A 57,039-nucleotide genomic window follows, 5' to 3' on the forward strand; every position below is an offset into this window, starting at 1 on the left:
CTCGCCGAGTCACTGCTCAGAGAATATCTCGCCGCTGGCCCGCGGTGTGTCCCCTTCCTGGAATTACTCGGCCACGTGTATGAAGAGAAGGGCGATCCGATGGCCGCGGTGACTGAGTACGGAAAAGCCATCGAAGTCCTGGTAGAAGATCCGGATTCTGACCGCCCACAGCGGGCCGCGGAACTCTACGCCAAGATCCGTGAGTTGGCCCCTGCCAGCCCGGTCGCCTTCAGGCTGGCTCCTATGTTCGATGCGAGAACAGGCGAACTGGCTGTGATGCCCCCTGTTCGTGCGCCCGGAGAATCGGCAGATGGATCCGAAACACAATCGAATGTTTCCTCGCTGCGCAAGGAAATCAGCCAGAACGATGCCCCTATTCGCCTTCCCTGGGAGACGGCCGAGGACGAAGCGAAGTCGGCATCTCGCGCCGAAGGGGAATTGGACGGTTCGCCTGTCGTCGAAAACAGTCAAGAATCGACCTCCTCACCCGAGTGCGGATCGTCCGAGGGCAAGCCGGACGAAGGCCGGAGCGTTCCCGTCACCTTCGCGTCGCAGGGAGTCGCGGTCCGCGACAGCAAACGGGTTGGTCCCACTCCCTCCACTGAAGACATGGCCTGCCTGCGCGCGCGAGGGGATGAGTCCCTGTTACACGACACGGTCCTCACCACTGACGCCCAGCCGACTGTACCAGCCCGTGAGGAATTGGCAGGGTATGAGCTACCGAGTCCGGTCGGCGAAACCACATCGCCACCTGTTGCGTCCGGACTCTCGACTACGCCGGTCGAGTCTCAGGACGTGGAACATGCGACCATGGCCCAGCCTCCCGGGTCGTCCTTCATCATTGACGAACCTATCAGTATGCCGGTCTTGGAGGCAACGACCCAACCTGCCGCCGGCGCGGACACACTGGCGGCTCCGATGCCGTGGGAACAGGTGGAAGAAACCACTGTCACTATCCTCCAACCGGAGCCTGTAGCTGACGATTCTGCACAGCAGGAAACCGAGGCCGCGCCGCCAATCGATGAAGCCGTACAGATCCCACCGCCGCGCGAATCCGACGCGGGAATGCATGACGAGATACGGAAGCTGCCTCCGCTGGAGTGGAAAACGCCGGCGACAGAGGACAAAGCGGACGCGCCCTCCGGACCCGAGGCGGGAGAACAGGCGTCGCCAGTGCCGATGGTCACGGGGACGAATAGGGATATTTCTTTGGTTGCTCCGATGCCGTGGGAGCAGGTAGAGGAAACGACGGTGTCGATTCCCCGGTCGGAGCCGGAAACGATTGAGACACGCGATGTTGTCTCGATCGTTGACGTCAGCGGGCGGGAATCGACGATCGGCTGGACCGGAGGGGAACGGGCCGACGCCGGGGTTCCAGCGGTTGACGAAACCGACTTGACGGAAGGAACGGCCACGGCGAGTCAGCCCGAAGCGACGAAGTCGGGACCGCCTGCCACCAAGCAAAAGACCGAGCCGGCGCCAATTCCGGAACCGCAGCCCTCTCCCCCGAAGCCGGAGCCGGAGGCCGACTCGTCTTCGTCAGAGCTACTGCGGGTGCTGGAGCCCGTTGTCGAGTCGGTTGCGCACAAGCCCGAAGAGGATCTATCGAGTGAGAAGGCAATACCCAAGATTGCCGCGATCCAGGTTAAGGAGAGTCTCGTCCGGCAAGAGAGTACTGAGGAGAAGGCCGCGGCCGCGCCTGAATTCCGGCTGAAGGAGAAGGCAGACGGAAAGGCAGAGGCGACCGCGGCACACGAACGGCACGACCTCGAATCACAGCGGCATTCTGACGAGAAAAGGCCAGGTGTCGATCGAGAGTTCCTTCCGCCTCTCGAACCCTACGTCGGCGAAGGGTCAGCGTTTGCGCAACAGACGGCTCCACCAAACCAGGACAGTGTTTTTGTCCCTGACGAAGTATCGATCCGCTCTGCTTCCGCTGAACCGGCTGGAACGGCGCCTCGCTCCAGGGATTCGACCGCAGAATGGACGCCGATGACTCCTCCATCGGCTTCCGCCACGGCGCCTCCCGACTGGACCGCGTCCGACACGACTTCAACCCACAGAGGAACGGGCTCCGGCAAGGGCATCGTGTCGGCCGTCGATGTGTTGTTTGGCGGCTCGGAAGGCAGAACCTCGGCGACGCCGTCACCGGTGTTTGCTCCTCGTAAGTCGCGGGGGTGGTTGTCATTGGCTCCGGCGCGTCTCCGCCTGGGCGTCGTCACGTTTGTCCGGAGCAGCCTCGCCACGACGCACTCGCTCGCGATGTCGCTTTTGATGCTCGCAGTGATCGGCGTGGCGGGGCTGGCGGTGGGGGTCGGTTTGGTCGGGCTTGCCTGGATTGTGATGGAAGAGCAGCCCAGCAACGCCTTCCACAATCTCAGCAGCGCTCCCGAACGGACGGTGCTTGATCCCGGGAAGAACGGATACCTCCTGCTCCTGGGATTCGATGCCGACCCATCACGCGATCCCGTGCAGGCCGGCTACGAGAGAAAGTTTACGGCCGCCGACCTCGAACTCTCCAAATCCTGTACGGGGGGCGATCGGGGAACAATGCTCGCGGTTCGAAAAACGGCATCGGCCAGCGCCATTGCGAGTTGGTTCCGGACATCCGACCCCGCCGCGCTTTTCAGGGATCAGGCCGGAGGAATCAGAACCTGGCTTCCGCAATACGAAGCATCGCTCGAACGGTATCGTCGGTGGTTGAAGATGCCGTTCGAGGACTGGGGCTATGGTCAACTCGTGAGCCCGAACTGCTCCGAAATCCTGGCTGCCCATCGGCTCTACGTCGCCGAAGGGTTTTCGGAGACCGCCGAGGCAGGGATCACCCGGTTGGAAGGAGACCTGGCCGCATGGAGGACAGCACTGGCTCAGGCTAAGACTCTGCCTATCAAAATGATGGCGGCCGATGCGATCAATGACGATGTCGCGGTCATATCGGGTCTGTTGACACGACTCGACCTGGAGGAAAAGTTCGTGCCTCGTTTGATGAAGATGGTTCGACCGTTGGATCAAGTCGAGCAATCGCTGCGCTGGCCGATGCAAAGCCAGTTCGTGATCGCTTCAAAGGCCAGCGATCCCGGACTCAAACGGGAAAAGCCGGAGGATCGACCGTTCTACGTGTCGATCGTCGCGGCTATGCCGCTGCCCAAGCAAAAGCGGCTCAATGCGTACGCCGAGTATTACGAGGCGGCGATGAAAAACGGCGAAGGCCCGCGTGCCTTCTCGCCCAAGCTTTACACCTACGTCAGGACTCCACCGCAAAACTGGTTAGATTACCTACTGAATCCCATCGATAACGTGGTGGGCCTGGAACCGCTGCCTCCGTGGGACCTCTTTAGTGGTCGAGTGCTGGAAGCGGACGCGCGCCTCCGGCTGGCCAGCCTCCAGGCCTGGATTAAACAGAGCCCGCAGGGCGCAGATCTCTTGGCGCGTATCGCCAGGGCAGGCCAGAGCTTCTACGATCCGTTCACCGGGTTGCCGATGCTACTCAGTGCCAAGAAAAACTTACTGTACAGCGTCGGCAAAGACGGGAAGGACGACGACGGCGATCCCGGGCTAGACGTTACCGTGCTGATCCCCCATTCTGCTCCTTCCGTCTCCACCGAGACCCGTCGAGCGGCTGCTTCGAAGTCCAAGTAGTTGCCTTCCTCTACGGGGTCGCAGTCACTTTCGTGGCCTCTTTCACCGGCGGTTCGATCTTGATCTCGGGCCCTTGCACCTTCGGCAGGACTCCTGCACCCTCCTTCTTCAGCACCCGCTGATTGTTCGGATCCACGAGGTTCTGCATGACATGGCTGTCATCGAACGACGCGGCTTCAAGCGCTGCCTTTTCGCCGCTCGCATTGGTCTGGCCGGGATCGTTCGCCAAAGGCTGTCCCGTGACCGGACTGACCGCCTTTCCCATCGGGTATCCAGGGTGCTTGGGTAACATCGCAGGATTAGCCAGCACAACGGATGCGCAGAATCCCCCACCGATGACCGCGGATAGAACGAGAAGTGCCGACCTCATGACGGACCTCCTTTTGTGAAAACAAAAATGCCTTCTCGGGGCCGGCCCCAAGAAGGCACACACCGCCTGCACAAATCGAACTCCGAGGTGCCTGACTCCGTTTACCCCGGTTTCATGGCGAGTTTACTCCCCCTGAATCGAGAGTAACGTCATGAACAACATGCTCCTCGAATCCTTGCTCGTCAAGGCGGACCAACTACGTATGGGGCCGGCGTTTCCTCTCGACCGGTTTCCCCCGTCCGGGGTGCCTTGACAGGCCCCGGCGCATTCCACACAATCTAGCTCGCTTCTGACCCATCAAGGAGCATGGCCATGCGACATCGCGGAGGATTTCGGCGCAAGCCCGGCATGAAGCAAGGCGTTATTTCGCTGACGCCCATTCCGACCAGGATCGTCTCCAACGAGGAATTCACCCCGCCGCCTCAGACGCAGGCTCAAGCGAGAGTCGAAGCCCTTATCACTTCGCTCGCGGACGAGGGCTCACACCGATTGGGGGTCACGCGCCGGGACTTTCTCAGAACTTCGAGCGGTATGGCCGCGGCGTTGCTCGCGATGAACGCCGTGTTCGGCAAGTTCTTCGACGTGCTCGACGTTGAGGCGGTCGAGACCGCCGCATTCGCCGAGCGGCGGGGCGATCCGTTCTTTATCTTCGACGTTCAGACGCATTACGTCGGGGCGCACTATGATCCCACGGATGCCGAAACGAAACGCAAGGGGGCGGTGACCAAACAGGCCCTGCTGGGATTGCGCCGCCGTGTGCGCGAAGCGGGGCTGAACCCCAAGTTGGCCGGCGACAAAGGCACGATCGACGATCTCTCGTGGGAGAACTTCATCAAGGAGGTCTTCCTGGACAGCGAGACGTCCGTCGGGTTGATCAGCACGCCGCCGGGACCTTATCCGCAGGAAGCGGTGGTTCCGCCGAAAGAGATGGCCCACATCCGGGACGAGATCAACCGCGTCGCCGGCTCGCAACGGATGTTGGCGCACGGTCTCGTGACCCCACAGCTCGGCCAAGCGGACCTGGACTTCATGGAGATGCAGGCCGGCGCGCTGAAGGTGGACGCATGGAAGTGTTACACCGGTTCGCCGCCGAAGGGTGTCGAGCACGGATGGTGGATGAACGATGAGCGGGTCGCCTACCCGATGCTGGAGAAGGCGAGGAAGCTCGGTGTGCCTCGCGTTTGCGTCCACAAGGGACTCCCGCTTGGACCGGTCGAGGAGTACAATCACCCGCGCGACCTGATCAAGGCGGCCAGGGATTTTCCGGATATCGCCTTTCTCGTGTATCACTCGGGGTTCAAAGGCGCCGCCTCCCTCGCGGAGACTTTCGCGAAGACGGGGGAGATTCCGTGGACGAGCGAATTTTGCCGGATGAAGCAGGCCGAGCCGGGCATCCGCAATATCTACATGGAACTCGGTTCGACGTTCGGCCAGTTGGTCATCACTCATCCGGCCATCTGTGCGCATCTGCTCGGTCAGATCATCGAGGCGTTCGGCGCGGATCATGTCCTCTGGGGCACCGATTCGATCTGGTACGGCACACCGCAGTGGCAGATCGAGGCCTTCCGCCGGTTCCAGATTCCGGATCAGTTGATCGAGAAGCATGGCTACCACACCCTCACGCGCGAGGTGAAAGCGCAGATTTTCGGCTTGAACGCGGCGCGTGTGTTCGGGGTGGACGTCCACGCCAAACGGAACGAAGTCCCGAAGGATTATGTCAGCCGTATCAGGATGGCTTATCTGGAGGAAGGGCCGGAGCCGAGCCATCGGCTGTATGGGTGGATCGCAGGTTAGAGGCGATGGGCGAGAGGCAATAGGTCGGAAGTCAAGATGGCTTACCCATCGCCCCTAGTTCGCACCTCTCGCGGCCTTTAAGGGAGACTCGTAATGAAAAGCGAAATCTTATATCCGGGCGCGTTTCCGATGGTACGGGTGTATCTGGCGGCGGGGGAAAGTGTGAAGGCGGAGTCCGGGGCAATGGTGGCGGCGTCCCCGACGATTGATGTCGAGAGCAAGATGGAAGGCGGGTTTCTCGGCGCACTGTCCCGCAAGCTCCTCACCGGCGAAAAATTCTTCTTTCAGACGCTCCGGGCGACCCGCGGAGCAGGAGAGGTGTTGTTGGCACCTACGGTACCCGGTGACATCGTCGTTCTCGAACTGGATGGAGTGAACGAGTACCTCGTGCAGAAGGACGGGTTTCTGGCCGGGGCCGAGGATGTCAGGATCGAAAGTCAGATGCAGAGTCTCAGCCGGGGCTTGCTCGGGGGCGAAGGGTTCTTCATCCTGAGAATCGGCGGAACCGGGCAATTGATTCTGAACAGCTTCGGCGCCATCCACAAAGTCGAGCTTAAGCCGGACGAAGAATATATCGTGGACAACAGCCATCTCGTGGCGTGGACGGCTACCACGACCTACAGCATTGAAAAGGCGGCGGCGGGCTGGATCGCCAGTTTCACCTCCGGCGAAGGGTTCGTCTGCCGGTTCCGCGGTCCCGGCCTGGTCTACATTCAAAGTCGCAACCCCAGCGGGTTCGGGGCCTGGATCAGGCAGTTCATCCCCGTCTCCGAATAGAGGGGCGAGGGGTAACGGGAGAGAAGGATACCGGGATGGATAGGCAAGCAATCCTTCATGCTGGTATCTGCGCACGCGCTAGACACGCTATCCCTGTGCACCGCTACCCCGCTCTCACATGACTCGCACGCCCAACGCCCTCTGTTTCGGCCATGACCTGCCGGGCGCGGGAGTGCCTTGCCGTGTCACTGTCGGTCCTGATGGACTGTCGATCGAGTTCACCGACCAGGCCAACCGACTCGCGAGGGAGATCGTCCCGTTCTCTGCTCTGTCGATCGGAGCGGGCGGGTTCGATCACGATCACCTCGTCTTGCAATGGACCGCGAACGGGGCAGGCCGAACGGTCTATCTGAAGGATCCAACGGCCATCGTCGCCTTTCGGCAATCCGCTCCGCAGGGGCTGACGGACCATCTGGAGCGGACCGCGGAGCGTGTACGGCGCTCGCGACGGAGCCGGCGCACTGTCATCGCGGTGTCCGCCGCTTCCCTGCTGGGGTTGCTGCTTGCCCTGTGGTTTGGCTTCGACGCCATCGTGTCGATGGCCGTGAGTCGCATTCCTGTAGCATGGGAGGAGAAGATCGGGGAAACGGTGCAGCGCGACTTCCTGGCCGGACAGACGATGCTTCCCGGCGGGCCGGCGGTCGAGGCGGTCCAGGAGATCACCAAACGGCTCACATCTCACCTTCCCGACAATCCCTACACGTTTCACGTCACGGTAGTCCGGAGCGATGTTGTGAACGCCTTCGCCTTGCCGGGCGGGTATGTCGTCGTGTTCACCGGGTTACTCCAGAAGGCGGAGAATCCGGAAGAAGTGGCGGGCGTCCTGAGCCATGAGCTCAATCACGTGCTCCAGCGGCATGGGCTGGAGCGGATCGTCAAAACATTGGGGGTTGTGGCGGTGGTCACCATCCTGGTCGGCGATCAGCAGGGCCTGATCGGGCTGGCCAAGCAATTGGGCGTGGAACTGCTCACGTTGAAGTTCAGCCGCGAGCAAGAGACAGAGGCGGACGTGACGGGGCTGAAGCTGCTCCACCGGGCCAAGATTGCGCCGGATGGCATGATCCGGTTCTTCGAGCGGCTCTCCGAGTCGGAGAGCGGGCGCGTCGAACTGCTCTCGACTCACCCGATGAGCGCCGCGCGGGCGGAGCGACTGAAGGCGGAAGCGGCGTCGCTCCCGCGCCAGGTGCCGGAGCCGTTCGGTTTCGAGTGGAGCAGAGTTCAGGAGTCTCTGGGGCGGGGCCAGAAAGGCTCGCCATGAGTCCGGGGTGGGGGATCCTTCGCGTCGGCGTGATTGCGGACACCCACGGGCTCTTCGATCGGGCCGTCCTGCGGCATTTTCAGGACGTCGATCACATCCTCCACGCGGGGGATATCGGCGGCAAGTCCGTCATCGAACAACTGGAACAACTCGCGCCCGTCACCGCCGTGTCCGGCAATGTGGATGGATATGGGCGCAGCGGATTTCCCCCGGAGACCGTGATCGAGCTGGGCGGCCGACGGATCGCCCTCCGGCATATCCTCTTCGAAGGCGGGAGGTTGACCAAAGAGGGGCGTGCCTTCCTGGAGCGAGTGCGCCCCGACGTTTGCGTGTTCGGCCACACCCATCAACCCACGGCAGAATGGGTCGGCGCGACGCTGCTGTTCAACCCCGGCTCCGCCGGCCCGAAACGCTTCACGCTTCCGCGGGGACTCGGTCTTCTGACGATCGACGACGGCATCACCACGGCTCACCTTGTCTTGCCGGATCGGGCCGAGTAACGTCGGGTCAGCCGCGCGATTCTCTTGATTCGACTCTTCATCGACCCGCATCTTGGATGCCGGCTCTTGACTTTGTGCGTCGACACAATTGTGGTATAACCGCTCTGACACCCGCGGCTGTACGTAATCGCCGCGGACCACAACGACAGGAGGAAAATCATGATAAACAAATTCTTGCTGCTGCTCTTCGCGCTCGCGCTGGTCAGTGTTCAAGCCCTCGACGCTTTCGCGGCCGGGAATCCTGACACCGGTCCTGGTTGCGGGCTGGGAAAACTGGCCTGGCAAGACTACAAGGGGCAGAAGCAGATTGCCCCGCAGGTAATGATGGCCACGACGAACGGTACCTTCGGCAGCCAGACGTTCGGGATCAGTTTCGGGACATCGGGGTGCACGAACGACGGCGTGATCATGAGAACAGAGCGGACCAACGTCTTCGTCTTCGCTATGTTCGACAACCTCTCCCAGGAGCTGGCAAAGGGTCAGGGCGAACACCTCGCGTCGCTTGCCACTTTGATGGGTGTGCCGCCTGAGCATCAAGCCGAGTTTTTCGCTATGACCCAGGAGAAATACAAAGCATTGGTAGAAGCGGGGGAGGCGTCGCCGGTGGCGGTGATTAAGGCCATCGAGGACGCTATGGCCGAGCACCCGGTTTTGGCCAAAGTCGCCGCGCCGCGCTAAGCGAGGTCGTGCGAGATCGTCGCTCGTTGAGCGCGACCGAACCAAGCGAGCGCGCAGACGGTTTTTTCTCACTCCTCGCTCGGTATTGGGCTATAATCGCCTGTGGTGTCGCCACACGGGCGGCAGGATCTCTAACCATAAGGAGGAGGACTTATGTTGAGAAAACTGCTCATGCTGTCGGTCTCGCTGGTCTTTATCGGTGCGCAGGCCAGTCTCTCGCTCGCCGCCCACCCCGACACGGGTCCGGGCTGCGGGCTGGGGAAGCTGGCCTGGTCGGACTATAAGAACCAAAAGAACATCGCTCCGCAGGTTCTGATGGCCACGACCAACGGGACGTTTGGCAGCCAGACGTTCGGCATCAGCACAGGCACTTCCGGATGCACGAACGACGGACAGATCATGAGCGAACATAGGGTGACAATGTTCGCCGCCATCAACTTCGACAATCTCTCGCAGGAGATGGCGCAGGGGCAAGGCGAGCATTTGGCGTCGCTGGCGACGCTGTTGGGCGTGCCGGCGGAGCATCAGGGCGAGTTCTTCGCCCTGACCCAGGAGCGATACACGTCTCTGATGCAGTCCGGCGAGACCTCGCCGGTGGCGCTGGTCAAGGCGTTGAACGATGCTATAGCCGCGCACCCGGTTCTCGCCAAAGCGTCAACCCGCTGATCGGTTCGAGGGGCTCCGGCCGCCAGGCCGGAGCCCCGTTCTTTCCCCTGTCTTCTTGTATTCTGCCGCCGTTGCGTATCTTCTTCATTGCAGGCCTCTTCAGTTCCTACCTCCTCACAACGTTTGCTCTTGCGGGCGCACCGGCGGATAACCCCTATCTCGTCGAGCTGGTCAGTCGAGCGCGGGCCATGAAACTGGCCGACGAACGGGAATGGCATCTCCTCCTACACTATCGGAAGAACCTCTTCGGCGGCTATACCAGCGAACAGGATGATCCGGGCTTTTTCCTGTCGCCGAAGGGAAAGACTGACCCGCAGGCCGAGTTGGAAGCCACGCTGGCCCAATTCTTCTCCGATGAGCTGGTCGGACGCTCCCGTCAGCCGGCGCAGTGTGCCTTTGTCGCGCGCTACCACTGGCTGAAAGAGAAACTGCAGTTTGATGACGCGCGGTTGGCGCCTATCCGATGCGACCGGTTCGAACGATGGTTGGCCGAATTCAACGCGGAATCGATCACGCTCATCTTTCCGTCGGCCTTCATGAACAATCCGGCGTCAATGTTCGGCCATACGCTGCTGCGGATCGATCAACAAGGTCAGACCGAGCAGACGCGCATCCTGGCGTATACCATCAACTACGCGGCGGACGTGCCGCCGGACGCGGGCTTGGCCTATCCAATCCGGGGGATCTTCGGGGGATATCGCGGCTATTTCTCGACTATTCCATACTATCTGAAAGTGCAGGAGTACCGGGATATCGAAAACCGGGATATCTGGGAATACAAGCTCAACTTCAGCCAACCGCAGATCCGCCGGCTGCTCATGCATGCGTGGGAGTTGGGCAACGCCTATTTCGATTACTTCTTCTTCAAGGAGAATTGTTCGTATCACCTGCTCTCCCTCCTGGAATACGCCGATCCGACCCTGCAACTCACCGACCAATTTCTCTTCTGGACGGTGCCGGCCGACACCGTCCGGCTGGTCGCGGCCCAGCCTGGGTTGGTCGGCGGCATCGCCTACCGCCCGTCTCGCAGCACGCTCATCAAACGGAAGCGGGAAACCCTCTCGGAGGCCGAACGCAGACTCGCCAATCGACTCATCGGAGACGTGTCCCTGATTCAATCGGAGACATTCACCCAGCTCCCGCCGAAGCGGCAGGCCTTTCTTCTAGACCTGGCTTCGGATTATCTCCGCTACAAGATCGATGCGGGGGACTCCGACGCCGCGGTCTACAAAGAGCGGAATCGTGCGATCCTCACGGCGAGAAGCGGACTGCGAGTCCAGCCCGACGACCTGAAGATCGCTCCGTTCGCCAAGCAACCGGAACTGGGGCACAAGACCTCCCGGGTGAGCGTCGGCGGAGGGTGGCGGAACAATGACACATTCGAAGAAGTGACGGTCCGGGCGGGCTACCATGATTTGCTCGATCCCGAAGTCGGCTACACACCGGATGCGCAAATCGAGCTCGCGTCGCTCAGCGTGCGCCACTACAATCGGGCCGAGCAGACCAGGCTGGAGCGGGCGACGTTGGCCAACGTGCTCTCCCTCTCGCCGATGGATGCGCTGTTTAAGGCCCCGTCGTGGAAAATCAGCGCCGGCTACCAAACGATCCGGCATCGAGCATGCCGGTTATGCGGGAACGGCAATGTGAACGGCGGGATCGGCGCGGCGGTGGAAACCCAATGGCTCAACCGAGAGGTCTATTTCGCCTTTGCGGAAGCGGACGCCAACTACAGCCACGCCTATGAGGAGCGGCACAGCGTCGGCGGAGGGGGAACAGCGGGCATGCTGGCGGACCTGAGCGATCGTTGGAAACTGATGCTCTCAGCGACCTATCTGCGGTATCCACTCGGCGACAAGTCCGACGATGTCAGGTGGTTCGTCGGCCAACGGTATACGCTCGGACAGAATCTCGCGGTCCGGCTGGAGTACACGCACCGCGATCGGGACAACGACGTGCTGTTCACGGTGCAGGCGTTCTTTTAGGCGAACTTTGTGAGCGATTGGCCGATGGGTTCGCGCGGCGAGCGGTAGAGAAGAAGGTCAGGCCGCATCCGAAGCGGCGACATTATGGCAACATTCGTTCCACTGTGGCGCGCGGGAGTGCAATAGCACCGACGCCGATGATCTCGCCGGTTTCAACGCGAACGACCTTGGCATTGACCTCGACGCCGGGCGGTCCCAGATCGGCGAAGAGCGTGGTTACGACCGCGTCGACACCCAGGAGTCTGCCGATTCGCGTTGCGGAGTCCTCATCGAAGCCGCCTGTGTGGGTTAACGCCAGTTCTTGGGTCACTTTGGACAACTGAGATCGCTCCACCACCGTTGCCGTTCCTTCCTCATGCAATTTGGCGGTCAATTTCTCGGTCACATAATTGCAGAAAGGTTTATTTTCTTTCCCGGTGACATCTTGAGCGGGTAAGACGGCTATGCGAAGGACCCCGTGACCTTTCAGGTTCCCCGAAAGGCGGTGCGCCAACTCTCCAAACTTGGCGTCGACGGCCTTCTGTGTCGCCTCAGGGTTTTGAGGAGACGCCGAGTCGTTCCCAGTCGCTCGAGAAGGAGGCGGGGCTTTGACGAACTTTCTCTGACCTTCCTCGGCGGCTTGCAGCGCCGGTGACGGCGGCGGAGGCTGATAGCCGGAGGTTGCCAGAACCCTGTCGTCCTGGCTATAAACGACTTTCGTCTCTTCATCGTGGCCTTGGAGCAGTTCAATGAGGCTGTAAATCGGTTCTCCAAGAATTCCGATAATCGTCAGATAGGCATATCCATAGACGGCGGCTCGTCCCGGGTTCGAGGTATTGCCCATTTCGTACCGATAGGTGTCTTCGTGCTTCCCGTCGCCGAGATCTTTGGTGGTAACCGGCTTGCCGAACTCCCGCTCCACGTCCTCGCGGGTGGCTCCAACCTGGAGCGTATCGAAGTTCGGTTCCGGGTGTCCATGCAAAGCCATCGCGATCGAACAACCGGACAGCGTAAGCGTCCAGCAAAAACCAATCACAATCGAGAGCAGTTGCCAGCAAGGAGGCCCTTTCATGGTGCGCGGAAGCAAGGAGAGCATGGCTTTCTTCCCAACAGATGAAAATCAGGCAAGCATTTATACGAAATCATGGCTAGGCTAAGCAATCACCTAAAAGAGGGGCCAGGAATCGATGATGGTCGAGCGAAGTCAATGAATCTACGACGGCACGCATGAGCCTCCTTGACCGTCTCTTCGTCTATCACCCCGATCCCTGGCAGGACCGGGACTGGGCCAGGGCCAGCAGGCTCCCGCTGGAGGATGTCTGGTTCCCGGCCGCCGACGGGACCAAGTTATTCGGCTGGTATGTCGAGTCCTCGGAGACACCGGCGGTCTTGCTCTGGTGCCACGGCAACGCGGGCAACATCATCAACCGGCTGGACAATCTGCGGGAGCTCTACCGCCTCGGGCTGTCTGTCTTCCTGTTCGACTATCGGGGGTACGGCCGCAGCGAAGGCCGCCCGTCGGAAGAAGGGCTCTATCAGGACGGATTCGGCGCTTACGAGTATGTGACCCGCGCCCGCCGTGTCAGACCCGAACGTCTGATCCTCTTCGGCCGCTCGCTCGGCGCGGCCGTAGCCGGCGAACTGGCCGCCCGGAAGCCGGCCGCCGGGTTGATCCTGGAATCGTGCTTCCCCTCCGTCGAGGCGCTCGCCAAGTTCCATTACCTCGGCCTGCCTGTTCACTGGCTCATTGGCGCGAAGTTTCGACTCATCGACCGGTTGTCGCACATCTCCCTCCCGCTGCTCGTCGTCCATGGGGATCGCGATGACTTGGTGCCGCTGCAACTTGGCCAACAGGTGTTCGAGGCGGCGAAGGAACCGAAAGCCTTCTATGTCGTCCGAGGCGCCGATCACAACGATGTCCCGTTCGTCGGCGGCCCAGCCTACTTCGCCCGGCTCAAAGCCTTCATTCAAAGTGGCTTGGGGAGGTGAGGTGCGTAGGGCGTGACGGGAACTTCTTGTTTTTCAAAGCCGTCGAAAAGGAGGGCGACCGACCTGAGGCTTCGGACGGCGGCGTGCTATCTTTTGTAGGAGATTCCCGCGACATCTGGCCGTTCACGTCGATCAACAGGGAGGGACGGGGTATGAAACACGTGGTGCTTTCAATCGGGGTCGCCCTCGGATTGGCGGCCGGAATTGCCGCCTGTGACTCGGGTAGTCTTCCCGGAGACCCCAAAAAAGAGACCACGGCCCCGCTCGGGGACGCGGCGCTCCTCGCTGCTTCCTCATCACCGGGGCAGGCCGACAACGACGCCGGCGTCGAGCACTACAAGGAGCGACGCTGGGACCTGGCTGAACAGCAGTTCCGCAAAGCCGTTCAAGCCGACGAGAAGCTGGCCGAGGCGCATTACAACCTCGGGTTGACGCTGGACAAGTTGGGCGATCACGAAGGCGCCGCGGCGGCCTTCAAGAAAGTCACGGAACTCTCACCGAAAAACTCGCCGTTGAGGGAGTCGGTAATCCTCAAAGAGCACGTCGGGCTGTAGCTTTTCCCTCCTTGTCCGGGAGTCGCCCAGTCTCGCAGGCGCCACCCGATGCTGTCTTGGCTTCCCGCCGGCCGGGCGCTACGAGAAACGTACGTAATTATTTGGCGCTTTCGCCGACATTCTGGTACAGTGCGCGGGATTGGTCCTTCGGCAGCTACCGAAGGCATATCAGGGCACCGCCATGGGTCTGACCACTCGTCCTGATGGCGAACGGAAGCAGAAAGGAGGAATTCGTGCGGCGACAGTGCGAAGGACTGCTGCGGATGTGCCTGCCGGTTACCGTGATCGGACTAGGAGGATGCGCCAACTGGTTCGACCACCGGGGCGACTTCCCCTTCGCCGCTCCGTCATCCCCTTCCGGCATCGTGCTGAGCCTGCCATCGTCGCTGGAGCAGACAAACGAGCAACCCGTCGTGTCTGTGGCGATCACCACGGATCAGCCTGGGCCGGTCCTTGCTCAAGCCGCTCCCGAGCCGCAGACGGCCCAGGACGAATTCTATGATCCTTTTGCCAAACCCGGCGAAGCCCTCTCCGAACAGGAAGAGTACGATCCCTGGGAACGGTTCAACAGCGTCATGTTCGAGTTCAATCGCAGAGTCGACCGGTATGTGGTGAAACCGGTTGCGCAGGTCTACAACTTCATTCTGCCTGATCGGGTACAGGTCAGCGTGAGCAACTTCTTTCATAACGTTCGGTTCGTGCCTCGGTTCGTGAACAACCTCTTTCAGGGAAAAGTCAAAGGGGCCGGATTGGAACTGGGACGTTTTGTCGTGAACACAACCTTGGGCGTCGCGGGATTCTTCGACGTCGCGAAGGACGGGTTCAATTGGCAGACGCCCGATGAAGATTCGGGCCAGACGCTCGGTGTGTATGGGGTCGGCCCCGGTCCATATTTGGTGTTGCCCCTGCTTCCGCCGTTGACGGTCCGGGATGCCGTCGGGTATGTGGTCGACCTCGCGCTCGACCCGATCAACTGGCTGGTGTTCCCAATAGTGGAAGCCGAAGGTGTTCCGTCGCTGGTCGCCCACAAGAATCGCACCACGTCAACGTTTGCCCAGCTCGGCACCCGTGCCGGCCAGATTGTCAACGAACGGTCGCTGAACCTGGAAACGTTTGAGGGAGTGGAAGAAGCGACGCTCGATCTCTACACCGCGGTCCGCAACGCTTATCTCCAGAAGCGGGCGAAAGCGATCCGGGAATGACGTGAGGCGTGAAACGTGAGGCGTAAGGCGTGACCTACTGACGGGTATGGGGGCGGCATCAGTCGATCCTGGTTTCTTACGCCTGACGCTTTACGCCTCACGCCTAACGAGTTACGTGATGACGCCCAGTTCGCGTCCGACCGTCGCGAAGGCCTGCACCGCGCGTTCGAGTTGCGCGCGTGTGTGGGCGGCCGAGATCTGCACGCGAATCCGCGCCTGCCCCTTCGGCACCACCGGATAGCTGAATCCCACCACATAGATCCCTTCCCGGAGCAGCCGGTCCGCCATCTGCGTCGCCAGTTTGGCCTCGCCGAGCATAATCGGAATGATCGGATGGTCGCCGGAGATGAGGTTGAAGCCGAGCGCGGTGAGCTGCGACCGGAAGAACGCCGTGTTCTCGCGGAGCGCGGTTCGTAACGCATCCCCTTGCGCCACAAGCTTCAGCGCCTGGAGCGCGGCGGACGTGATCACCGGCGGCAGGGCGTTCGAAAACAGATACGGCCGCGAACGCTGTCGGAGCAACTCGATGATCTCCGCCCGTCCCGAGGTGAAGCCGCCCGCCGCGCCGCCCAGCGCCTTACCCAGCGTGCTGGTGACGAGGTCGATCCGGTCCGCGACCCCGAAGTGGTCAGGGGTCCCGCGTCCGCCCTTGCCGAGCACGCCGGTCGCGTGGCTGTCGTCCACGACGATCGCCGCGTCATAGCGCTCCGCCAGTGCCACGATCTCGTCGAGCTTCGCCGGATCACCGTCCATGGAAAACACGCCGTCGGTGGCGATCAGCCGCAGCCGGCAGGAGGAAGCCTCACGCAGCCGCGCTTCCAGATCGTGCATGTCGGAGTGGGCATAGCGGAACCGCTTGGCCTTGCACAATCGGATTCCGTCGATCAGGCTGGCGTGATTCAACGCATCGCTGATGACAGCGTCCCGTTCGTCCAGCAGGGTTTCGAACAGACCGGTGTTAGCGTCAAAGCAGGAGCTGTACAGGATCGTATCGCCGGTCCCCAGGAAGGTGCTGATCGCTTGCTCGAGGCGCTTGTGCAGATCCTGCGTCCCGCAGATGAAGCGGACGGACGCCATTCCGTACCCATGTTGCTTGAGTCCGTCGATTGCCGCCTGGCGGACATCGGGGTGATTCGCCAATCCCAGATAGTTGTTCGCGCAGAGATTGAGGACCTCGCCCTGAGCCACCCGGATTTCGGCGCCCTGCGGACCCAGGATCTGGCGTTCGGCTTTGTACAGACCGGCCGAGCGAATCTCAGCCAACTGTTCAGTGACAGCTTTTTTGAACGAATGGTACGCCATGGATCTTCGCGCGAGACGTGCGAGATAGGCGGGCACCCATTGCTTCCAGATACAATGGGTGCCGGCGCGAAGCGAAGGATTTACTCGTCGCGCTTTTCTCGCATGTCCCGCCTGTCGCGCGTTCCCTACGGAACCAACACCACCTTCCCACACTGCCCCGATTTGATCAATTCGAAGCCGCGCGTGAACTCGGCCATGGGCAAGGTGTGGGTGACAGCCGGTCTGACATTGAGCCCGGCCTTGAAGAGCCCGGCCAGGCGGTACCAGGTGCCGAACAGCCGCCGTCCGGTGACGCCGTACACGCGGATGCCCTTGAAGATGATCTCATTGGGGAGATCGAAACAGACTTGCCCGGTCGGAATGCCGAAGAGGGTCACCCGCCCGCCGTTCTTCACCGAACGGAACGTCTGGTGCAGCGCGGCGGGATCGCCGGACATTTCCAACGCCGTGTCCACGCCCTCGCCGCCGGTCATTTCGAGAATCGCCGCCGCGATCTGCTCCGGCGAATCCGTCTTGGCGTTGATCGTGTGGTGGACCCCGAGCTGCTTGGCCAGCCCCAACCGGTAGTCGCTCACGTCGGAGGCGATGATGACGGAAGCGCCGGCGACCTTGGCGACGGCGGCGGCGAAGAGCCCGGTGGGTCCGCAGCCGGTGATCAGCAGCGTCCGCCCGGCCAGGTCCTCCGCCAGGGCGGCGTCCACCGCGTTCCCCAACGGTTCTTGGATGCAGGCCAGCTCCGGCGGGATCTCCGGCGAAGTTTTCCAGAGCACTCGCTCGGGCAGGGCGACATATTCGGCGTAGGAGCCGTCCCGGTCGACACCGAGAATGCGGTAATCCCGGCAGACATGGGCTTGGCCGGTCCGGCATTGGAAACAGCGTCCGCAGGTGATGTGCGACTCCGCCGCGACATAATCCCCGACGGACACCAGCGTGACATCCGGCCCCACCTCCACGACCTCGCCGCACATCTCGTGACCGATGATGCGGGGCGGGTGAATCCGGCTCTGAGCCCACTCATCCCAATTGTAGATATGCGCATCGGTCCCGCAAATGGATGTCGCTTTCACCCGGACGATCGCTTCCCCAGGGCCCGGCGTCGGGTCCGGCCAATTCGTCAGCGTCATGCCGGATTGGGACGTGACTTTGACGAGGGCTCTCATTCCATCTCCGTTCATCTCCATTATACACAAGGCGCATGGATCCCTAGGCCGATTATGCGAAAAAAGAGGGTTGATCGGCGCGCAGAGTCTCGCTAGGATTCGCCCATGACCCTGTGGGCACCGCGATTCCTGTGGACCGCCTCGTTCTTGGTCGCAGCAAGTGTTCTGGCTTCTCTTTCCGGCGCCTCGGCCGCTCCATCGCAACCCAACTCGCCCGGCACACTGAAACGATGGGTTCAGTTCGAGCTAGTCGGCGCTGATCCCGACGGGGTGGTCTCGGTCGACAAGAGCTTCGAATTGGCGGTGATGCTTGGCGGAGTGCCTCTCGGGAATGATCCCGTGGTCGCGGTGTTCGACACCCCCTGGTTCAAGCGACGGATCGTTCCGATGGCGCCGGACTCGATCCCTATGACCCTGCGCGGGTCGGTGGTGTTGGAGCCGCACCCGCTGAGCGCGACGTCGGTTCCGCCGAAGGCCGCCAGGATTCAAGTGACATTCGCGCGGTTTCGGAACATGAAGCTGGACCGAATCATGACCCGGGTTGTCTATGTGACACTGGGCCGGCCCGAAGCGGCTGCACAAGGGGACACGATGGCGGCGACGGCGGAAGAAGAGAAAGACGCGGGCGACGCGTCGCAAGATGAAGCCCAGTTGGAGGTGCAGCCGGATGTGAAGCCGATGGTCAACGCGCTGATTTCCGAGGAGGACCTGCTGCCTCTGCCGGCGCCCGACGAGGGCAACGCGTATTGGCACGAGGTGAGCCGGTTGATCAGCCGCAGTTGGAGTCACCGGATGCGCCACCAGCGGCAGATTCCCGCGAGGGAGACCGTGCGGGTCCGCTTTCGGATGTACGCGAGCGGTCATGCCCAGTTGATCGAGATCGAACGGGGGTCCGGGGTGCGCGACATCGACGAGGCCGGCATTCAGGCCATCATCCAAGCCGAACCGTTCCCGCCGTTTCCGCGGGAGTTGGGAACGGAGGCCGTCGATGTGCACATCCGGATGCGGACCGGTTTGCACTCCGTGGTCAAGAACGTCCAATCTCCGAAAAGCCGGCGCAACGGCGCCGCGACGGTGACCCCGCAGCCCAAACCCTGACCGGTCTACGTCGAGCCTTACCCCCAGGAACAGGCGAAGCCGATCATGAGAGCCATGGTCTTGGAGAAACCCGGCAAGGTGGTGGCCAAGCCGCTCGCCCTGCGCGACGTGCCCGTCCCGGAGGCGGGAAGAGACCAGGTGCGCATCCGAGTCCGCGCCTGCGGCGTCTGTCGAACCGACTTGCACATTGTGGAAGGAGAGCTGCCACCGGGCAAACAGCCGGTAATTCCCGGCCATCAGGTTGTCGGGATCGTGGATCAGGTCGGCAAGGATGTCGCCGACGTGAAGGAGGGCGACCGTGTCGGCATCGCCTGGCTCCAGGAGACCTGCGGCCGGTGCGAGTTCTGCGCAAGCGGGCGTGAGAACCTCTGCCTCTCGGCGAAATTCACCGGGTATCACGTGGACGGCGGCTATGCCGAATGGGCGGTCGTGCCCGCCCGCTTCGCCTATCCGGTCCCGCCGATTTTCAACGACGACGAAACGGCGCCGCTGCTCTGCGCCGGCATCATCGGTTATCGGGCGCTGCGGCTCAGCGGCGTCAGGCCTGGACAACGGCTGGGGCTCTACGGGTTCGGCGCCTCGGCCCATATCGCCATCCAAGTGGCGCGGCATCGGGGCTGCTCGGTCTATGTGTGTTCCTTGAAGGAAGAACATCGTGCGCTCGCCCGTGAACTGGGCGCGGTCTGGGTCGGCGGGGCGGCCGACCTGCCGCCCGACAAATTGCACGGCGCCATCATCTTCGCGCCAGCCGGCGAACTGGTGCCGCCGGCGCTGCGGGCATTGGAGCGGGGCGGCACCCTGGCTCTGGCGGGCATCCATATGACGACGATTCCACCGTTGGACTACGACGCCGATCTGTTCGGCGAACGAGTCATCCGCAGCGTGACGGCGAACACGAAGCAGGACGGGCTCGACCTGCTGCGGGAAGCGGCGGCCATTCCGATTCGTCCCCGCACGCAGCGGTTCCGGTTGGAAGAGGCGAATCAGGCCCTCCAGGCGCTCAAGGCCGGGACGATCAAGGGCGCCGGTGTGCTCGTGCTGTGAACATGAAGCCGTCAGCCGTCAGCTTACTTTCCTTACTGAAGACTGATCGCTGACAACTGACGGCTGAAAACTGACCGCTCCTCCCGCGCCTCGTTGAGCGCGACAAGCGGGCCTGGAAAACCAAGCGCGGTCCTGTGTAGGATGGGCGCAATGACGCGCGCGATGACAACTCTCTTCCTGACGATTCTAGGCCTGCTCCCGGTCTCCGGCGTCTGGGCGCTGGAATTCACCGCCGACCAGATCACCAAAATCGACGGCCGCGTCCGTAAGGCCAATATCTATTACCGGGACGACATGTGGCGCATCGAGCATCACAACCTCGGCCCGGTCAACGTCACGATCGTCCGCAAGGACAAGCAGGTGATGTGGCTGCTGCTCTCGCGGATGAAACACTTCAAGACGGTTCCGTACGATCCCGAGCAGGCGCCCAAAGTCAGCGAGCATCTCAACGGCGAGGTTTCGCGCGAAGAGATCGGGACCGAGGTGCGGGAGGGCCATCCCACGATCCTGTACGAAGTCACCGTCAAGCAAGGCGACCGGACCGACGTCTATTATCAATGGTTCGCCACCGATATCCGGTTCCCGATGAAACTCGCGCGCAAGGACGGCAGTTGGATCGTGGAATACCAGCATGTGAAGCTCCGGTCCGTCTCGGATTTTCTCTTTCAGTTGCCGGTGAACTTTCGGCCCCTCGAAGAATTCGACGGGCTCCCGCAGGAAAAGAAAGACAAAGGCATGTAGGCAAGGGGGGAAAACGACGGTGCGGGCGCGAAATGCGATGTTGGCCGGAGTGCTGTTTGCGGTGGCCATGGGCGGTGTCGGTTGGGCGCTGGATGTGGCGGATGTGACGCCGGAATGGACCCCGGAAGGGAAGAAGATCGCCGCGGAGCGGGCCAAGCTGCCGGCGAAGGATGAGATGGTGCGGATCCCCGCGGGCTGGTTCCTGATGGGCAGCGACAAGAAGGTGGACAGGAACGCCTATCCGCCGGAGTTGCCGCAGCGGAAAGTCTATCTGGACGCCTATGACATCGACCAATATGAAGTGACGACCGTGCAGTTTCTGAGGTTCGTCCTGGCGACGGACCGGCCCCCGCTGGTGGATTGGAAATACGACGGCGGCAATTTCCAAGAAGCGATGGCGTCCCATCCGGTGATGCATGTGTCCTGGTACGACGCGGAAGCCTATTGCAAGTGGGCCGGGAAGCGGTTGCCGACCGAAGCCGAATGGGAAAAGGCGGCGCGGGGCGAAGACGGCCGCATCTATCCTTGGGGGAACCAGCCGGCCGGGTTGTCCCGCGCGAATTTCGGCCGAACGGGATTGTCGGGGCCGGTCCGCGATCGACCGGAGCGGCTGCTGCTGTATCCGCCGATCATCTCCGTGGACAAGTATGAGAACGCGGTCAGCCCGTACGGGGTGTTTCAAATGGCGGGCAATGTCGCGGAGTGGGTGGCGGACTGGTACGACCCCGCTTATTACAAGACGGCTCCGGACAAGAATCCGAAAGGACCGGAGAGCGGCACTCAGAAGGCCTTCCGCGGAGGCGGCTGGATCGACAGCACGCCTGTCGTGCGGGCCGCCCAGCGCAATGGAACCGATCCGAACACGAAAATGAACTGGCTGGGCTTCCGCTGCGCGCGTGACGCGAAGGATGGCGGGGACCAGGCCGAAGCGAAACCGCGGCAGACCGGCTGACACTGAATGAGAGGAACGCGTGAGCGTGGCGCGGACTGCCTTCACCGTGTCCCATTCCTCGCCCCTTACCATTCACCTCTGATCCCCTGACGCACTCCGTCGTTTGTCATCGAGGAGGGGACGCGCCCGCTCGCTGGCTTCCTTGACCAGGACGCCCATCTTGGGGTGGGAAGGTTCCAGGTCCACGGGCAGACCGTAGCGGCGGAGGCGCTCGCTGGCCGTCGGGCCGATCGATGCCGTCACGACTCGCTGCACGGCTTGCCGAAACCGGTCCGTCTTCTTGTCCTGCTCCAGCAGTTGCATCAGATGGTCCACTTGCGCCGCGTTGGTGATCAACACCACGTCCACCTGGCCGGCTAGGATCGCGTTCAGCGCCTGCTTGAGCGGGCCTGTATCCTCCGGCAACGCCCACCGATAGACGGGCACCCGTGTCACGCGCGCGCCGCGCGCGGCCAACGCCTCCAGGAATTCCGCATTCGAGACGCCGTATTCCTGGACCGCGACCCGCAAGCTGGCGACCGGCTTGTGCACATCGAGCGCCTGAAGGATGTCGCGCCAGGTGTTGGGCTCCGGGACGGTCAGCTCGGGAGTCAGACCGAGGTCTTTGAGAACCGCCACCGGCTTCGGCCCCCGCGCGACGAGGCACGTGCGGGAGAGCGCCGCCTTGACGGCCTCCAACGGATAGCGGGTCTGCAGCACGTCTACCAGCGCGCGTGTCCCTACGCCGGTCAGCAGGATGATCACATCCACCTGACCGGCCAGCAGTTGCTCGCCGAACCGGAGCGCCTCCGCGTTGTTGTCCAGCGGGACCTCGCGCAACGCGGGGGCGACGAGCGGTCGGCCGCCATGCCGCGCGATCAACCGCGCCATCTCGGTTCCCATGCGGCTTTCGAAGGCGGCGACCGTCAGTCCTTCGAAGTTTGATTGAGCGATCCGGCGATCTGGTGAAGTCATCGAGTCTTGCGGTAGCGGCTTAGAAGCCTATTGAGACGGATAGTTAGGTGCTTCGCGCTTTGGCCGTCTTGCGAGCGGTCGAGAATATTGCCAGAAGCTCTTTTGCCTCTTTCGTGATCGCCTGGATTTCCTCGGGAGTGACAATCCCGGCTTCTTCTAGAAGTTCACACCAGAGTAGCGTCTCATCCGCTTCTTCAACGACAGTGCCGAGCTTCGCAACGAATTCAGCTTTCGATCGTCCCCGGCAAGCTGCTCGATAATTTGCGGCGACGGCCGTTCCCGCCCGAAGCAACTGATCACCCTCGCTTCTCTTCCGTTCGTGAGTCGTTGAGACAGTTTCACGATGAGAAGGGCGAAGCGCTTTGTTCGTTTTCTCAGATCTTCTGCTTGAGTGCTCCCCAACACTTCACCAAATCGCCAGATCGCCAAATCCTACTTGACCACTGCGTCCTTCGCGCAGCGGAATCCGGTCGACTCGTTCCGGATCGTCGGGTCGCTTTTGACCCGGGTGAAGATCCGGACCAGCGGCGTCTCGACCTGCCAGCCCGAACTGCGGATCACCTTGTGCGTGCCGGTGTCGGGGCCTTTGGGGTTCTTGGCCGGGCTTTTCTCGTAGTATGAGGGGTCGTACCAGTCCGCCACCCATTCCCAGACGTTGCCCGCCATGTCGTAGGCGCCATAGGGGCTCTTGCCCGCTTCGTAACTGCCGACCGGCATGAGCGTTTTCTCGCCGATCCATTGTTGGTTGAAGTTGAGGTGCTTGGCCGTCGGTTCGACGTTGCCCCAGGGGAAGCGCCGGTCCTCCGTCCCCTTGGCGGCTTTTTCCCATTCGGCTTCGGTCGGCAGTCGCTTGCCGGCCCACTTGCAGTAGGCCTCCGCGTCGTACCAATCGACGTTGATGACGGGCCGGTCGATCAAGGACTCGGAAATGGCGACCCCTTGCCACAGGTTGCGGGTGGGATTCTTGGGGTTTTGCGGCACGCGATGGCCGGTGGCTTTAACGAACGCCAGGTACCGACCGTTGGTGACTTCGTATTTATCGATGTAGAAGGCATCCAAGTAGACCTCATGGCGGGGATACTCATCGCGACCGCCGTCCCGGTCGCCGGCCGGCACGCCCATGGGGAAAGGCCCAGCGGGTACCAGGACCATCGGCGCGCCGTCTTGGCCGGTGATCTCGGTCGGAAGTGTCTTCGGATCCGACGACGAGGCGGCCGGGGTTGGGACGGGCTGGATCTCAAGAGCGACCAACAGAGACAGGACGACGAACGAGAGAAAGGTTCGAACGCACATGGTGCTGAACTCCTTGGTTTCGTATGGGGTCATCGAGCGGCATCGTACCACAGGCGATCGGCGAACCGACAGGCGCGGGGAATCCTCAAGGTCGGTGCGAACGCACCTGTCGGCCGGAATTTCCGTTGACGGGATGACGGCATCTCCCTACTATAACCGCCAAGAAAGCAGCGAATAGCCAATAGCCAAAGTGAATAGCAAGAATTCATTTGTGAGCTTGAAGCTTGCGCGGCCGGATGAAAATCGAAGCGACAAGTGACAGCGGATTGCCTAAAGCTGTTTGCTGTTCGCTACCGGCTACTCGCTATTTTTAGCAGATGTCCATGTCGATACCTTCGCATCGGGGTTTGCGCCATGTGGCGTTGCGAGTGACCGATCTCAAGCGATCACGGTTGTTCTACGAACGCCTGCTCGCCATGCAGGTCGTCTGGGAACCGGATCCCGACAACGTCTATCTCAGCTCCGGGACCGACAATCTGGCCTTGCATCAGATTCCACAGACGGAATTGGCGGAGTACCGGTCGTTGCGCGGCCAATTGCTGGATCACTTCGGCGTCATCATGGACAGTCCGGAATCGGTGGATCGGATGTTCCAGGAGGTGAACCGGGAACTCGACGCGTTGGGCGGGAAGCTCGTGAAGCCGCCCAAACGCCACCGCGACGGGAGCTATTCGTTCTATTTCGCTGATCCGGACGGCAATGTCATTCAAGCGCTGTATGAACCCTCAATCAGCAGGAAAACGTAATGCGTGACGCGTCATGCGTGAAGCGCGAGGATCATATCGTTCCGCATAACGGATTACGCATCACGTTTCACGGTATTGCATGAGCCGAATCTGGGACAGTTTTCCGCGCGATCAGTATCTCGGTCTCGCTCCCTGGACGTGGGTCCAGTTGGAGAGCGCCGAGCCGCCAGGCCCGTTTCCCTTTATCGGCGGCGTCGCGCCGGAGGTCGTCGCCAGCCTGCACGAGGCGCACAGCCTCCTCTTGAGCTGCGTCGAAACGGCGATCAGTGATATCTTCTCGCGCCGCGCCCCGCTCGACGATCCCTCGCTGCGGACCCGTCTCGAGGACGCCTACGCCGAATTGGTCCAGTCGCGCCCGCACCTGAGCCGGCACATCCGCTGCGGCCGCAAGCCGGACGGGACCTTCTACTGGGAGTTTTCGCTGGATCCGACCAAGTCCGCCACCGTCACCAACGCGGGACTGCGCGTCTTTCAAGCGGTCAAGCGACAGGCGATCCCGTTGGGCTTCGAGCGTCCGATGGGCCCGGCCGTGGGCAAGCTCCTCGGGTTCTTGGACGGGACGCATCGGGTGGAGGAAATCCGGACGGTGGTCACGTCATCCGGGAGGGATGTTGAGCGTACGTTGACGCGATTGATGGAGCTGCTGCTCCAACATGAGTGCTTGGTCCGGTCCGCTCAAGCGACGGTGCGAACCCGCTGGCTGGAGGCGACCCGGGATCGAGACACGGTTCATCTTGGCCACGCCGCGCTGCTCTACCGGCAGCGGGAGCAGTTCTTTCTCTTCGATCCCTGGCTCATACCCTGGTTCGCCGAGGCCCCGGTGCCGTCGCTCTGGGTCTCGCTCCTGCCCCGTCCGTCGGCCATCTTCCTGACACACGACCATGACGACCACGTGGACCCGCGGACGCTGCTTCACATGCCCAAGGACGTGCCGGTGTTCGTGCCGAGCCGGAGGAATCGGCGCAAGCTGTACTACGACTATCTTCCGCTCCTGCGAGAGTTGGGTTTTGGCCAGATCGTCGAGCTCGCGCACGGCGAGACCTGGGCGTTCGACGGCGGGGCGGTGGTGTCGGTGCCCTTCTTCGGCGAAGACCCCTGCGACTTGGAAATGCCGCGGAACTGCTACCTCATCACCGATCGCGGCCATAATACCCTGGTGCACGCGGACAGCGGGCCGACGAACTCGGGCCGGTCGGCGATCAAGGAGGGAATCATCCAGGACCTCGTCAAGCGCTATGGGCCGATCGCCACGGTCTTCGCGTCGCAGCAACAACTCTTGGAAGTGCGGACCTACGCCGCCCATGCGTGCCTCTCGCATCCCGGCCGCTGGCTGGATGTCGGCGAGAACGGGTATCTGACCAACTCCTATCTGGCCGAGTTGTGCGCGACCGCGCAGGCCAAGCTCTTCGTATCCTATGCGACCGGCGGCGCCGATTGGTACCCGGACCATCTGTCGTTCATGTTCAGCCGGCGCAATCCGGCCCGGACCGCGCTCCTCACCGCCAATTGGGAGCCGCCGGAAAAATTAAAAGAGCTTCTGGAACCACAGGGCTGCGGGTATCATTACAGCCGCGCTTTGGATCTCTTTCGACCTCGATCCGACGGCCGCGTCGACGTGCTCTCCATCGCTGATCATGTGTCCCCCCTGAATCTGTATCGGCTGGATCACGGCGATCCTCCCTTCGCGCGTCAGGGCGGATGAGCATAACTTTCTACAGGAGTGAAATGGGACGACGATGACCGGCGCAGAGGCTTCTCACAGTCCCTCCACGCCCCGTGTGGCGGTGATTGGATCCGGCTATTGGGGCAAGAACCTCGTCCGCAACTTCCATGAGCTGGGCGCGCTCGCGGCGATCTGCGACAGTAACGAGGACACGCTGCGGCAGTTCGCCGGTCAGTATCCGGGGTGCCGGACCTATCGGGCCTTCGGCGAAGTGCTGCGGGATGAGTCCATTGCCGGCGTCGCCATCGCCACGCCGGCTGAGACCCACGCCAACCTGGTGCGAGAAGCCTTGCTGGCCGGCAAGGACGTGTGCGTGGAGAAACCCCTCTGTCTCTCCGTGCAGACGGGAGAAGGGCTAGTCGCGTTGGCCCAGGAGAGGGAGCGCATCCTCATGGTCGGCCACTTGCTTTGGTACCATCCAGCGGTCCTGCGGTTGAAGGAGCTGGTCGAAGGCGGGGAGCTTGGGCGCATCCAATACATTTATTCCAATCGGCTCAACCTGGGGAAGATTCGGCGTGAAGAGAACATCCTCTGGTCCTTTGCGCCCCACGATATTTCGGTCATCCTGGGCCTGCTCGGCGAGATGCCCGATACGGTGCATGCGCAAGGCGGCAACTATCTCCACCAGCGGATCGCGGACGTGACGGTAAGTTTGCTGTCTTTCCCCAGCGGCGTGAAGGCGCACGTGTTCGTGTCCTGGCTGCACCCGTACAAAGAGCAGAAGCTCATCGTGGTCGGCGACCGGAAGATGGCGGTGTTCGACGACCTGGAAAAGAAAGACAAGCTGCTGCTGTACCCGCATTCCATCGAATGGAAGCATCACGTGCCGGTGCCCAACAAGGCGGAAGCGCAGATCGTCGCGATCGAGCCGGTCGAGCCGCTGCGGGCCGAGTGCCAACACTTTCTGGACTGCATCAGCACCCGTCGCCAGCCGAGGACGGACGGACATGAAGGGCTGCGGGTCCTGCGCGTGCTGCAACAGTGCCAGGAGGCGCTGGAAGTGCGGCCGTTTCTGTCCAGCGCCCCGTCGCCCAAGCCGGCACAACCGGCGCGTCCCTATTTCGCCCACGAGTCGGCCTTCATCGACGAGGGGGTCGAGATCGGGGAAGGGACGAGCATCTGGCATGTGTCGCACGTGCTCAAGGGCTCCCACATCGGGAAGAACTGCAAGATCGGGCAAAATGTGGTGATCGGTCCCAACGTGGTAATCGGCAATGGGGTCAAGATCCAAAACAACGTCTCGGTCTACGAGGGGGTGACGTTGGAGGACGACGTCTTCTGCGGCCCTTCCATGGTCTTTACCAACGTCTTCAACCCGCGCAGCGAAATTCCGCGCATGAAGGAGCTCAAGCCGACGCTGGTTCGCCGGGGAGCGACGCTGGGCGCCAACTGCACGATCGTCTGCGGCATCACGATCGGCCGTTATGCCTTCGTCGGAGCCGGGGCGGTCGTGACGAAAGACGTGCCGGACTATGCATTGGTCGTCGGCATTCCGGCGAAGCTTACCGGCTGGATATGCGAGTGCGGCGTGAAGCTGAATGTGAAGGGCGCGAAGGCCGCTTGTCCGACCTGCGGGAAACGTTATAGAAAAGAGCGCGAGCGGATGACGCCCGCCTCGTAGCAGTAGGCGCGCGAGGCGGAAACGCGAGCGATAGGCACGAATCATGAGTCAATCGAACACATCTGGTCCGGTGATTCTGGTGACCGGGGTGGCCGGCTTCATCGGCTACCACGTCGCCCGGCGGCTGCTCGAGCGAGGCGACCGGGTGCTGGGGCTGGACAATGTCAACCCGTACTACGACGTCCGGCTGAAAGAAGCGCGCTTGGCCCATTTGTCGCCGTTCGAGCGTTTCGGGTTCGTGAAACGGGACCTGGCGGATCGCAACGCCATGCGGGCGCTTTTCACGGAGCATCCGATCCGCCGCGTCGTACACCTGGCGGCCCAGGCGGGCGTCCGCTACTCCCTCGTCAACCCGCACGCCTACACCGACAGCAACATCGAAGGATTCATGAACATCCTGGAGGGGTGCCGGCACGCGCGGGTGGAGCATCTGGTGTACGCCTCCTCCAGTTCGGTGTACGGCGGCAACATGCATATGCCTTTCTCTGTCCACGACAATGTGGACCATCCGGTGTCGCTCTACGCCGCGAGCAAGAAGGCCAACGAGCTGATGGCCCATTGCTACGCCCACCTGTACAAGATTCCCTGCACGGGCTTGCGGTTCTTCACCGTGTACGGGCCGTGGGGCAGGCCGGACATGGCGCTCTTCATCTTCACCAAGGCGATCCTGGAAGGCCGGCCGATCGAGGTCTTCAACTACGGCCGGATGCAGCGCGACTTCACCTACATCGACGACATCGTCGAGGGGGTGGTCCGGGCCCTCGATCGCCCGGCGCAGCCCGATCCTGCCTGGTCCGGCGAGCGGCCGGACCCCGGTACCAGCTCCGCGCCCTATCGCCTCTACAACATCGGGAACCACCAGCCGGTCGATCTGCTTCGCTTCATCGAGGTGCTCGAGCAGGCGCTCGGCAAAAAGGCCGAGAAGAAGCTCCTTCCCATGCAGCCCGGCGACGTGCCCGCCACCTACGCCGACATCGACGACCTCACGCGCGACGTCGGCTTCAAACCCGCCACGCCGATCGAAGTCGGCATCCCGCGCTTCGTGCAGTGGTATCGCGAATTTTATAAGGTGTGATGGACAGCATCCCGGCAGACGAACAGGAGGGGCCGGGCTGTGCTGCTTCCGCTCGCACCCATTTGCACGAAGCCAAACTGCGCAACGGGTTCCCGTCCGTTGGGGTCCGCCGTAAGCCTCATCACCCGTTGCACTCGGCCCGTTGCAACAAAAAGCAACGGGCGCCCCGGCAACGGGTACCCGGCTCGGCTGCTCAACTTGTCCCGTCCGGAGCTTCGCTCGAACGGGACTTCGAACAGTGCTCGCCGCCCGCTTCCAGCGGGCCGCTTCAGCTCGGCAACGGCGAAGCGCCAACCGGCTCTGATGCCCGCTCCAGCAGTACAGCCCGGCTGAATAAAGGAGGCCGACTCCGTAAGTCACTTTCGAGATGGTGCCCCCTTTGTTCTTTGCATGTATGACTGCAAGACTTGACCCTCCATGCTTATGAAACGTTTGGGTATATTTCTGATAGGCAGTACGTTAGACTTAACAAAGTTATTTACAAGCAGCGTAGTCCACCTCGGGCAGTGGGGCATTTGTCAATGTTAAAGCTGGAAGTGAGCAAGGCAGACCTTGGATTTGAAGCTGGATATTCTCAACCGGAGTTCGGCCTCTTTCGGGAGGGTGCTTCTCTCCTACACTATGTGTTCAAGCGTCTGGAACCTTATGGGCTGCGGCTAGCTGACCTGAGAATTGAGCGTAGCAGCGCAAGCGTGGCCGAACACCATGTTCTTTGCTACCTGTTCAACTACTGGATGGTGATCAGAATCCGGGTTGATCGCATCGAGGTATTGTGCTCCGAGTTGCCACGGGATTATGTGGGTAAGACGAAGGGAGCACTTGTGGACATTTGCGGGGCCGTCAAGGACCACAGCCCTGGCCTGGGCTTCCGGACCTTTGCTGTAAGCGTGGGACTACACGCGAAGCTTGAGGGTCAACCGGTAAGGAGTTATTTAAGTCGATTTGTCATTAAGCCCCCGCAGAACCTTGGTGAGCCTACTGGGAATGGAGCTGTTTTTTATTTCGGCCCCGACAGGGATCGACTTTTGTCTTCTATCACAGCCGATCTCTCGGCCATGGTGCCAGACGCCATGTATCTGCGGATCTACAGTGTATGGGACGCGCAGAAGGTGAAACCTGATTCCTTGCCAGCAATCGCAGAAGCATTTGTCGCTCAAGCCCTGGAAACGCTGGGGTTACAATTACCGGTCTAAACAATATTTGCCACGACGCTCAATCCTTCATTTCGGCAATCTCCGATCCAAAGTCTGGCTAAGGTCCAAGCCGCATCTCTGTCAAGGCCTTTCTCTGCGCGGTACGGACTCCTGGCCAAGTCGCAGTTCGAATACCAGATTGAGCATGAACCGACTCTCCCTTTGATCGAGGCTTGGAGTAGACTCACATCCCCGCTTGGTGGGGTGACTTCCGTTGACTTGGCGTTTTTCGACGAATCCCTTACTAAGTCTCTGGCTCTCGAAAAGCTCATGTCGCCATCGAGCCTTCGTGAGCAATCTTCCCTCGTTTCGCGAGCCTCAACAACTATAGAGGAATCAGCGTTTCCTGAGCCTGATGTTCTTCCCTTTCTAAGCGCCATTCGTAGGTCCATTGAGACCGAGCAGTTGTCACCCGCACGCTCCCTTCTTGATGCGGCCCCCATTCGCATTCTCAGTGATCCAGTCGTGACACAGCTTCGTGCTGTCCTCGCTCCGCCCGTCGTTACGCGGGTCCAAAGGCGCGACATTGACCGGAGGACGGAATACGAATGGCTACGCACAGAGGGCTCGAAATACCGCGGGCGATGGGTGGCGCTGAATGGCGACCATCTGGTGGCAACGGCCGAGACACTCCGTGAGTTACGCCAGCAATTGCTGGCTATGCGTCTGGCACAGCCACCACTCATCCATCGTGTTGAGTGACCGAACGTTTCGATGCTTGTCAGACGCGACGGCACTCAATTTTCAATTGGGCGATCCCGGTTTCGAGACCAACCGCAGGATACAAGTCGACCGACCGCCAAGATTTTTGTCAAGATCGTGCCAGGATCGCTAGGAATGCCGATCTTGGCTCAGCTTGATACGGGTTCGGCATGGTCGATCCTTAACCAGGAAGTGGGAGGGGAACTCTCTCTGCTGAATGGCGGAGGGGAGTCAGCACAAATGTCCACTCGAATGGGACCAGTGAGAGGTCGTCTTGAGAGGACCCAAATCGAACTTGTTGCGGACGAAGGAGATGGGTTGAGTATCGATGCGACTGTGTTCGTTTCACCGGATTGGTCAGGCGATAATTTCATTGGATACTCCGGCTTCTTAGAGCGAATTCGCTTCGGCGTGGACCCAAGTGACAATTACTTCTACTTCGGGCCCATCTCATAATCCCATCAGCAATCTATCTGCGTGGGTAAAACAGTCTCAGGTCTTATGATGCGACCGCGATATAATAAGTGCGCTCGCTGCTCTATCCGGAATGCGAAAATGGCCAACTCTTTCCGGAGAACAAGAGGAGACTACTTTTGAAGTGTTTCGGGGTCAACTGTTTGGCAGGTGAATTCCCACGCTCGCCACAGGCCGGGCTCATTGCTGGAGCGGGCATCAGGGCCGTTTGGTGCTCCAACTCTTTTACCCGAGGGCGGGCTGGAGTTCTTGCCGCATATCGCCGAAGGGGGCGGGACACAACTTGCCGCGGCGCGCGGCCCTTGCTCATGAGACGCAAGGGCGCAGCCTGTACTGTTTGAGGCCGCTGCGGCCGAGTTTACAGGATGCGAGCGGGCAAGGCTTAGTTGGGTGCCCCCGGAGGTGTCTTCAGCGGCAGAACTCCAGCCCGCCCTCGTCTCCCCTCCCAAACGGCCCCGGCCTTGAGCGGAAGCAATGGGCCCGGCCATCTCCGTTCTTCGTCAGCCGAGCGGAGCGCTTCCTCTGTGCTGGGCCAGTCGGTGCTCGAGTTTATCCGGCGTGATTCCTTCCAGGCTCGGCAGGACCAGGTGCGCCTCCGTCAACTGGTCGGCCGGGTAGGTGGTGGCGAGGGCGACGACCTTCATGCCGGCGGTCAGTGCCGCGCGGATGCCGGCGCGGGAATCTTCGAGGACCAGGCATTCCTCTGCCCTGATCAGCGGCGGCTGTGGCGCTAGCCCGTTCAACCGCTTCAAGGTCAGTTCATAGATCTCCGGGTCCGGCTTGCCGGTCGTCGTGTCTTCGGCCGAGACAATCACCGGGAAATCCCGCTCGATCGGCGTGTCGTGCAGCGCGTAGAGGATCTGCTCGCGCCGTCCGCCGGAGGCGATGGCCAGCCGACAGGTTTGGGCGGCCGACTTCACGAACTCCACGACGCCGGGAAACAGCTCCGGCTTGTGGGTCGCGGTATAGTCTCGAAAGAGGACGGCCTTCCGTTCCATGATCGACCGCAACCTGGCCAGGTCGCAGGAGCCAGTCGCCGCCGTCAGCAACGCCGTCGCGCAGTTCCGTTCGTCCATCCCGAGGTAGGGACCATAATAGTCGTCCTTGGTCAGCGAGAGTCCGTGCTCGCTCAGCGCCTGCTGGAAGGTAAGGAGATGGGGCGTCTCGTCGTCGGCGATGACGCCGTTGAAGTCGAAGATGATCGCTCTGATCCTGGCCATGGCGCGCCTCACTCTACCCGACGAGAGGCTGCGCAACAAGACACACTCGCTTGCCCGCCCGCGCGCCCTCCTGTATGCTCCGGCCTGTTCCTGGTTTTCCAATGAAAAACCGATTTGATGCTGGCGCTGGCGGCAGGACGCCGCTGACCGAAATAAGACTCATATGACCGATCACACCGTCCTCCGAGAACTGCTGCTGATCTTTGTCGTCTCGATCGGCGTTGTGTTTCTGTTTCATCAGTTCCGGTTGCCATCGATCGCGGGGTTTTTGGCGGCCGGCGCGTTGATCGGCCCGCAGGGGCTGAATCTGGTGTCCGATCTGACGCAGGTCGAGGTGCTCGCCGAGATCGGCATCGTCCTGCTGCTGTTCACGATCGGCATCGAGTTTTCCTTGGCGAATCTGAAGGCCGCCCGGCACGTCCTGTTGCTGGCCGCGCCGATCCAGGTCGGCGGGGTGCTCGTCCTGGCGTTGATGGCCGGATGGTTGGCGGGAATTCCTACACACCAGGGCATGTTCTGGGGTTGCCTCTTCTCGCTCAGCAGCACGGCGATCGTGCTCAAGGCGCTCGCCGACCGCGGAGAGACCGATTCGATGCACGGGCGCATGACGGTCGGCATCCTGATCTTCCAGGATCTCGCGGTCGTGCCGATGATGTTGCTGACCCCGATCCTGGCGAGCCCCGCGGAGGACGCGGCGAAGACCGTGTTGCTCGCGCTGGCCAAATCGGCGGTGCTCGTCGCCGTCATCATGGCGGCGGCTTGGTATCTCGTGCCCAAGCTGCTGGAGCACATCGTCAGGAGCCGCAGCCGGGAGCTGTTCCTGCTGACGATCATCGCGCTGTGTCTCGGCATCGCCTGGCTGACGTCCTTGAGCGGCTTGTCCCTGGCCCTAGGCGCCTTCATCGCGGGACTGGTCATTTCCGAATCGGAGTACAGCCATCAGGCGATGGCCGAAGTGCTCCCTTTTCGCGATAGCTTCAGCAGTCTGTTCTTTGTCTCGCTCGGCATCCTGATGGATGTGCGCGTGGTGCTCGCGCATCCCGGCTTGGTCGCCGGAGTGATCGCGGCCGTTCTGATCGGGAAATTTCTCGCGGGCGCGGGCGCGGTGCTGGCGGCGGGCCAACCCCCGCGCTCCGCGGTGCTGACCGGCGTCGCCTTGGCACAGGTCGGAGAGTTCAGTTTCATCCTGGCGCAGGAAGGCGAGAAAACCGGGCTGATGACCGGGGAGCCGTATCAACTGTTCCTGGCCGTCTCCGTCCTGACCATGGTGATCACGCCGTTTCTGATCCAGTGGTCGCCGCACTTGGCCAGACGGACCGAAGCGCTGCAGCGGCTGCACCACCTGCTGCCGGGGCGGACGATGGCCCATGTCGCGTTGGCCGAGGGACAACAGCTCAAAATCAGGGATCACGTGATCATTGTGGGTTACGGGCTCAACGGCCGGAACCTCGCCCGGGTGCTTGCAGAGACCGAGATTCCCTATGTCGCCCTCGATCTCGACGGCGATACCGTCAGGCGGGAATCGCGCCACGGCGTGCCCATTTTCTATGGAGATGGGACGAACCCCCACGTGCTGCGGCACATGAAGATCGAAGAAGCCAGGGTCCTGGTGCTGGCCCTTTCCGATCCCTTTACGACCCGCCGGGCGGTGCAGGTGGCGCGGGCGCTGAACCCCAAGCTGCACATCGTCGTCCGGACCCGGTATCTCCGCGAACTCGAGGAGTTGCATCAATTGGGGGCGGACGACGTGGTGCCGGAGGAGTTCGAGACATCCATTGAAATCTTCGCGCTCGTGCTCCGCACCTACAACATGCCGCAGGACTTCATCGTGCAGAAGGCGGAGCAGATCCGGCGCGAAGGCTATGCCTTGCTCCGGCGGAGCGAGTTACCGGAACTGGCGCACCACTTGAGAGGCGGGACGCTGACGGACGTGGAAGTGGAGACGTGTCGGATCGACGAGGACTCGCCGGCGATCGGGAAGTCGCTGGCCGAACTGTCCATCCGGCCGAGGAGCGGCGCGTCGGTGATTGCCTGGACGCGAAACGGGATCACGGAGTCCAATCCGTCGGAGAAGGTGCGGTTGAAACCCGGAGATGTGGTGGTCCTGCTGGGGTCGCGGGATCAGATCCGGCGGGCCATAAGTCTTCTGGCCGAATCCAGGATGGAATGACGGCGTTCAGGGGTGGGCGCCGGTCATCAGCTCGTAGGCCTCCAGAAGTGTGCCCACCTCGATCACCGTGATCTGCCGCCGGGCGGCCAAGTCATACAGATCCCTCTCAGGTGTGCGGGCCTGACTGCGCGGGACCAGCACGGTCTTGAAGTGCGCATTGGCCGCGCCGGTGACCTTTTCCAGAAGGTCGCCGACCTCCAGAATCCGGCCGTCTCCCGTGATGGCTCCAGTGAGTGCGACATCGGACCGTACAGAGTCGCCTCGCCACGCGGCCATCACGCCCACGGCCACGGCGCTGCCGGCGCTTTCGCCGTCGATCACCGTGTTGGGAGCATGGTTCTTGATGACGACCGTCCACCCGCGCGGGTCCCGCCCGAGCGCGTTCGCCGCAGCGATCACGGCCAGTCGCGCGGCGTCTTTCCATTCCTGACCGACGACCGACCCCCCGCGAAACGACGATTCGTCGAACAGGACGGTGGGACCGTTGAGTCCGGCATTCTGGTCGACCTGGATGACCACGTAATGGACGCCGCCGTCCCCCTCTTGAGTCGAACTCACGGCCAGCGCCGGCACGGTCACCAAGCGATGCGATGACGCGGCGTCAGCCGCGCCCTGCTCGGCGCACACCGCCCAGGCAGCCGCAACAATGACCAATCCAGCCCGCCGTCGGTGCTCGCTCCAGAATCGCTCGCGCATCTCCCGCCCCCGGCTCTTGACGTTCAGCTTCTCCAGCGGAGCGTGACCGGCTGTTTAAGAGGGTGGTCAAGGGGCTGCCCGGTCTGGACGGCGGTCAGGTGGGCGGCTTTCAGCTTGTAGTACCACTTGGCGGGCGTGTCGGCGTCGTCCAGCAACATGAGGGCGGGCTTATACCGCAGGCCGACGGCTTGGCGTTCCATCGCGCGCTTGTCCTGGTTCAAGAAGACCGTGGCGAACAACCGGAACAGCGTCTTGGCGAACGGGACCCAGCGGAAACAGTTCCAGGCGGCGCAGAAGTCGATCCGGCATTCGTGCTCGGTGATGGGTGTGACGGTCGCCCGGGTGGACACCCACCACCTGCCGCACTGCACGAATTCATGCCGCAGGTTCGGAAGCACGAAGTCGATGGTCGTGGTGAGCGGGCCCCCGCCGGTGAGGCCGAGCAGTTTATAGGGACCGCTGTTGCGCGAGGGCGCATGCGCGACCATCCGGAACCCGCCGGGAATCGGCTCGAAGGTCTTGACCTTTTCGTGGATGCTTTTCCGTGTCCGCCACCAGGCGCTTTGATGCACGAACGGGCCGTGGGCCGGGTCCATCAGTCCGACGATGCCGTCGTCGATGGTGCAAGTCAAGATGGTCGAGATGTGAAAAAGGGTGTAGGGCTCGGAAGGAACCGGCAGGCGCGGCACGTCGGGCTGCGGACGGTTCGGCTCGCGGGCATCCGCCATGTAGACCCAGATGTAGCCGTCCTGTTCCTGGCACGGGTAAGCCGTGACGCCGATTTTCTCGGTGTCGAGCGCCCCGTTCACGAGGGACGGAATCTGCTTGCAGCGCCCGTTCAGATCGAACTGCCAGCCGTGGTAGGCGCATTCGACACGGTCCCCATCGAAACGTCCGAACGAGAGAGGCATGCCTCGGTGCGGACAGATGTCCCGGAGCGCGGCGACCCGGCCCTGCAGTGTCCTGCAGAGAACGAGCGGTTGTCCGAGCAACACCTGCGCTGTCATCTTGCCGGCGCGCACCTGAGAACTCAGGGCGGCCGGATACCAAAAACCGAAAAGTGGACCCGTGCGTGACGGCCTGAAGCCGATCTCGGCCTCGGGGTTCATGGGTTGGGAGGATCGCTGCACGGGAGACGGGTCCGTGTGAATGTGGCGAGACACTTATGACGGACTATAGCGGTCCATGTGTTCATGGTCAAGCCCGACGGCGTTCGCGCCCGAAGCGAAAACCGTTGTCTGGCGCGTCGTTCGCGCGGCGGTCGCCTTGACAAGGCGAAGAATCGGAGAATATAGTCAATCGTGCGCTTTTTCGCATGCGTTGTGCGCGGAACGCGCGTTGGTCGATCCAGAGAATGCCGAGGTGACGCCATGAGTACCACACAGGTCGAACCGGCCGCCGCATTGGCGGAGTTGGAACGCACGAAGCCCGACAAGGTGACGATTGTCTTGCTCAGCGGGGATATGGATCGCGCCATGGCCGCCTTCATCATTGCCACGGGCGCGGCTGCGATGGGCATGGAAGTCACGATGTTTTTTACGTTCTGGGGGCTCAACGTCATCCGTAAAGAAGGCGCGAGCACGACAGCGAGAGATTGGCTCCGTCGCATGTTCGGATGGCTGAACAAGGGCGGAGCACATCGGTTGCCACTTTCCCGGTTTCATTTCTGGGGCTTGGGCACCAAAATGATGCATAAGGTGATGCGGGACCATCGCATGCCCGGCATCCCCGAACTCATGCAGACCGCGCAAGACCTCGGCGTCCGCTTCATCGCCTGCACGACCACGATGGGGCTGATGGGGATCTCCAAAGAGACGTTGATCGACGGCGTGGATCAGTTGGCGGGCGTGACTACGTATCTGGCGGAAGCGAAACAGGGAAGCGTCAATTTGTTTATTTGACAAGCGAGACATGCGGGACTGGCGAGAAAGGCCAGAATCGAGGTATGGCTCGTCTCCCGTTTCGCGCACATCTCGCTTGCCGCGCGGAGCTTGAGCATGATGCAGGCTGATGTGAAACTCGACACGCTCGGGTATTTCTGCCCGATGCCGATCATCATGACCTCGAAGAAGATCAAGGAACTGCTGCCGGGCCAGGTATTGGAGGTCGTCTCCGATGATGAAGGCATCAAGAAAGATATGCCGGCCTGGTGCCAAACGACAGGACACGAGATGTTGGGTCTTGAGGAAGAGCAGAATCAATCCAAGCGGATTTACAAAGCGTTCGTCAAGAAAACAAAGTAGCTGGGTGTGAATCGGATGAACGTGGAGCCGGCGACCTCCGGAAAGGTCGCCGGCTCTTTTTTATCGACAAGAAACCCACAGCTTCGAAACAGCTTGCCTCCAACATATTCACAAGATATTGTTGTTCAATAAATGAAATCCCACCTTATATAGTAGTTTTTCATTGACAGGCCGGATTCACTTTGCTACAACGCAGCTCGATCATTCTTCTTGCCGAACCGGCGACAAGCTGCCCAGCTAAGTCCTGAAAGGCCACCCGCTTGGGAGGCAGTCAAGGATGGCGAGCCTGAGTCGGCAACAGCGTGCTTTCTTGTTGCTTCTTCTCAACGCGACGGTCCCGGCCGGATTTCTCCAGGTACCGCCCCCGCCTCTCCGCAGTCGACGCAACCAGCGGCATCAATTGGCGGCATCACGGAACGGATGGGCTCAACCAAGGAGGTTTGCAATGGCGACGTCTGCACCTGTCGTGGACGAACAACTCGAAAGGATTTCCAGCGAGATTGCCGCCAAACTGGACGGAGGACAAACCGGCGCGCTCCTCGATCCGGACACCGGGAAGCGGGAGGGAATCCTCGTGAGTTCCTTTCTGGAGAACATCGCGGTCTTCGGACACACCGGCGACGCACTGTCGCTTGCCGACGTGCGCCACTTGCACCGCACGGCGGTGCAAGCCCACGCGCGTCGCGCCCTCCTTTGTGTGCCGGCTTCGACCATGATTCCCAACTCGGTCCTGTTGCTGGCAACGCTTTCGAAGATCCGCATCGTGCGTCTGGAGGAATCTGAGCCGGTGCTGTGGTAGGGCCGGGGGGCGACAGTCTCTGGAGGCACGTCACCTCGCCGTCCCTCCGCCGAGGAGGACATCATGTCCGGACCATATCGTTTGCGGCTCCTTCATCTGTTTGTGCATCGTCGATCGGCCGGCGCCTTTATCTTGTCAAGAAACGGGAGGCTGGCGGATTTCGTCGGGTTGAGCACCGACGACCTGGCCGGCGCGCTGGCTCGATTTCGAAACGGATCCGGTTATCGGTACTTCTGGTACGCCTATGCGAGGTCGCCTGCCGAGGCGGCCCATCTCGCCGGCTACTGGTATCACCGGTATCGGCCGACCGATAATCCCGCTCCTCCGGAAGGGATTGGTCATTCCGATTGGCGATGCTCCATAGCCGGCTGTTCCGCCTGTGCGCTCACGCATTCGGGCCGCTAAGCGGACTCTCCAATCAGCCAGCAACGTCCTCGCGCCTCGCCTCGCCTTGACTTGGCTCCGGAACATCTTTACGGTAGCGTCTCCCTGACGATTGACGTGGTTCAGCCTGCCGAAGAGACGCGTCTTGCAATCGGTCGGAACGAGACCGCTCCTATTGATCAATTGCCGCCAGCTCCTGACGCTTCGGGGACCCGTTGGTCCCCGAAGCGGCGGGCACATGAACGAGCCGGGGTTGATTCGAAACGGCGCCGTGCTGATCCGCGGGAGCACGCTCGAACTGGCGGGTCCGCAAGACCGTGTCGCGCGATCCCGGGCGGCTCGCGCGGCCGAGTGCATCGACCTGCGCGGCCGTATCGTTCTTCCGGGCTTTGTCGATTCCCATACCCATGCGCTGTTCGCCGCGTCCCGCGTGGATGAATACGAGGCTAGAATCCGCGGGGCCACGTACAGCGAAATCGCCGAAGCGGGCGGCGGCATCCAGGCCAGCGCCAGGCAGATCCGATCGATCAGCGAACGGAAATTGGTCCGGCGGCTTACCGAGGTGGTCGGCCGGTTTGTCGAGCATGGCACGACGACCCTCGAGATCAAGAGCGGATACGGGCTCGATCCGGCGCAGGAACTGAAAATGTTGCGGGCGATCAAAAAGACTGCCCGGCGCACCGAGTCCGAGCTGATCCCGACGTTGCTCATCCATGATGTGCCGGCGCGACTCAAAGCCAGACGGGCGGCGTATCTGCGTCTCGTCGTCCGGCGCTTGATCCCTGAAGTCGCGCGCAGAAGGCTGGCGGAATGTTTCGACGTGTTTTGCGATCGCGGATATTTTTCGGTGGCGGAGGCAAAGACCCTGTTGGTGGCCGCCGCTCAGGCAGGCCTGAAGCTGAAGCTGCACGCCGAGCAGCTCGCGCATACCAGGGCGGCCCGTATGGCGGCCGGATTGGGGGCCATCTCCGTGGATCACCTCGATCGGGTGAGCGACGCCGATATCCGGTGGTTGCAGAAACACGGCACGATCGCGACGCTCCTGCCGGGCAGCGTCCTGCACCTGAACTCCGGTCCCTATCCCCCGGCACGCCGGCTGATCGATGCCGGCGTGCCGGTCGCGCTTGCTTCCAATTTCAATCCGGGCAGCTCGCCGACCCTCAACATGCAGATGATCCTGACACTGGCCTGCTCCCAGATGCGGATGACGCCGGCGGAGGCGATCGCGGCCGCCACGATCAACGGCGCCTATGCCGTCGGCCGCGGCGATTGTACGGGGTCGTTGGAATCGGGAAAGCAGGCCGACCTAGCGGTGATGGACGTGGACGACTACCGGGAGATTCCATATTACTTCGGCATGAATCACTGCGTCATGGCGATCAAGAACGGGAAGGTCGTCTTTTCGAGAGACGCGTAGCGATCAGCCCTCAGCGGTCAGCTCATGTCATAGCTGATGGCTGGACGCTGAAAGCTGTTCGAGGCTATGTCCATGGACCAAATCATTGAGTGTATCCCAAACTTCAGTGAAGGCCGGAACCCGGAGACGATTGCGGCGCTGGTCGCGGCGATCCGGTCGATCAAGGACGTGTTCCTGCTGGATCAGGAGATGGATCACGACCATCATCGGGCGGTCTTGACCTTTGCCGGTTCGCCGCGGGGTGTTGCGGAAGCGGCCTTTCAGGTTACTCGCGTCTCCACCGGTTTGATCGACCTGCGCCGGCATCAGGGGGGGCATCCGCGTGTCGGCGCCACGGATGTCGTCCCGTTCGTGCCGATTCGCGGTGTCACGATGGACGACTGTGTCGTTCTCGCGCGCGAAGTCGGGCATCGCATCGGGATCGAGCTCGGCATTCCGGTGTTTCTCTATGAACAGGCGGCCAGCGCGCCGCATCGCATGAACCTGGAAGCCATCCGGAAGGGAGGGCTGGAGGGGCTGACCGAACGGATGCATAACGATCCAGCCTGGCAACCCGATTTCGGGCCTCCGATGCCCCATCCAACCGCCGGAGCGACCGTTGTCGGCGCGCGCGCCCCGCTCATCGCGTTCAACGTCAATTTGAACACCGGCGACCTGGAAACCGCCAAAGCGATCGCCAAGAAAGTGCGGTTCTCCAGCGGCGGGCTGCCGTATGTGAAGGCGATCGGGGTGAAACTTGCGAGCCGCCGGATCGTGCAGGTCTCGATGAACCTGACCAACTTCGAGGAGACGCCGATCCACGTCGCATTCGAATCGGTGAAACAGGAGGCCGAGATGCGCGGCATCCAGGTAGCCGGCAGCGAGATCGTCGGGTTGGTGCCGCAACAGGCGCTGATCCACACAGCCCAGCGGTTTCTTGCATTGGAGCAGTTCGATCGGAGCCAGGTACTGGAAACACGGCTGGCGAACGCGATGGCGCAAACCGGGTCGTCTGTAGAACGGGCCGCGCCGACGCCTTCCGGCGACTGGGCCGCCTCAGTGACCGGTTTCTTGGCCGCCGTATCCGCCGGTACGCCGACGCCTGGGGGCGGAAGCGTGGCGGCCCTGGCAGGCGCCCTGGCGGCGGCGCTCGGCGTCATGGGGTGCCGGATCGGACCGCCGCGGAGCAGCCGCACTGTCGAGGAGCAGTCGTCGCCGGTTTCGAACCATGACATCGATCTCGCTCGAATCGAGCGCCGCCTCGTGGAACTGGGCGAGAAGTTGCGACGGTTGATGCAGGCCGACGCCGACGCCTATGAAGACGTGCTGCGCGCCTACCGGTTGCCGAAGACCGATCAAACCAGAGCCGATGCCATTTCGGCGGCCTTGCGGAAGGCGACGGAGGTGCCGTTGGAGACGGCGGTCTTGGCGGCGGAAACAGGAGCGCTCTTGCGCGCCTTGCTGTCTCGCGTCAAGTCGTCGGTCGCCACGGACGTCAAGGTCGGGCTGAGGATGGCGGTCGCGGCGATCGAGGGCGCGAGAGAGAATGTGACGGTAAATATAAAAACACAAACAAATCAAGAAGTTGTTAGCCTGATCTCGACGAAGCTCCAGGCCGTCGAAAGGAGCCTTGAGGAACTGAAACGCTTGTGATACATTCGATCCCTCGCAGTTCGACGCAAACAGCGAAAGTGACGGGTCGTTTTTCCCAGGAAGGATGCAGACAGTCTCATCATGGAAATCAAGGTCTTCAACAATAACGTCGAAAAGGCGCTGAAGGTCGCCAAGAAAAAGCTGGCCGGGGAAGGGCTCTTCCGCGAGCTCAAGCGGCGCCGGTTCTACGAGAAACCCAGCGTACGCAAGAAGGCCAAGCAACGCGAAGCTCAACGGCGTCGGCAGAAGTGGCTCGCCAAGCGTCGGATGGACTGAGTCCCCGCAGCCTTTTCCCTCCGCGTCGGTTTTTGCCTGTCGGGTTGTTCGCGACTCCCGCGCTTGAGAATGCGTGAGAAGGAGATCCATGCTGCGCTGCGCATCCTGCGGAAGGAAGTGCGGCGGTGGCAGGACCCCGTCGTGGGCGTCGTGGCCAAGGAATCCGGTCGCGACCCGTTCCGCATTTTGATTTCCTGCCTGCTCAGCCTCCGGACCAAGGATCGCACGACCGCCGAAGCCAGCGAGCGGCTTTTTAGCCTGGCCGCCGATCCGGCTTCCATGCTGAAGCTGCCCAGGTCGCGCCTCGCGCGGACCATCTATCCGGTCGGGTTCTATCGCACCAAGGCCAAGCAGATTCACGAGATGTGCCGGCGCTTGTTGGACATCTACGGTGGTCGTGTGCCCGACTCGATCGACGAACTGCTCACCCTGCCGGGGGTCGGTAGGAAGACGGCCAATCTTGTCGTGACGGTCGGCTATCGAAAGCCCGGCATTTGCGTGGATGTCCATGTTCACCGGATCAGCAACCGCTGGGGTTACGTGAGAACGAACACGCCGGAGCAGACGGAGGAGGCCCTGCGCAAGAAGCTGCCGCGGCGATACTGGATCACCTACAACGACTTGCTCGTGCCGTTCGGGCAGAACATCTGCCTGCCGGTCTCTCCCTATTGCAGCCGGTGCAAGCTCACCCGATATTGCGAGCGGGTGGGAGTGACGCGCTCGCGTTGAGCGAGCGCACGCGCGAAAGGCGGGACGTGCGAGAAATGTGAGAAATTGTTTCCCGCGAGTCTCGCTTTTCGCGCAAGTCTCGCGCTAGATGAACAGTTTCGTTTCCGCGTCGGCGGTGAGGCTGAGAATGGCGGGGAGGCCGAGGACTTCGTCTACGTTCTTGGCCACGGCGGCGGGATCGACCCCCATGTATTCGAGGCCGGCGCTGCAGGCGATCAAGCGAAAACGTCCCACCAGGCGCGCCTCCTGAAACATCTCAGAAATTTTCGGAACTTTTTTCTCCTTCAGCAGCCGGCGGACCTCATCGGCCGAGCGCGTGTACTCCGGCGGGAAATCGATCTCGTCGATGTGCCCCTGAGCCAATTTCTTGATCGTCCAGAACAGCAGGATGACGATCACATCCTTGCCCATCGCGGCGGCGGTCAGCCCCAAGGTGGCGACCTGATGGAGTTTGTCGTAGGTCGCATTATGGGCGAAGATGACGAATTTCGGTTTCTGTTGCACGGGTCTTCCTGTCAAGAGGAGAGCGGATTATACCGTCGGCGCTCAAACGTACTCAAGCTGTCGTCGTGCCGGTCACGGGTCCGATACCGTCGGAATGCGCAAACCATGACGGTGGGCAGCCGAACTTGCTTCCGGATAACCGGCGTCGGCGTGTCGTAGAATGGCAAGGGCCGGGTCGTTCGTGAGCACCCGCTCGATCTTTCGTTCGGCTTCCGGCGTGCCCTCTGCCACTGTCGCCTGGCCTGCATGCAGGGAGTAGCCGATCCCGACGCCGCCGCCGTGGTGGAATGAAACCCAACTGGCGCCGGAGGCGGTGTTCAAGAGCGCGTTGAGAATCGGCCAGTCGGCGACGGCGTCGCTGCCATCGCGCATGGCTTCCGTTTCCCGATAAGGGGAGGCCACCGAGCCTCCGTCCAGATGATCGCGGCCGATGACGACCGGCGCCTTGAGCCTGCCGGCTCGAACCAGCTCGTTGATGCGTACACCCATCGCCGCCCGTTCACCGTAACCCAGCCAGCAGATCCGCGCCGGCAACCCCTGGAACTGGACCCGCTCGCGCGCCAATCTGATCCAGCGTTGCAACGAAGCGTTGTTCGGGAAGAGCTCCAGCGCCGCCTCGTCGGTGACCGCGATATCCGAAGCTTCACCCGACAACGCGATCCAGCGAAACGGCCCCTTGCCCTCGCAGAACAGCGGCCTGATATAGGCGGGCACGAAGCCGGGAAACGCATAGGCGTCTGTGACCCCCCGCTGAAACGCCATGGTCCGGATGTTGTTGCCGTAGTCGAAGACGATCGCGCCGGCCTTTTGCATCGCCAACATGGCTTGGACGTGCGTCGCGATCGAATCCAACGCCCGCTCCGCATACTCGGACGGCTTGGTCTGCCGCAACTGAGCCGCCGCAGCCAGAGAGAGACCGGCCGGGATGTACCCGTTGAGCGGATCGTGGGCCGAGGTCTGATCCGTGACGAGATCCGGGACCACGCCGCGACGCACGAGATCGGGCAGGACCTCCGCGCAGTTGCCGACCAACCCGACCGACAACGGCTCCCGGTTCGCCTTGGCCGTTGTGACCCACGCGAGCGCCTCGTCCACCGAAGCGGTCATCCGGTCGCAGTAGCGGGTCGTGATCCGGCGTTCGATCCGGAGCGGGTCCACTTCGACGCACAGGATGGCGGCGCCGTTCATCGCGGCGGCCAACGGCTGGGCGCCCCCCATGCCCCCCATGCCGCCGGTCAGGACGAATCGCCCGGCAAGATCTCCGCCGAAGTGCTTCGTCGCCGCCGCGGCGAAGGTTTCGTACGTACCCTGTACGATGCCTTGCGTGCCGATGTACATCCACGATCCGGCCGTCATCTGGCCGAACATGATCAGCCCCAACGCCTCCAGCCGGCGGAATTCTTCCCAGGTGGCCCATCGGCCGACCAGGTTGGAATTGGCGATCAACACCCGCGGCGCCCATTCATGCGTGCGGAGAACGCCCGCCGGTTTGCCCGATTGAATGAGCAGGGTCTGATCGTGTTCCAGGGTGTGCAGCTCGCGGACGATGGCGTGGTAGGCTTCCCAGTTGCGCGCGGCCTTGCCGGTCCCGCCGTAGACGACGAGATCCCGCGGGTTCTCCGCGACCTCGTCGTCCAGGTTATTCATCAGCATACGGAGCGCGGCCTCCTGCGGCCAGCCTTGGCAGGACAGCGTCGGGCCGCGCGGCGCCCGGATCATTTCTGTTTCTCCGTCTTGACCTGGGCTTTCACCCCGTTGATGAAGGCGTCGATGGCGGCGTCCACTTCCCCCGCCGTCATGGCGCGGTCGTGGTTCTCGCTCTCGTCCACGATGTAGGTCTCGCTGTCTTTTTCCTGGCGGACCACCACCGTGTTCTCAGGGGTGACTTCGATCATCATGAACCATTCCCTGGCGCCTTTCCGAATGGAGACTTCTTTGGCGAAGGTGCCCGAGCTGATCGCCCCTCTCTTGCTCACTTCGACCTGCAGGTCGTCGCTCTCGGCGGCGACGGACTGGGCTGTGACCATGGGGACCGAACAGGCCGCTCCGGTAAGGATGACCGACAGGAGAGCCTGCAAGCCGGTCGCGAGCGTCTGTCGCAGTGTGTGGAAGATCGGGCTCCGGTCGTTCATGATGGTCTCCTTCGCGCACGCATCGAGTCGGAGAGGACGGCGGTCAGCGCGCCGCTCGCCACCACGCCTCGAACCTGTTCGATGTCGGGCGCCAGAACCCGGTCCTGCGTGAGTCGCGGGACCCGCTGTCTGATGAGCTGCAGGGTCCGGCGGTTTCCCACGCCGGCTTGCAGGGGCCGATGGAAGTCCACTCCCTGAGCCGCGCACAACAGCTCGATCGCCAGGATGTGCTCCGTATTGGACAGGATCTGTTTCAATTTCAACGCCGACCCCATGCCCATGCTGACGTGATCTTCCTGGTTCCCGGAGGTGGGGATCGAATCGACCGAGGCCGGATGCGAGAGTACCTTGTTCTCCGAGGCCAATGCCGCGGCCGTGACCTGCGCCAGCATGAAGCCGGAGTGCAACCCGGGTTCCGGGCTGAGGAATGGCGGCAGGTCGCCGTACTCGGGATTGATCAGGCGCTCGATGCGTCGCTCGGAGATGCTGGCCAGTTCGGTCATGGCGATGGCCAGATGATCGAGCGCCAGGCCGAGCGGCTGCCCGTGGAAATTTCCGCCGGACAACACCTCCTCCCGGTCGGCGAAGACCAGGGGATTGTCCGTGACGCTGTTCATTTCGACGCACAATATTCCGCGGACGTAGTCGAGCGCGTCCCGCACCGCGCCGTGCACCTGCGGCATGCAGCGGAGACTGTAGGCATCCTGCACGCGGGGGCAGTGCAGGTGCGAGACGCGAATCTCGCTTCGAGCCACGAGAGCCCGCAGGTTCGCCGCGACCGTGTTCTGGCCCCGATAGGGACGCAGCCGATGGATCCGCGGATCGAACGCCACCGGCGTCCCTTTCAAGGCTTCCAGCGACAGGGCGCCGGCCGCGTCGGCGGCGTCGACCAGTAACTCGCAGCGGCGCAAGGCCAGCAGCCCGACCGCGAGCATCGCCTGGGTGCCGTTGAGGAGCGAGAGCCCTTCTTTCGCTTCCAAGTGTAGAGGCTTCAAACCGACGTGCGCAAGCGCGGTCCGACCGGTCACGCGGCGCGAACCGACGAAGGCCTCGCCTTCCCCGAGCAGAATCAGCGCGAGGTGCGCAAGCGGGGCAAGATCGCCACTCGCGCCGACCGACCCCCGGGAAGGGATCACCGGCAAGACATCGCGGTTGAGCAGGGTCAACAGATACTCCGCGATGACGGGTCTGACGCCGCTGTGCCCCCGCGACAGCACGTTCGCGCGGAGAACCAGCATGCCGCGGGTCTCCTCGCGGCTGAGGGGTGGGCCGACGCCGGCGGCATGGCTGCGGACCAGATTCAGTTGGAGCTGACGGATGTCGGACGGCGAGATGCGCTGATCGGCCAGCTTGCCGAACCCGGTCGTGACGCCATAGACGGGTTCGGGTCGTGCCGCCACGCGCTTGACCACACGGTAGGCCGCCGCCATGCGGCGTTTCGCCTGGGGAGCCAGCCGGACCGGGCGGCGATCCAACACGACCTCGTAGAACGACGCGAGGGTCAGGTCTTCGCCGGTCAGCAGCAGCGGCTTCACGGCTGCGGATTATAGCCCGCCGGAGGAGAAGGAAAAAGTTCAAAGTATACCCATGACTTTTTCTTGGAGCCTTTGTTAGGATGCGCGCCCGATGGAAGCGCTGCCGTGGGACACCATCCTGGCCTGGCTGGCCGTTCTGTCGGTGGTCGGATTTATCGGGACCCTCATCGCCATTCCTTATGTGTTGGTCAGGCTCCCGTCCGACTACTTCGACATCCGCGTTCCGAGGACGTGGATGAAAGACCACCACCCGGTTCTGCGGATGATCGGGCTGATTGCCAAGAACGCCATCGGCGCGGTCTTTTTCCTGGCCGGCTTCGCCATGCTGTTTCTGCCTGGGCAGGGGATTCTGACCATGCTGATCGGCATCTCGTTGATGGATTTTCCGGGTAAGCGCCGTTTGGAAGCGAAGCTGGTCGGACAACCGACCGTGCTGCAGGCCATCAACAAGATGCGAGAGAAATTCGGCAAGCCGCCGCTGACGGTGAAGGACGATCCCTAACCATCGTCGCTGGGTCTATCTGGTCTGTCTGGTCTATCTCGTCTTTCTGGTTGATCTGATCGACGCAGTCGGCCGTGCTCGAAGAAGCCGAACCGGACAGACCGAACAGACCAGACGGACGAGACAGACCAGATAGACAAAATTGACATGCCCACCCTCTACCTCATCGACGGCAGCGCCTATGTCTATCGCGCCTTCTTCGCGCTCCCGCCGCTGTCGAACTCCAAGGGGTTCCAGACCAACGCGGTCTATGGCTTCACCACGATGCTGATGAAGATTCTCCGCGAGCACCGGCCGGACGGCTTGGCGGTCGCGTTCGACGAGAAAGGGCCGACCTTGCGTCACGATGAGTTCAAGGACTACAAGGCCCAGCGGCCGCCGATGCCGGAAGGGATGAGCGCGCAGATCCCGTACATCCATCGCGTGGTGGAGGCGTTCGGGCTCCCCGCCGTGCGACTGGCCGGCTACGAGGCGGACGATCTGATCGGCACCCTCTCGCGGAAGGCGGAGGCGGCGGGATTCGACGTCGTCATCGTCACCGGCGACAAGGATATGTTCCAACTGCTGACGCCGCATGTCCGCATTTACGATCCGGTCAAGGACAAGTGGTACGGCGAAGACGACTGCCGCGAACGGTTCGGCGTCGAGCCGGCCCGGGTCGTGGAGGTGATGGGGCTGATGGGCGACGCCACCGATAACATTCCCGGGGTCAAGGGGATCGGCGAGAAGACGGCGATCAAGCTGATCACGCGGTTCGGCAGCATCGAGGACCTGTTGCGACATGTGGACGAAGTGACCCCGCCGAGGATCAGAGCCTTGCTGATCGAACAGGCGGACAACGCCCGCTTGAGTCGGCGGCTCGCGACGATTCAGACGGACGTGCCAGTCGAATTCAATCCCGAACAATTCGCCGTCCGGCCCGCCCACGGGGAAGAATTGATCGCCCTGCTGCGGGAGCTTGAGTTCACCAGCCTGCTCAAAACGCTTCAACCGGCCGAGTCCGCCGGCGCGCCGCTCGGCTCGGAGGTCCGCAGGATCAAGGATTCGGCCGACGCGCGACGTTTCGCCGATGAAGTCGGTAGCGTGAACCTGGTGGCGCTGCAGTGCGTCTGCGGCGGCACGGAGGGAGCGGCGGCTCCGTCGGGAGTGCGGGCGATCCTCCAGGGCGTCGCCTTGAGCGCGCCCAACGGCATGACGGTGTTTGCCGCGCAACCCGACCCGGAGTCGCATCGCGCCGGTTGGCCCAGGCCGCAGCATCCTCTTTTGCAGCCGCTGGCCGATCTGCTCCAGAGTCCGACACGGGTCAAGGCGGTGCACGATCTGAAGTCGGCCCTGCTCGCCCTGGGACGGGCCGGATTGGATCTGCGTCCGCCCTGGTTCGATACGATGATCGCCGACTATCTGTTGAATCCCAATCGCCGGTCCCATTCGTTGGAGACGGTGGCGATGGACCTGCTCGGCTATCGTCTCGGAGCCGAGCGGCCGGCTGCCTCCCCCGGAGAGGAGGCGTCGCGACAGTTGTTCGACGAGCCCGGCGGGGGCGAAGCCGAACAGCGGACGGCCGAGCTGGCGGCCGAATCGGCGTCTGTGATCCTCCGGCTCGTGCCGATGCAGAAAGAACGGCTGCAGGAACAAGGAAGTTGGCGGCTCTTCGAAGACGTGGAAATGCCGCTCGTGCCGGTGCTGGCCGAGATCGAGCGCAACGGGTTCCTGCTCGACGTGCGGGCGCTGGAGCAGCTCAGCAAAGAGCTGGAACGGGAGCTCGATCGGATGATGGAGACGATCGCGCATCTCGCGGGAGGGGAATTCAACATCAATTCGCCCAAACAGCTCGCGGCCGTGCTCTTCGACAAGCTGGGCCTCGCGCCGATCCGCAAGACCAAGACGGGCTATTCGACCGACGAAGACACGCTGACGCAGTTGGCGACCCAGCACGAGTTGCCGGCGCAGATTCTCAACTACCGCAGCCTCAGCAAGCTCAAATCCACCTATGTGGATGCGCTCCCGCAACTCGTCAATCCCGAGACAGGCCGGCTCCACACCTCGTTGAACCAGACCGTGGCCGCGACCGGGCGCTTGTCCTCGACCGAGCCCAATCTGCAGAACATTCCCGTCAAGGGCGACTATGGACTCCGGATTCGCGAAGCCTTCATCGCACCGCCCGGGCACCTGCTCCTCTGCGCCGACTACAGCCAGATCGAGCCGCGCATTCTCGCCCATCTCTCCCAGGACGAGCGGTTGTTGCGGGTGTTTGAGCGGGGCGAGGATATTCACATGGCGACGGCGGTGGAGATTTTCCGGTTGCCGCCGGAGCAGATCACCCGAGAGATGCGGCGGGCGGCCAAGACCGTGGTCTTCGGGATCGTGTACGGGATCAGCCCGTTCGGTCTGGCGCAGAACATCGGCGTCTCACAGTCCGAGGCGAAGAAATACATCGACACGTACTTCGAGCGGTACGCGGGCGTAAAAGCCCTGCTGGATCGCACCATCGCCGAGGCCAAAGAGAAAGGGTACACCACGACGATCCTCGGTCGCCGACGGCCGATCCCCGAACTGCAGAGCGCCGATCCGACTCAGCGCAGCTTCGGCGAGCGCATGGCGGTGAACAGCCCGATTCAAGGCTCGGCGGCCGATCTGATCAAGGTCGCCATGATCAGCGTTCACAAACGGCTTCACGCCGAATTGCCCGGCACCAAGATGATCCTCCAGGTCCACGATGAGCTGATCTTCGAGACGCCGGAGAAAGATCTGGAGCAAGCGAAGCAGCTTGTGAAGTCCGAGATGGAGGCCGTGGGGAAGAAGCTGGGGCTCTCGGTGCCGCTCAAGGTGGATGTGGGAGTGGGCCGCAACTGGCGGGCGGCGCATCCCTGACACCGTGCCCCCTTGTGGAGAGGTCATCTCGGGCTTGCCGGGCCGAGACTTCAGTCACTTTCGCCCCATCCTTGCGCCATCCTCATTGTGACAAATTCCTTGTCAGCCCTGGCGGATTTGCTACAACCATAATCCATCCGCACCTCGCCTCATCACCCGGTGCTGACGACTTGGTCTGATGGAAGACGCGGTCTCGCCAGCGTATCGTTCACAGGTTGCGTGGGTCCTTGTCGTCGCTTCAGGCGTGTTGGCGATCGGAACGGCTTCCATCGACGCTCCGCGGGTGCCGCTGCTGCTGGTGCCGCTGTCGTTTCTGCTGGCTGCGTACGGCGCCGGTACATGCCTCGCGCGGGTCTACGGAGAGATCGACCGCCCAGCGCTTTGCCCGGCATCCAGGCTCGCCACCCGGTTGGGCGTCGGCATCGCCGGGCTTTCGTTCGTCGTGACCGTGACGGCCATGGGGGGAGGGCTCTGGTTCGCTTCCGTTCTCATTCTTCCGTGCGTTGCGGTCGGCGCGTGGAGTCTCGTTCGGGCCATCCGCAACCCGGGACAAGTTCCCCGCTTGATGGAGCCGGCCCTGGCCGGGCTCGTCCTGGGCGCCGCATGGCTCGTCGCCTGGCTGTGGGCGACGATTCCTCCGACCTTCTTTGACGAGCTGGTCTATCATCTGGTGATTCCCCAACGAGCGCTGGCGACCGGCCGTCTGGAGGGCGCCCCGTGGGTGTTCTACACCCTGATGCCGCACGCCTCGGATGTCCTGCTGGCCTGGGGAATGGCGTTCGCGGGAGATCTCGGCGCGCGCGCCACTCATTTCTCGATGTGGATCGTCTGCTCGCTGGCCGCGTGGGCGCTGGCCCACGCCCTTGCGGACTCTTGTGCGTCGGCTCGAGGCGCGGTTCTTGCGGTCTGCGCCTTGGCGGCGTCGCCGACCGTGTGGTTTCTGGCGACCTTGCCGTTCGCGGAACTCTGGCTCGCGACCGCCGTACTGATCGGCGGCGTCATCCTCGTCAAACCGGACCCGTACACGCGACCTTGGCTCGCCCTGGGCTTGCTCCTCGGATTGGCCGCGTCGCTCAAACTCACCGGCGTGGTTTGGGTCGCCGCCGCGCTGGCCGCGGCTTTGGCGATGCGGTGGACCTGGACGGAGGCGCTGAAAGCGGGACTGGCGGCATGGGTCGCCGTTCTCCCTTGGTGGCTTCACGCCTTCCGGTCTACCGGGAATCCGGTCTATCCCTTAGCCTATCGGTGGCTGGGAGGAACCGGTTGGAGCGACGACAACCAGGCCCGATTGCTCGCCGACTTGCCTTATGGATCGGGAAGCTTGGGACCGGAGGGCATCCTGCGCCTTCCCGTCGAGATGCTTCAGCACCCGGAGCGATTCGGGTCCGCAGGCGACGCGGGCGCGCTGGCGGTTCTTTCGACCGGTTTCCTCCTCGCCATGCCCGTTTTGTCGAGACTCGCTCGCTGGGATAGCCGTTACCGACACTGGGGCGATGCGGGAGCCGTCTTTGTGGTGGTCGCCGGGACGTGCTGGGTGCTCACCACCCCGACCGTCCGATTTTTCGCTCCCGCGCTTGCCCTCGGCCTCGCCTCGCTCGCAGCCCTCGGCCTACGCCTTCGAGGGTATGCCCAGGCGCTCATGATGGCGCTCCTCGGAGTCGCCGGCGTTCTGGGCACCCAGAGTTTTCTCAGCCAACACATGCAGGTCTTCTCCTCGGATCGGATCGCGCTGGGACAGGAAACACGCCACAGCTTCTTGAGCAGAAATCTGGAGCACTTTCACGCCGCGGAATTTGTCCGAGCCGCGTTGCCTCCGGATGCCCGCGTGTTGTTCATCGGGGAAACCCGGGCCTACCATTTCGCCCGTGCCGGGATTGCGCCTTCGGCGATGGATTCCCATCCCCTCTCGCGATGGGTCGCGGAAGCGTCCTCCCCGGAAGCCCTTGCGGCCAGACTGGCGAGAGAAGGGATCACCCACGTGGTCCTCAATGTTCGTGAGTTCCATCGCCTCCATAAGTCTTACGGGTATCTCGCGTTTCGCGGGCAAGAAGCGGAAGAGCGGGACCGGCGGCTGAAGGCGTTGCCGCGGGCGCTGAAGCCCCTGTTCCAGCGCAACGGAGTGTATGTCTTTGAAGTGCCGCGCCTGCAAGATGAGAAATCGACCGCAGACGCTTCATGACGCGGGGCGCGGGGAGTCGCGGCGACGGATCCCTTCGAAGAGAACAGAGATTGGAAAGGCCCTTTCATCGATGACGACCCCGGAAGCGCGCAACCGTCCCAAACTGTCGGTGGTCATCCCCGTCTATAACGAACGCGCGACGATCGAGGAGGTGCTGCGGAGAGTGAGCGCGGTTCCGATCAATAAGGAGATCATCGTCGTCGATGACGGGTCCGACGACGGAACCGCCGAGATCCTTCAGCGCTTCGGCTCGCGGTCTTCGCACTCTCATGCGGAAGCGGCCCGCAAGACGGATCCCGGTTCCTTCGAGCACGTTCGGATTCTGTTCCAGGAACACAATCGCGGGAAAGGGGCGGCGCTCCGGCGCGGATTCCAAGCGGCGCGCGGCGAGATCGTGATCGTTCAGGATGCCGACCTCGAATACGATCCCCGAGACTATCTCCAGCTTCTTGATCCCATCGAGCGAGGCGTCGCGGATGTCGTCTACGGGTCCCGATTCATGGCCGGCCCGCACCGCGTCCTGCTGTTTTGGCATTACGTCGCGAACAAGACGTTAACGACGCTTTCCAATATGCTGACGAATCTCAACCTGTCCGATGTATGGACAGGCTATAAGGCGTTCCGCAAAGAGGTGCTGGATCACGTCGCGCTGAAAGAAGACCGGTTTGGATTTGAACCGGAGGTCACCGCCAAAATCGCCAAGGGCAGGTGGCGGATCTACGAAGTGGGCATTTCGTATTACGGGCGCACGTATCAAGAAGGAAAGAAAATCACCTGGAAGGACGGCGTGAGAGGGATTTGGTGCATTCTTCGCTACAACTGGTTCTCCTGACGGGGTTGCAGAAGGGCGCCGAACCTGATGAATGGACTGGGAATCTCATGACAGCGCATCTCGCACCAGCCTTGATCATCGAGTATGAGGCTAGCTGCTTCTAGGTACGTACAGCGCGCGCACGATTTCGCTCGTATTAAACAGCATCGCGTTCATCCGCGTGTACGCCGCGTAGCCGAAGAGGTGGTCGCGAGGGTTGGTCGAGCCGGTGCAGTCTTTGTAATCGACCAGAAGGCATAGGCCGTCGGTCGGGCAGCGGACGGCGCGGCGGGCGCATTCCAGCCAGCGTTCGAATCCATCGTAGGGCTCGACCAATTCCCACAGCGCCTTGTTGGCCGCTTTAGCCTCCTCGGTCGCCGGCACCGCGTCGCTGCCGGCGACGGCCAGTTGCTGCACGTAGTCGCCCCCCCAGGCGACCGGCATTTCCATGGTGATCTGCGGCAGCTCGATCTTGGCCAGCCAGGTCTTCCCGTCTGTTCTCAACACGCGATGATTCACCACGTGGAGCAGCTTGCCCAAGCCGGACGGGTCCCATCCATAGCGCACCGGGGTCCCGAACGTGACGACATCGAGCGCCGCGCCGGTCAACGTTCCGGTGGGGAGCGTGCCTTCCAGCCGGTCGAGGACGGCCGACAGGTCGGTCTGTTTCGTATATCCCGCGTATCCGCGCAGGATCTCGAACACCCGCTTTCGCCCGACGATCGGGGACGGCGTGACGAGATTCGAGGCGAAGGCCAGCACCTGCCCGGCGTGCCCGTGCGCCTGGATCAGAATCCTGTCTTCGGCCCCGAGTTGGCGCTCCTGGCACAAGGCGCGCAAGCGATCGAGGAACACGCAGGCCGCGATAGCTCGCCCGAGGTGGTGGTGCTCGCTCGACCAGAGTTCGCGCACGCAGACAATCGGCTTCGACACCGCCTTGTTGACGGCCTTGCTGAACAAATCGACATAAGCGACAGTAAAATTGCCGGCGTCGCCGGCCTGGTCGTCGAGCAGCTTCTTGGTCCGCTCGTCGTTCGTAAACGGCGGCTTGAGGCCGGTCTTGCCGCTCGGCAAACCGTTGTCGCCTTCGCGCATCAGGGCCAACAGGGCGTCGACTCCGGAAATCCCCCGCGAGTAGCCCCGTTTGAGCCCCCCCGCTTCGTCCAGGCGCTGCACGCCGAAGAGATCGCTTCCCAGAAAGGTCCCGTGAAAGAACACCACCACCCGCACTCCTGCTTGAGACAGCTTGGCGCCCAAGGAGGCCATCGCGTCGAGCCAAGCCGGCGAATCCGGCGAGGCGCCGACAATCAGTTCGCGAAAGCCGACCCGGTCGCCGGGATTCTTGCGTGACATCTCGTCATGTTGAAAATTGTTGTCGATCGGCATGGCGGGATGTACTTACCCGAAACCCGGTTCGGAGTGCAATGGTCGGAATGGTCGGGAAGAGGCTGGGAGCGCGCGGTTCAGCGAACGACCGCAGGCGTCAACTCCGGAGCGTCAGGCGCGGATTGGGGAGCGATCCGGCTTTTCAGCATCACGGCGGTGGCGGTGCACGTGCCGCCCGCTTCATCGATCTGCCGGTCGACGATCTTCACGCCTTGCAGATATTCCCGCACGATTTCTTCGCGGGTCACTTCAATGTCCTGCTCAGCCTCTCGACCGGTGCGCTCCCGCACCCGGTCGACGGCGTGCTCCTTGACCAGCACACGAATCTGTTTAGCCAAATCGGCCCGGGCAGCCAACTCCGACACCCGCTGACAGACAAGGCGCCCTTTGGACAGGTCCCCTTGGCCCAGGCCGATCAGAAATTGGTCCGAGGAATATTGACTCTGGACTTGCGAGGCATGTCTTTCAGCCGCCGGGTCAGGGCTGGGTCCACTGGGTCCACCGACCTGCGGCCAGCTCGCCTGCCGCTCCTGCTGCTGGAGCCGGTCGAACGACGTTTCGGCATGTTGGCGGACCGGGGGCGAAGCTTGTGATGGGTCTGCGGCACGGCTTTCTGCAAGAAAGAGCCAGCCACCCAGCACCGCTGGGCCTGTCGCCATCATTATCAACGAGAAAGCTGGGCGTTGTGCGGCCAGCCATTCCATCTTCATCACTTGGCTCCCCTGCCTCCATGTCCGCCTTTCCCTCCGCCCAAACCGCGACCCGGCGAGGGCGCCCCTGCGCGCGGGGCTCCGTGAAGGAGACGTTGACGTGCTCCCGGCGGCGCGAGGAGCCGATCCAGCCCTGAGGGCAAGCGCCGTCCCTGTCGTGGTGTGGCTACGTGCGGATGAGGGATGGCCTTGGCGGCGGGCAGAGTCCCGCTCACCGTTGGTGGCGAGGGCGGTGCGGCCGGCATCGGCGCCGGAGTCTGCTGGAACATCCGCGAGAGGTTGCGGGACGGCATTCGCGGTGAACTGGGCGTCGGCTGCGTCTGCCGGAGCGTGGGCGGTACGGGGCCGGGGATCGATCCCGGGGGTGCCAAGAGGAACGGATTCAACTGCGTGATGGTCGAGAGCCGCCGTGGTGCGCGTGATGGAGTGCGCGGTGGTGTGACTATCTGCTGATCGGGAGGCGGAGAACTTGGTGCCGGCTGTCGCGTAAGCACTTGCTGGAGTTGGTTCAGCGTCGGCGGAGATGAGATCGGCGCCGGCTGCTGAGGCACGATCTGGTGGGTCGGCAACGCGGGCGGCGTCTGCGACGGTGTGGGTGGGGCTGGCGGCTGCGGCGGGGCTGGTGGGACTCGGGCCGTAATCATCTGTTGGACGACATGGACATGAGGGTTCAAAGGATTCAATTGCCACGCCTGCGCGACGAGCGCGTGGATTGGGGCGGCGTTCTCCCACGGATAGAATCCCAGGAAGGGCGAAATAATCACCCAATCGGTCCAGGCTTGGGACACGAGCGCATGGGATTGAACCTTGTTGAGGAGTTCCTGACGCTGCTGGCTGATTTCCCGAACCTGCTCCGGCGAGGTCGCTTCGGCCAACGCTCGAGTCGCGGCGTCCAACTCCTGATGAAGCTGATCCACCTCCGCCTTGAGCGCGACCAACTCCTGCCTGGCATCTTCGTTTTTGCGCAATGCGGTAATGGCCTGGACGACTTCCTCACTGTCGACCTGCGCCGTGAGATCGACCCGGATCACAACCGTTTCGCCGTCGAGGTCCGTCGTGACCCGCTGATCGAGCACCAACACGACGCCGGCTGTATACGTGCGGATTTCATCCTGCGTGACATCAAGATCGCGTACGACCGTCACGCTTTCGAGATAGGTCGCCACCTGTTCGAGCGCGTTGCGCTTTGCGGCCTCCGTCGCGAGCTTGATCGCGTCCTCGCGCGTGTCGCGATCGCCCATGCGGTACTCACCGCTGGCCGTCACGATGCGGATTTCAGCCCGGGCCTGATCGTCGGAAAGGAACCATGGGAGGAGCAGGACGGCTGCGCACAGGAGAGAGAGGGCTGATCGACGAATGAAGAGGGAGCCCCTGGAA

The 57,039-nt window shown here is 62.3% G+C and carries 51 protein-coding genes and 1 pseudogene (2 of these 52 only partly in view); 35 read left to right on the forward strand and 17 right to left on the reverse strand.

What is annotated here, in order from left to right:
- Window positions 1-3,639: the 3' portion of a hypothetical protein gene (locus AB1555_08315; GenBank protein ID MEW6246697.1), read on the forward strand. The gene continues 192 nt to the left of window position 1, outside the view; the window shows 3,639 of its 3,831 coding nt (coding positions 193-3,831); the start codon falls outside the window, past its left edge; its stop codon occupies window positions 3,637-3,639.
- A gap of 10 nt (window positions 3,640-3,649) precedes the next feature.
- On the opposite strand, the gene AB1555_08320 is transcribed toward AB1555_08315, so the two are convergent.
- Window positions 3,650-4,009, reverse strand: coding sequence for a hypothetical protein (locus AB1555_08320; protein MEW6246698.1), 360 nt, complete (start codon window positions 4,007-4,009; stop codon window positions 3,650-3,652).
- Between the two features lie 312 nt (window positions 4,010-4,321).
- Between AB1555_08320 and AB1555_08325 the strand changes: the two genes are divergently transcribed.
- From AB1555_08325 to AB1555_08355, 7 genes are all read left to right on the forward strand, one after another.
- Window positions 4,322-5,803, forward strand: coding sequence for an amidohydrolase family protein (locus tag AB1555_08325; GenBank protein ID MEW6246699.1), 1,482 nt, complete (start codon window positions 4,322-4,324; stop codon window positions 5,801-5,803).
- A 93-nt stretch (window positions 5,804-5,896) separates the two neighbouring features.
- A complete protein-coding gene (locus AB1555_08330; protein ID MEW6246700.1) occupies window positions 5,897-6,580 on the forward strand; it encodes a TIGR00266 family protein in 684 nt (227 codons plus the stop codon).
- 118 nt (window positions 6,581-6,698) lie between these two features.
- On the forward strand, window positions 6,699-7,838 hold the full coding sequence (locus AB1555_08335; protein ID MEW6246701.1) for a M48 family metallopeptidase: 1,140 nt from the start codon (window positions 6,699-6,701) through the stop codon (window positions 7,836-7,838).
- Window positions 7,835-8,338, forward strand: coding sequence for a metallophosphoesterase family protein (locus tag AB1555_08340; GenBank protein MEW6246702.1), 504 nt, complete (start codon window positions 7,835-7,837; stop codon window positions 8,336-8,338). The genes AB1555_08335 and AB1555_08340 overlap by 4 nt, the downstream gene beginning before the upstream one ends.
- Before the next feature lie 159 nt (window positions 8,339-8,497).
- A complete protein-coding gene (locus tag AB1555_08345; protein MEW6246703.1) occupies window positions 8,498-9,016 on the forward strand; it encodes a DUF3015 domain-containing protein in 519 nt (172 codons plus the stop codon).
- A gap of 153 nt (window positions 9,017-9,169) precedes the next feature.
- Window positions 9,170-9,682 (forward strand): DUF3015 domain-containing protein, encoded by a 513-nt coding sequence (locus tag AB1555_08350; protein MEW6246704.1) that lies wholly within the window; start codon window positions 9,170-9,172, stop codon window positions 9,680-9,682.
- Between the two features lie 188 nt (window positions 9,683-9,870).
- Complete coding sequence (locus AB1555_08355) at window positions 9,871-11,664, forward strand: DUF4105 domain-containing protein (GenBank protein ID MEW6246705.1); 1,794 nt, start codon at window positions 9,871-9,873, stop codon at window positions 11,662-11,664.
- An 82-nt stretch (window positions 11,665-11,746) separates the two neighbouring features.
- Here AB1555_08355 and AB1555_08360 read toward each other — a convergent pair whose 3' ends face one another.
- Window positions 11,747-12,739, reverse strand: coding sequence for a CsgG/HfaB family protein (locus AB1555_08360; GenBank protein MEW6246706.1), 993 nt, complete (start codon window positions 12,737-12,739; stop codon window positions 11,747-11,749).
- Between the two features lie 131 nt (window positions 12,740-12,870).
- Between AB1555_08360 and AB1555_08365 the strand changes: the two genes are divergently transcribed.
- The 3 genes from AB1555_08365 (at window position 12,871) to AB1555_08375 (ending at window position 15,388) form a co-directional block, all read left to right on the forward strand.
- The gene (locus tag AB1555_08365; GenBank protein MEW6246707.1) at window positions 12,871-13,632 is read left to right on the forward strand and encodes an alpha/beta hydrolase; all 762 of its coding nucleotides are present in this window, start codon (window positions 12,871-12,873) and stop codon (window positions 13,630-13,632) included.
- A 152-nt stretch (window positions 13,633-13,784) separates the two neighbouring features.
- The gene (locus tag AB1555_08370; protein MEW6246708.1) at window positions 13,785-14,186 is read left to right on the forward strand and encodes a tetratricopeptide repeat protein; all 402 of its coding nucleotides are present in this window, start codon (window positions 13,785-13,787) and stop codon (window positions 14,184-14,186) included.
- Between the two features lie 233 nt (window positions 14,187-14,419).
- Window positions 14,420-15,388 carry a VacJ family lipoprotein gene (locus AB1555_08375; protein ID MEW6246709.1) on the forward strand — a complete coding sequence of 323 codons (969 nt, stop codon included), beginning with the start codon at window positions 14,420-14,422 and terminating at the stop codon, window positions 15,386-15,388.
- Between the two features lie 111 nt (window positions 15,389-15,499).
- Here AB1555_08375 and AB1555_08380 read toward each other — a convergent pair whose 3' ends face one another.
- Both AB1555_08380 and tdh read right to left on the reverse strand, forming a co-directional pair.
- On the reverse strand, window positions 15,500-16,690 hold the full coding sequence (locus AB1555_08380) for a glycine C-acetyltransferase (protein MEW6246710.1): 1,191 nt from the start codon (window positions 16,688-16,690) through the stop codon (window positions 15,500-15,502).
- Window positions 16,691-16,815: 125 nt separating this feature from the next.
- Window positions 16,816-17,850 (reverse strand): L-threonine 3-dehydrogenase, encoded by a 1,035-nt coding sequence (gene tdh / locus AB1555_08385; protein MEW6246711.1) that lies wholly within the window; start codon window positions 17,848-17,850, stop codon window positions 16,816-16,818.
- Between the two features lie 105 nt (window positions 17,851-17,955).
- On the opposite strand from tdh, the gene AB1555_08390 reads away from it, so the two are divergent.
- The 4 genes from AB1555_08390 (at window position 17,956) to AB1555_08405 (ending at window position 21,685) form a co-directional block, all read left to right on the forward strand.
- Window positions 17,956-18,948: a cell envelope integrity protein TolA gene (locus tag AB1555_08390; GenBank protein ID MEW6246712.1), complete on the forward strand. Its 993-nt coding sequence runs from the start codon at window positions 17,956-17,958 to the stop codon at window positions 18,946-18,948.
- A 45-nt stretch (window positions 18,949-18,993) separates the two neighbouring features.
- Window positions 18,994-19,992, forward strand: coding sequence for a zinc-dependent alcohol dehydrogenase family protein (locus AB1555_08395; GenBank protein ID MEW6246713.1), 999 nt, complete (start codon window positions 18,994-18,996; stop codon window positions 19,990-19,992).
- A gap of 162 nt (window positions 19,993-20,154) precedes the next feature.
- Window positions 20,155-20,733, forward strand: coding sequence for a hypothetical protein (locus tag AB1555_08400; GenBank protein ID MEW6246714.1), 579 nt, complete (start codon window positions 20,155-20,157; stop codon window positions 20,731-20,733).
- A 19-nt stretch (window positions 20,734-20,752) separates the two neighbouring features.
- On the forward strand, window positions 20,753-21,685 hold the full coding sequence (locus tag AB1555_08405) for an SUMF1/EgtB/PvdO family nonheme iron enzyme (protein ID MEW6246715.1): 933 nt from the start codon (window positions 20,753-20,755) through the stop codon (window positions 21,683-21,685).
- Between the two features lie 72 nt (window positions 21,686-21,757).
- Here AB1555_08405 and AB1555_08410 read toward each other — a convergent pair whose 3' ends face one another.
- The 3 genes from AB1555_08410 to AB1555_08420 form a co-directional block, all read right to left on the reverse strand.
- Complete coding sequence (locus AB1555_08410) at window positions 21,758-22,639, reverse strand: uroporphyrinogen-III synthase (protein ID MEW6246716.1); 882 nt, start codon at window positions 22,637-22,639, stop codon at window positions 21,758-21,760.
- Window positions 22,640-22,682: 43 nt separating this feature from the next.
- Complete coding sequence (locus AB1555_08415) at window positions 22,683-22,931, reverse strand: four helix bundle protein (protein MEW6246717.1); 249 nt, start codon at window positions 22,929-22,931, stop codon at window positions 22,683-22,685.
- A 140-nt stretch (window positions 22,932-23,071) separates the two neighbouring features.
- The gene (locus AB1555_08420; GenBank protein ID MEW6246718.1) at window positions 23,072-23,932 is read right to left on the reverse strand and encodes a formylglycine-generating enzyme family protein; all 861 of its coding nucleotides are present in this window, start codon (window positions 23,930-23,932) and stop codon (window positions 23,072-23,074) included.
- Window positions 23,933-24,255: 323 nt separating this feature from the next.
- On the opposite strand from AB1555_08420, the gene AB1555_08425 reads away from it, so the two are divergent.
- The 6 genes from AB1555_08425 to AB1555_08450 all read left to right on the forward strand — a co-directional run bounded on the left by AB1555_08425 (window position 24,256) and on the right by AB1555_08450 (window position 30,992).
- Window positions 24,256-24,678: a VOC family protein gene (locus AB1555_08425; GenBank protein MEW6246719.1), complete on the forward strand. Its 423-nt coding sequence runs from the start codon at window positions 24,256-24,258 to the stop codon at window positions 24,676-24,678.
- A 79-nt stretch (window positions 24,679-24,757) separates the two neighbouring features.
- A complete protein-coding gene (locus tag AB1555_08430; GenBank protein MEW6246720.1) occupies window positions 24,758-26,380 on the forward strand; it encodes an MBL fold metallo-hydrolase in 1,623 nt (540 codons plus the stop codon).
- Between the two features lie 34 nt (window positions 26,381-26,414).
- Window positions 26,415-28,022 carry a Gfo/Idh/MocA family oxidoreductase gene (locus AB1555_08435; GenBank protein MEW6246721.1) on the forward strand — a complete coding sequence of 536 codons (1,608 nt, stop codon included), beginning with the start codon at window positions 26,415-26,417 and terminating at the stop codon, window positions 28,020-28,022.
- Between the two features lie 43 nt (window positions 28,023-28,065).
- Window positions 28,066-29,097: an NAD-dependent epimerase gene (locus AB1555_08440; protein MEW6246722.1), complete on the forward strand. Its 1,032-nt coding sequence runs from the start codon at window positions 28,066-28,068 to the stop codon at window positions 29,095-29,097.
- A 521-nt stretch (window positions 29,098-29,618) separates the two neighbouring features.
- Window positions 29,619-30,290 carry a hypothetical protein gene (locus AB1555_08445; GenBank protein ID MEW6246723.1) on the forward strand — a complete coding sequence of 224 codons (672 nt, stop codon included), beginning with the start codon at window positions 29,619-29,621 and terminating at the stop codon, window positions 30,288-30,290.
- A gap of 270 nt (window positions 30,291-30,560) precedes the next feature.
- Entirely contained in the window at window positions 30,561-30,992 is a 432-nt protein-coding gene (locus tag AB1555_08450) for a DUF5678 domain-containing protein (protein MEW6246724.1), read from the forward strand.
- A gap of 974 nt (window positions 30,993-31,966) precedes the next feature.
- Here the strand turns inward: AB1555_08450 and AB1555_08455 are convergent.
- The gene (locus AB1555_08455) at window positions 31,967-32,686 is read right to left on the reverse strand and encodes an HAD family phosphatase (GenBank protein MEW6246725.1); all 720 of its coding nucleotides are present in this window, start codon (window positions 32,684-32,686) and stop codon (window positions 31,967-31,969) included.
- Window positions 32,687-32,849: 163 nt separating this feature from the next.
- Here AB1555_08455 and AB1555_08460 point away from each other — a divergent pair, with 163 nt between their 5' ends.
- Window positions 32,850-34,856, forward strand: a complete 2,007-nt coding sequence (locus tag AB1555_08460; GenBank protein MEW6246726.1) for a cation:proton antiporter — start codon at window positions 32,850-32,852, stop codon at window positions 34,854-34,856.
- A gap of 6 nt (window positions 34,857-34,862) precedes the next feature.
- On the opposite strand, the gene AB1555_08465 is transcribed toward AB1555_08460, so the two are convergent.
- Window positions 34,863-35,552 carry a S16 family serine protease gene (locus AB1555_08465; protein MEW6246727.1) on the reverse strand — a complete coding sequence of 230 codons (690 nt, stop codon included), beginning with the start codon at window positions 35,550-35,552 and terminating at the stop codon, window positions 34,863-34,865.
- Between the two features lie 23 nt (window positions 35,553-35,575).
- A complete protein-coding gene (locus AB1555_08470) occupies window positions 35,576-36,661 on the reverse strand; it encodes an aromatic ring-hydroxylating dioxygenase subunit alpha (protein ID MEW6246728.1) in 1,086 nt (361 codons plus the stop codon).
- Window positions 36,662-36,922: 261 nt separating this feature from the next.
- Between AB1555_08470 and AB1555_08475 the strand changes: the two genes are divergently transcribed.
- The 9 genes and pseudogenes from AB1555_08475 (at window position 36,923) to nth (ending at window position 43,032) form a co-directional block, all read left to right on the forward strand.
- Window positions 36,923-37,453: a DsrE/DsrF/DrsH-like family protein gene (locus AB1555_08475; protein MEW6246729.1), complete on the forward strand. Its 531-nt coding sequence runs from the start codon at window positions 36,923-36,925 to the stop codon at window positions 37,451-37,453.
- Between the two features lie 96 nt (window positions 37,454-37,549).
- A complete protein-coding gene (locus AB1555_08480; GenBank protein MEW6246730.1) occupies window positions 37,550-37,795 on the forward strand; it encodes a sulfurtransferase TusA family protein in 246 nt (81 codons plus the stop codon).
- Between the two features lie 445 nt (window positions 37,796-38,240).
- Window positions 38,241-38,594 carry a hypothetical protein gene (locus AB1555_08485; protein ID MEW6246731.1) on the forward strand — a complete coding sequence of 118 codons (354 nt, stop codon included), beginning with the start codon at window positions 38,241-38,243 and terminating at the stop codon, window positions 38,592-38,594.
- Between the two features lie 63 nt (window positions 38,595-38,657).
- Complete coding sequence (locus AB1555_08490) at window positions 38,658-38,999, forward strand: hypothetical protein (GenBank protein ID MEW6246732.1); 342 nt, start codon at window positions 38,658-38,660, stop codon at window positions 38,997-38,999.
- A gap of 217 nt (window positions 39,000-39,216) precedes the next feature.
- On the forward strand, window positions 39,217-40,395 hold the full coding sequence (hutI, locus tag AB1555_08495; protein ID MEW6246733.1) for an imidazolonepropionase: 1,179 nt from the start codon (window positions 39,217-39,219) through the stop codon (window positions 40,393-40,395).
- A gap of 72 nt (window positions 40,396-40,467) precedes the next feature.
- Window positions 40,468-41,358: pseudogene (gene ftcD, locus AB1555_08500) on the forward strand (glutamate formimidoyltransferase).
- 9 nt (window positions 41,359-41,367) lie between these two features.
- Complete coding sequence (locus AB1555_08505) at window positions 41,368-42,027, forward strand: cyclodeaminase/cyclohydrolase family protein (GenBank protein MEW6246734.1); 660 nt, start codon at window positions 41,368-41,370, stop codon at window positions 42,025-42,027.
- An 81-nt stretch (window positions 42,028-42,108) separates the two neighbouring features.
- Window positions 42,109-42,303, forward strand: a complete 195-nt coding sequence (rpsU, locus tag AB1555_08510) for a 30S ribosomal protein S21 (GenBank protein MEW6246735.1) — start codon at window positions 42,109-42,111, stop codon at window positions 42,301-42,303.
- Between the two features lie 69 nt (window positions 42,304-42,372).
- On the forward strand, window positions 42,373-43,032 hold the full coding sequence (gene nth, locus AB1555_08515) for an endonuclease III (GenBank protein MEW6246736.1): 660 nt from the start codon (window positions 42,373-42,375) through the stop codon (window positions 43,030-43,032).
- 84 nt (window positions 43,033-43,116) lie between these two features.
- Here nth and AB1555_08520 read toward each other — a convergent pair whose 3' ends face one another.
- The 4 genes from AB1555_08520 to hutH form a co-directional block, all read right to left on the reverse strand.
- Window positions 43,117-43,536 (reverse strand): hypothetical protein, encoded by a 420-nt coding sequence (locus AB1555_08520; GenBank protein ID MEW6246737.1) that lies wholly within the window; start codon window positions 43,534-43,536, stop codon window positions 43,117-43,119.
- A gap of 72 nt (window positions 43,537-43,608) precedes the next feature.
- Window positions 43,609-45,255 (reverse strand): urocanate hydratase, encoded by a 1,647-nt coding sequence (gene hutU, locus AB1555_08525; GenBank protein MEW6246738.1) that lies wholly within the window; start codon window positions 45,253-45,255, stop codon window positions 43,609-43,611.
- A complete protein-coding gene (locus AB1555_08530; protein ID MEW6246739.1) occupies window positions 45,252-45,668 on the reverse strand; it encodes a hypothetical protein in 417 nt (138 codons plus the stop codon). The genes hutU and AB1555_08530 overlap by 4 nt, the downstream gene beginning before the upstream one ends.
- A complete protein-coding gene (gene hutH, locus AB1555_08535) occupies window positions 45,665-47,203 on the reverse strand; it encodes a histidine ammonia-lyase (GenBank protein MEW6246740.1) in 1,539 nt (512 codons plus the stop codon). Before hutH ends, AB1555_08530 begins: the two co-directional genes overlap by 4 nt.
- Window positions 47,204-47,294: 91 nt before the next feature.
- Between hutH and AB1555_08540 the strand changes: the two genes are divergently transcribed.
- From AB1555_08540 to AB1555_08555, 4 genes are all read left to right on the forward strand, one after another.
- Window positions 47,295-47,705, forward strand: a complete 411-nt coding sequence (locus AB1555_08540) for a PGPGW domain-containing protein (GenBank protein ID MEW6246741.1) — start codon at window positions 47,295-47,297, stop codon at window positions 47,703-47,705.
- A gap of 147 nt (window positions 47,706-47,852) precedes the next feature.
- Entirely contained in the window at window positions 47,853-50,576 is a 2,724-nt protein-coding gene (gene polA, locus AB1555_08545; GenBank protein ID MEW6246742.1) for a DNA polymerase I, read from the forward strand.
- 178 nt (window positions 50,577-50,754) lie between these two features.
- The gene (locus AB1555_08550; GenBank protein ID MEW6246743.1) at window positions 50,755-52,755 is read left to right on the forward strand and encodes a hypothetical protein; all 2,001 of its coding nucleotides are present in this window, start codon (window positions 50,755-50,757) and stop codon (window positions 52,753-52,755) included.
- Between the two features lie 70 nt (window positions 52,756-52,825).
- Window positions 52,826-53,587 (forward strand): glycosyltransferase family 2 protein, encoded by a 762-nt coding sequence (locus AB1555_08555; protein ID MEW6246744.1) that lies wholly within the window; start codon window positions 52,826-52,828, stop codon window positions 53,585-53,587.
- A gap of 90 nt (window positions 53,588-53,677) precedes the next feature.
- Here the strand turns inward: AB1555_08555 and AB1555_08560 are convergent, their stop codons facing one another.
- The 3 genes from AB1555_08560 to AB1555_08570 form a co-directional block, all read right to left on the reverse strand.
- Window positions 53,678-54,952 (reverse strand): hypothetical protein, encoded by a 1,275-nt coding sequence (locus AB1555_08560; GenBank protein ID MEW6246745.1) that lies wholly within the window; start codon window positions 54,950-54,952, stop codon window positions 53,678-53,680.
- Window positions 54,953-55,029: 77 nt separating this feature from the next.
- Window positions 55,030-55,662 (reverse strand): LPP20 family lipoprotein, encoded by a 633-nt coding sequence (locus AB1555_08565; GenBank protein ID MEW6246746.1) that lies wholly within the window; start codon window positions 55,660-55,662, stop codon window positions 55,030-55,032.
- Window positions 55,662-57,039, reverse strand: the 3' portion of a protein-coding gene (locus AB1555_08570) for a hypothetical protein (GenBank protein ID MEW6246747.1). The gene runs 38 nt beyond the window's last position; the window shows 1,378 of its 1,416 coding nt (coding positions 39-1,416); the start codon falls outside the window, past its right edge; the stop codon is at window positions 55,662-55,664. Before AB1555_08570 ends, AB1555_08565 begins: the two co-directional genes overlap by 1 nt.

The organism is Nitrospirota bacterium (assembly GCA_040755395.1).
In the GTDB taxonomy this organism is placed as follows: Bacteria; Nitrospirota; Nitrospiria; order Nitrospirales; family Nitrospiraceae; genus DATLZU01.

Excerpts from the sequence above, each read along its gene's own strand:
- AB1555_08320 (MEW6246698.1), bottom strand. The coding sequence starts at position 4,009 with ATGAGGTCGGCACTTCTCGTTCTATCCGCGGTCATCGGTGGGGGATTC.
- AB1555_08325 (MEW6246699.1), top strand. The coding sequence starts at position 4,322 with ATGCGACATCGCGGAGGATTTCGGCGCAAGCCCGGCATGAAGCAAGGC.
- AB1555_08330 (MEW6246700.1), top strand. The coding sequence starts at position 5,897 with ATGAAAAGCGAAATCTTATATCCGGGCGCGTTTCCGATGGTACGGGTG.
- AB1555_08335 (MEW6246701.1), top strand. The coding sequence starts at position 6,699 with ATGACTCGCACGCCCAACGCCCTCTGTTTCGGCCATGACCTGCCGGGC.
- AB1555_08340 (MEW6246702.1), top strand. The coding sequence starts at position 7,835 with ATGAGTCCGGGGTGGGGGATCCTTCGCGTCGGCGTGATTGCGGACACC.
- AB1555_08345 (MEW6246703.1), top strand. The coding sequence starts at position 8,498 with ATGATAAACAAATTCTTGCTGCTGCTCTTCGCGCTCGCGCTGGTCAGT.
- AB1555_08350 (MEW6246704.1), top strand. The coding sequence starts at position 9,170 with ATGTTGAGAAAACTGCTCATGCTGTCGGTCTCGCTGGTCTTTATCGGT.
- AB1555_08355 (MEW6246705.1), top strand. The coding sequence starts at position 9,871 with ATGAAACTGGCCGACGAACGGGAATGGCATCTCCTCCTACACTATCGG.
- AB1555_08360 (MEW6246706.1), bottom strand. The coding sequence starts at position 12,739 with ATGCTCTCCTTGCTTCCGCGCACCATGAAAGGGCCTCCTTGCTGGCAA.
- AB1555_08365 (MEW6246707.1), top strand. The coding sequence starts at position 12,871 with ATGAGCCTCCTTGACCGTCTCTTCGTCTATCACCCCGATCCCTGGCAG.
- AB1555_08370 (MEW6246708.1), top strand. The coding sequence starts at position 13,785 with ATGAAACACGTGGTGCTTTCAATCGGGGTCGCCCTCGGATTGGCGGCC.
- AB1555_08380 (MEW6246710.1), bottom strand. The coding sequence starts at position 16,690 with ATGGCGTACCATTCGTTCAAAAAAGCTGTCACTGAACAGTTGGCTGAG.
- tdh (MEW6246711.1), bottom strand. The coding sequence starts at position 17,850 with ATGAGAGCCCTCGTCAAAGTCACGTCCCAATCCGGCATGACGCTGACG.
- AB1555_08390 (MEW6246712.1), top strand. The coding sequence starts at position 17,956 with ATGACCCTGTGGGCACCGCGATTCCTGTGGACCGCCTCGTTCTTGGTC.
- AB1555_08395 (MEW6246713.1), top strand. The coding sequence starts at position 18,994 with ATGAGAGCCATGGTCTTGGAGAAACCCGGCAAGGTGGTGGCCAAGCCG.
- AB1555_08400 (MEW6246714.1), top strand. The coding sequence starts at position 20,155 with ATGACAACTCTCTTCCTGACGATTCTAGGCCTGCTCCCGGTCTCCGGC.
- AB1555_08410 (MEW6246716.1), bottom strand. The coding sequence starts at position 22,639 with ATGACTTCACCAGATCGCCGGATCGCTCAATCAAACTTCGAAGGACTG.
- AB1555_08420 (MEW6246718.1), bottom strand. The coding sequence starts at position 23,932 with ATGTGCGTTCGAACCTTTCTCTCGTTCGTCGTCCTGTCTCTGTTGGTC.
- AB1555_08425 (MEW6246719.1), top strand. The coding sequence starts at position 24,256 with ATGTCGATACCTTCGCATCGGGGTTTGCGCCATGTGGCGTTGCGAGTG.
- AB1555_08430 (MEW6246720.1), top strand. The coding sequence starts at position 24,758 with ATGAGCCGAATCTGGGACAGTTTTCCGCGCGATCAGTATCTCGGTCTC.
- AB1555_08435 (MEW6246721.1), top strand. The coding sequence starts at position 26,415 with ATGACCGGCGCAGAGGCTTCTCACAGTCCCTCCACGCCCCGTGTGGCG.
- AB1555_08440 (MEW6246722.1), top strand. The coding sequence starts at position 28,066 with ATGAGTCAATCGAACACATCTGGTCCGGTGATTCTGGTGACCGGGGTG.
- AB1555_08445 (MEW6246723.1), top strand. The coding sequence starts at position 29,619 with ATGTTAAAGCTGGAAGTGAGCAAGGCAGACCTTGGATTTGAAGCTGGA.
- AB1555_08450 (MEW6246724.1), top strand. The coding sequence starts at position 30,561 with ATGTCGCCATCGAGCCTTCGTGAGCAATCTTCCCTCGTTTCGCGAGCC.
- AB1555_08455 (MEW6246725.1), bottom strand. The coding sequence starts at position 32,686 with ATGGCCAGGATCAGAGCGATCATCTTCGACTTCAACGGCGTCATCGCC.
- AB1555_08460 (MEW6246726.1), top strand. The coding sequence starts at position 32,850 with ATGACCGATCACACCGTCCTCCGAGAACTGCTGCTGATCTTTGTCGTC.
- AB1555_08465 (MEW6246727.1), bottom strand. The coding sequence starts at position 35,552 with ATGCGCGAGCGATTCTGGAGCGAGCACCGACGGCGGGCTGGATTGGTC.
- AB1555_08470 (MEW6246728.1), bottom strand. The coding sequence starts at position 36,661 with ATGAACCCCGAGGCCGAGATCGGCTTCAGGCCGTCACGCACGGGTCCA.
- AB1555_08475 (MEW6246729.1), top strand. The coding sequence starts at position 36,923 with ATGAGTACCACACAGGTCGAACCGGCCGCCGCATTGGCGGAGTTGGAA.
- AB1555_08480 (MEW6246730.1), top strand. The coding sequence starts at position 37,550 with ATGATGCAGGCTGATGTGAAACTCGACACGCTCGGGTATTTCTGCCCG.
- AB1555_08485 (MEW6246731.1), top strand. The coding sequence starts at position 38,241 with ATGGCGACGTCTGCACCTGTCGTGGACGAACAACTCGAAAGGATTTCC.
- AB1555_08490 (MEW6246732.1), top strand. The coding sequence starts at position 38,658 with ATGTCCGGACCATATCGTTTGCGGCTCCTTCATCTGTTTGTGCATCGT.
- hutI (MEW6246733.1), top strand. The coding sequence starts at position 39,217 with ATGAACGAGCCGGGGTTGATTCGAAACGGCGCCGTGCTGATCCGCGGG.
- AB1555_08505 (MEW6246734.1), top strand. The coding sequence starts at position 41,368 with ATGGCGCAAACCGGGTCGTCTGTAGAACGGGCCGCGCCGACGCCTTCC.
- rpsU (MEW6246735.1), top strand. The coding sequence starts at position 42,109 with ATGGAAATCAAGGTCTTCAACAATAACGTCGAAAAGGCGCTGAAGGTC.
- nth (MEW6246736.1), top strand. The coding sequence starts at position 42,373 with ATGCGTGAGAAGGAGATCCATGCTGCGCTGCGCATCCTGCGGAAGGAA.
- hutU (MEW6246738.1), bottom strand. The coding sequence starts at position 45,255 with ATGATCCGGGCGCCGCGCGGCCCGACGCTGTCCTGCCAAGGCTGGCCG.
- AB1555_08530 (MEW6246739.1), bottom strand. The coding sequence starts at position 45,668 with ATGAACGACCGGAGCCCGATCTTCCACACACTGCGACAGACGCTCGCG.
- AB1555_08540 (MEW6246741.1), top strand. The coding sequence starts at position 47,295 with ATGGAAGCGCTGCCGTGGGACACCATCCTGGCCTGGCTGGCCGTTCTG.
- polA (MEW6246742.1), top strand. The coding sequence starts at position 47,853 with ATGCCCACCCTCTACCTCATCGACGGCAGCGCCTATGTCTATCGCGCC.
- AB1555_08550 (MEW6246743.1), top strand. The coding sequence starts at position 50,755 with ATGGAAGACGCGGTCTCGCCAGCGTATCGTTCACAGGTTGCGTGGGTC.
- AB1555_08555 (MEW6246744.1), top strand. The coding sequence starts at position 52,826 with ATGACGACCCCGGAAGCGCGCAACCGTCCCAAACTGTCGGTGGTCATC.
- AB1555_08560 (MEW6246745.1), bottom strand. The coding sequence starts at position 54,952 with ATGCCGATCGACAACAATTTTCAACATGACGAGATGTCACGCAAGAAT.
- AB1555_08565 (MEW6246746.1), bottom strand. The coding sequence starts at position 55,662 with ATGAAGATGGAATGGCTGGCCGCACAACGCCCAGCTTTCTCGTTGATA.